Annotated in this window: 46 protein-coding genes (1 of these 46 running past the window's edge); 19 read left to right on the top strand and 27 right to left on the bottom strand. The window is 65.2% G+C overall.

Features of this window, described 5'->3' with window-relative positions:
- Positions 1 to 1,169 carry the 5' portion of a tRNA 2-thiouridine(34) synthase MnmA gene (mnmA, locus tag ISS20_RS05210; RefSeq protein ID WP_291434378.1) on the bottom strand. The gene continues 1 nt to the left of window position 1, outside the view, so 1,169 of the gene's 1,170 nt are visible here — the first part of the coding sequence; it begins with the start codon at positions 1,167 to 1,169; its stop codon straddles the left edge of the window (only 2 of its three bases are visible, at positions 1 to 2).
- Positions 1,166 to 2,107 carry a LysR family transcriptional regulator gene (locus ISS20_RS05205; protein ID WP_056056686.1) on the bottom strand — a complete coding sequence of 314 codons (942 nt, stop codon included), beginning with the start codon at positions 2,105 to 2,107 and terminating at the stop codon, positions 1,166 to 1,168. The genes mnmA and ISS20_RS05205 overlap by 4 nt, the downstream gene beginning before the upstream one ends.
- Positions 2,108 to 2,296: 189 nt before the next feature.
- Between ISS20_RS05205 and ISS20_RS05200 the strand changes: the two genes are divergently transcribed.
- The 8 genes from ISS20_RS05200 (at position 2,297) to ISS20_RS05165 (ending at position 11,697) form a co-directional block, all read left to right on the top strand.
- Positions 2,297 to 3,388 carry a 4-oxalomesaconate tautomerase gene (locus ISS20_RS05200; RefSeq protein ID WP_291434375.1) on the top strand — a complete coding sequence of 364 codons (1,092 nt, stop codon included), beginning with the start codon at positions 2,297 to 2,299 and terminating at the stop codon, positions 3,386 to 3,388.
- Positions 3,389 to 3,457: 69 nt separating this feature from the next.
- Complete coding sequence (locus ISS20_RS05195) at positions 3,458 to 4,456, top strand: tripartite tricarboxylate transporter substrate binding protein (RefSeq protein WP_291434373.1); 999 nt, start codon at positions 3,458 to 3,460, stop codon at positions 4,454 to 4,456.
- An 84-nt stretch (positions 4,457 to 4,540) separates the two neighbouring features.
- Positions 4,541 to 5,605, top strand: a complete 1,065-nt coding sequence (locus tag ISS20_RS05190; RefSeq protein ID WP_291434371.1) for a porin — start codon at positions 4,541 to 4,543, stop codon at positions 5,603 to 5,605.
- A 57-nt stretch (positions 5,606 to 5,662) separates the two neighbouring features.
- Positions 5,663 to 6,610 carry a LysR substrate-binding domain-containing protein gene (locus ISS20_RS05185; RefSeq protein ID WP_291434369.1) on the top strand — a complete coding sequence of 316 codons (948 nt, stop codon included), beginning with the start codon at positions 5,663 to 5,665 and terminating at the stop codon, positions 6,608 to 6,610.
- 120 nt (positions 6,611 to 6,730) lie between these two features.
- On the top strand, positions 6,731 to 8,221 hold the full coding sequence (gene tcuA, locus ISS20_RS05180; RefSeq protein WP_291434367.1) for an FAD-dependent tricarballylate dehydrogenase TcuA: 1,491 nt from the start codon (positions 6,731 to 6,733) through the stop codon (positions 8,219 to 8,221).
- Positions 8,208 to 9,389, top strand: coding sequence for a tricarballylate utilization 4Fe-4S protein TcuB (gene tcuB, locus ISS20_RS05175; RefSeq protein ID WP_291434365.1), 1,182 nt, complete (start codon positions 8,208 to 8,210; stop codon positions 9,387 to 9,389). The genes tcuA and tcuB overlap by 14 nt, the downstream gene beginning before the upstream one ends.
- Positions 9,390 to 9,427: 38 nt before the next feature.
- Positions 9,428 to 10,408: a tripartite tricarboxylate transporter substrate binding protein gene (locus ISS20_RS05170; RefSeq protein WP_291434363.1), complete on the top strand. Its 981-nt coding sequence runs from the start codon at positions 9,428 to 9,430 to the stop codon at positions 10,406 to 10,408.
- Between the two features lie 131 nt (positions 10,409 to 10,539).
- Complete coding sequence (locus tag ISS20_RS05165) at positions 10,540 to 11,697, top strand: DUF3089 domain-containing protein (RefSeq protein ID WP_291434361.1); 1,158 nt, start codon at positions 10,540 to 10,542, stop codon at positions 11,695 to 11,697.
- A 48-nt stretch (positions 11,698 to 11,745) separates the two neighbouring features.
- Here ISS20_RS05165 and ISS20_RS05160 read toward each other — a convergent pair whose 3' ends face one another.
- The 4 genes from ISS20_RS05160 to ISS20_RS05145 form a co-directional block, all read right to left on the bottom strand.
- Complete coding sequence (locus tag ISS20_RS05160; RefSeq protein ID WP_291434359.1) at positions 11,746 to 12,243, bottom strand: NUDIX hydrolase; 498 nt, start codon at positions 12,241 to 12,243, stop codon at positions 11,746 to 11,748.
- 44 nt (positions 12,244 to 12,287) lie between these two features.
- Entirely contained in the window at positions 12,288 to 12,788 is a 501-nt protein-coding gene (locus tag ISS20_RS05155) for a GNAT family N-acetyltransferase (RefSeq protein WP_291434357.1), read from the bottom strand.
- A gap of 22 nt (positions 12,789 to 12,810) precedes the next feature.
- Positions 12,811 to 13,515, bottom strand: a complete 705-nt coding sequence (locus ISS20_RS05150) for a riboflavin synthase subunit alpha (RefSeq protein WP_291434355.1) — start codon at positions 13,513 to 13,515, stop codon at positions 12,811 to 12,813.
- A gap of 256 nt (positions 13,516 to 13,771) precedes the next feature.
- Positions 13,772 to 15,124 carry an esterase-like activity of phytase family protein gene (locus ISS20_RS05145; RefSeq protein ID WP_291434353.1) on the bottom strand — a complete coding sequence of 451 codons (1,353 nt, stop codon included), beginning with the start codon at positions 15,122 to 15,124 and terminating at the stop codon, positions 13,772 to 13,774.
- Between the two features lie 186 nt (positions 15,125 to 15,310).
- Between ISS20_RS05145 and ISS20_RS05140 the strand changes: the two genes are divergently transcribed.
- A complete protein-coding gene (locus ISS20_RS05140; RefSeq protein WP_291434351.1) occupies positions 15,311 to 15,562 on the top strand; it encodes a hypothetical protein in 252 nt (83 codons plus the stop codon).
- Positions 15,563 to 15,591: 29 nt separating this feature from the next.
- On the opposite strand, the gene ISS20_RS05135 is transcribed toward ISS20_RS05140, so the two are convergent.
- The 7 genes from ISS20_RS05135 to ISS20_RS05105 form a co-directional block, all read right to left on the bottom strand.
- Complete coding sequence (locus ISS20_RS05135) at positions 15,592 to 17,310, bottom strand: FAD/NAD(P)-binding protein (protein ID WP_291434349.1); 1,719 nt, start codon at positions 17,308 to 17,310, stop codon at positions 15,592 to 15,594.
- 11 nt (positions 17,311 to 17,321) lie between these two features.
- Positions 17,322 to 18,314, bottom strand: a complete 993-nt coding sequence (locus tag ISS20_RS05130; RefSeq protein WP_291434347.1) for a two-component system response regulator — start codon at positions 18,312 to 18,314, stop codon at positions 17,322 to 17,324.
- On the bottom strand, positions 18,311 to 22,063 hold the full coding sequence (locus ISS20_RS05125; RefSeq protein WP_291434345.1) for a PAS domain S-box protein: 3,753 nt from the start codon (positions 22,061 to 22,063) through the stop codon (positions 18,311 to 18,313). The genes ISS20_RS05130 and ISS20_RS05125 overlap by 4 nt, the downstream gene beginning before the upstream one ends.
- 121 nt (positions 22,064 to 22,184) lie before the next feature.
- Complete coding sequence (locus ISS20_RS05120; RefSeq protein WP_291434343.1) at positions 22,185 to 23,744, bottom strand: polyamine aminopropyltransferase; 1,560 nt, start codon at positions 23,742 to 23,744, stop codon at positions 22,185 to 22,187.
- An 84-nt stretch (positions 23,745 to 23,828) separates the two neighbouring features.
- Positions 23,829 to 24,050 (bottom strand): DUF350 domain-containing protein, encoded by a 222-nt coding sequence (locus tag ISS20_RS05115; protein WP_044396181.1) that lies wholly within the window; start codon positions 24,048 to 24,050, stop codon positions 23,829 to 23,831.
- Positions 24,051 to 24,084: 34 nt separating this feature from the next.
- Positions 24,085 to 25,599 carry a DUF4178 domain-containing protein gene (locus ISS20_RS05110; RefSeq protein WP_291434339.1) on the bottom strand — a complete coding sequence of 505 codons (1,515 nt, stop codon included), beginning with the start codon at positions 25,597 to 25,599 and terminating at the stop codon, positions 24,085 to 24,087.
- A gap of 114 nt (positions 25,600 to 25,713) precedes the next feature.
- Positions 25,714 to 26,760, bottom strand: a complete 1,047-nt coding sequence (locus ISS20_RS05105) for an SPFH domain-containing protein (RefSeq protein WP_291434337.1) — start codon at positions 26,758 to 26,760, stop codon at positions 25,714 to 25,716.
- Between the two features lie 283 nt (positions 26,761 to 27,043).
- Here ISS20_RS05105 and ISS20_RS05100 point away from each other — a divergent pair, with 283 nt between their 5' ends.
- Complete coding sequence (locus ISS20_RS05100) at positions 27,044 to 27,316, top strand: DUF2061 domain-containing protein (protein WP_291434335.1); 273 nt, start codon at positions 27,044 to 27,046, stop codon at positions 27,314 to 27,316.
- A 277-nt stretch (positions 27,317 to 27,593) separates the two neighbouring features.
- Here ISS20_RS05100 and ISS20_RS05095 read toward each other — a convergent pair whose 3' ends face one another.
- Positions 27,594 to 27,899: a flagellar basal body protein gene (locus ISS20_RS05095; protein WP_209816765.1), complete on the bottom strand. Its 306-nt coding sequence runs from the start codon at positions 27,897 to 27,899 to the stop codon at positions 27,594 to 27,596.
- A 94-nt stretch (positions 27,900 to 27,993) separates the two neighbouring features.
- Complete coding sequence (locus tag ISS20_RS05090; protein WP_291434382.1) at positions 27,994 to 28,884, bottom strand: LysR family transcriptional regulator; 891 nt, start codon at positions 28,882 to 28,884, stop codon at positions 27,994 to 27,996.
- A 232-nt stretch (positions 28,885 to 29,116) separates the two neighbouring features.
- Here ISS20_RS05090 and ISS20_RS05085 point away from each other — a divergent pair, with 232 nt between their 5' ends.
- The 3 genes from ISS20_RS05085 to ISS20_RS05075 all read left to right on the top strand — a co-directional run bounded on the left by ISS20_RS05085 (position 29,117) and on the right by ISS20_RS05075 (position 32,720).
- Entirely contained in the window at positions 29,117 to 30,478 is a 1,362-nt protein-coding gene (locus ISS20_RS05085) for an aspartate aminotransferase family protein (protein WP_291434330.1), read from the top strand.
- Between the two features lie 24 nt (positions 30,479 to 30,502).
- Entirely contained in the window at positions 30,503 to 31,132 is a 630-nt protein-coding gene (locus ISS20_RS05080) for a DJ-1/PfpI family protein (RefSeq protein ID WP_291434328.1), read from the top strand.
- A gap of 70 nt (positions 31,133 to 31,202) precedes the next feature.
- A complete protein-coding gene (locus tag ISS20_RS05075) occupies positions 31,203 to 32,720 on the top strand; it encodes a CoA-acylating methylmalonate-semialdehyde dehydrogenase (protein ID WP_291434326.1) in 1,518 nt (505 codons plus the stop codon).
- Positions 32,721 to 32,843: 123 nt separating this feature from the next.
- Here the strand turns inward: ISS20_RS05075 and ISS20_RS05070 are convergent, their stop codons facing one another.
- From ISS20_RS05070 to cysC, 9 genes are all read right to left on the bottom strand, one after another.
- On the bottom strand, positions 32,844 to 34,202 hold the full coding sequence (locus ISS20_RS05070) for a TolC family outer membrane protein (protein ID WP_291434324.1): 1,359 nt from the start codon (positions 34,200 to 34,202) through the stop codon (positions 32,844 to 32,846).
- A gap of 2 nt (positions 34,203 to 34,204) precedes the next feature.
- The gene (locus ISS20_RS05065) at positions 34,205 to 35,563 is read right to left on the bottom strand and encodes an HlyD family type I secretion periplasmic adaptor subunit (RefSeq protein WP_291434322.1); all 1,359 of its coding nucleotides are present in this window, start codon (positions 35,561 to 35,563) and stop codon (positions 34,205 to 34,207) included.
- A 49-nt stretch (positions 35,564 to 35,612) separates the two neighbouring features.
- Positions 35,613 to 37,358 carry a type I secretion system permease/ATPase gene (locus ISS20_RS05060; protein ID WP_291434321.1) on the bottom strand — a complete coding sequence of 582 codons (1,746 nt, stop codon included), beginning with the start codon at positions 37,356 to 37,358 and terminating at the stop codon, positions 35,613 to 35,615.
- A gap of 27 nt (positions 37,359 to 37,385) precedes the next feature.
- Complete coding sequence (locus ISS20_RS05055; RefSeq protein WP_291434320.1) at positions 37,386 to 39,113, bottom strand: type I secretion system permease/ATPase; 1,728 nt, start codon at positions 39,111 to 39,113, stop codon at positions 37,386 to 37,388.
- A gap of 98 nt (positions 39,114 to 39,211) precedes the next feature.
- Positions 39,212 to 39,976, bottom strand: a complete 765-nt coding sequence (locus ISS20_RS05050) for a hypothetical protein (protein ID WP_291434318.1) — start codon at positions 39,974 to 39,976, stop codon at positions 39,212 to 39,214.
- Between the two features lie 65 nt (positions 39,977 to 40,041).
- Positions 40,042 to 41,061 carry a SwmB domain-containing protein gene (locus ISS20_RS05045; protein ID WP_291434316.1) on the bottom strand — a complete coding sequence of 340 codons (1,020 nt, stop codon included), beginning with the start codon at positions 41,059 to 41,061 and terminating at the stop codon, positions 40,042 to 40,044.
- The gene (locus ISS20_RS05040; RefSeq protein ID WP_291434314.1) at positions 41,055 to 45,200 is read right to left on the bottom strand and encodes a DUF4347 domain-containing protein; all 4,146 of its coding nucleotides are present in this window, start codon (positions 45,198 to 45,200) and stop codon (positions 41,055 to 41,057) included. Before ISS20_RS05040 ends, ISS20_RS05045 begins: the two co-directional genes overlap by 7 nt.
- A 68-nt stretch (positions 45,201 to 45,268) precedes the next feature.
- Positions 45,269 to 46,129 (bottom strand): sulfotransferase, encoded by an 861-nt coding sequence (locus tag ISS20_RS05035; RefSeq protein WP_291434312.1) that lies wholly within the window; start codon positions 46,127 to 46,129, stop codon positions 45,269 to 45,271.
- Positions 46,126 to 46,731, bottom strand: coding sequence for an adenylyl-sulfate kinase (gene cysC, locus ISS20_RS05030; RefSeq protein WP_291434310.1), 606 nt, complete (start codon positions 46,729 to 46,731; stop codon positions 46,126 to 46,128). Before cysC ends, ISS20_RS05035 begins: the two co-directional genes overlap by 4 nt.
- 426 nt (positions 46,732 to 47,157) lie before the next feature.
- Between cysC and ISS20_RS05025 the strand changes: the two genes are divergently transcribed.
- The 4 genes from ISS20_RS05025 to ISS20_RS05010 all read left to right on the top strand — a co-directional run bounded on the left by ISS20_RS05025 (position 47,158) and on the right by ISS20_RS05010 (position 50,825).
- Positions 47,158 to 49,509: an NADP-dependent malic enzyme gene (locus tag ISS20_RS05025; RefSeq protein WP_291434308.1), complete on the top strand. Its 2,352-nt coding sequence runs from the start codon at positions 47,158 to 47,160 to the stop codon at positions 49,507 to 49,509.
- Positions 49,510 to 49,663: 154 nt separating this feature from the next.
- A complete protein-coding gene (locus ISS20_RS05020; RefSeq protein WP_291434306.1) occupies positions 49,664 to 50,071 on the top strand; it encodes a ribonuclease in 408 nt (135 codons plus the stop codon).
- Positions 50,072 to 50,211: 140 nt separating this feature from the next.
- Complete coding sequence (locus ISS20_RS05015; RefSeq protein ID WP_010464776.1) at positions 50,212 to 50,637, top strand: barstar family protein; 426 nt, start codon at positions 50,212 to 50,214, stop codon at positions 50,635 to 50,637.
- Positions 50,616 to 50,825, top strand: coding sequence for a hypothetical protein (locus ISS20_RS05010; protein WP_291434297.1), 210 nt, complete (start codon positions 50,616 to 50,618; stop codon positions 50,823 to 50,825). Before ISS20_RS05015 ends, ISS20_RS05010 begins: the two co-directional genes overlap by 22 nt.
- Positions 50,826 to 51,103: 278 nt before the next feature.
- Here ISS20_RS05010 and rsmA read toward each other — a convergent pair whose 3' ends face one another.
- From rsmA to ISS20_RS04995, 3 genes are read right to left on the bottom strand one after another with little or no spacing between them, the layout of a single operon-like run.
- Positions 51,104 to 51,883 (bottom strand): 16S rRNA (adenine(1518)-N(6)/adenine(1519)-N(6))-dimethyltransferase RsmA, encoded by a 780-nt coding sequence (rsmA, locus tag ISS20_RS05005; protein WP_291434296.1) that lies wholly within the window; start codon positions 51,881 to 51,883, stop codon positions 51,104 to 51,106.
- A gap of 60 nt (positions 51,884 to 51,943) precedes the next feature.
- Positions 51,944 to 53,368, bottom strand: coding sequence for a peptidylprolyl isomerase (locus ISS20_RS05000; RefSeq protein WP_291434294.1), 1,425 nt, complete (start codon positions 53,366 to 53,368; stop codon positions 51,944 to 51,946).
- 3 nt (positions 53,369 to 53,371) lie between these two features.
- On the bottom strand, positions 53,372 to 55,753 hold the full coding sequence (locus ISS20_RS04995; RefSeq protein WP_291434293.1) for an LPS-assembly protein LptD: 2,382 nt from the start codon (positions 55,751 to 55,753) through the stop codon (positions 53,372 to 53,374).
- A 152-nt stretch (positions 55,754 to 55,905) separates the two neighbouring features.
- Between ISS20_RS04995 and ISS20_RS04990 the strand changes: the two genes are divergently transcribed.
- Together ISS20_RS04990 and ISS20_RS04985 are read left to right on the top strand one after the other, a co-directional pair.
- Positions 55,906 to 57,060: a phosphotransferase gene (locus ISS20_RS04990; protein WP_291434292.1), complete on the top strand. Its 1,155-nt coding sequence runs from the start codon at positions 55,906 to 55,908 to the stop codon at positions 57,058 to 57,060.
- A 101-nt stretch (positions 57,061 to 57,161) separates the two neighbouring features.
- Positions 57,162 to 57,671 (top strand): 16S rRNA (uracil(1498)-N(3))-methyltransferase (locus ISS20_RS04985; RefSeq protein WP_291434291.1); only part of this gene is annotated, 510 nt, incomplete at its 3' end.

Below are 57,671 nucleotides of genomic sequence, written 5' to 3'. Positions count from 1 at the left end.
CAACGTGCAGCGGCCGTCTGCACGGCTGGCGCACCGCTGGTTTGCTGCGGCAACCCTTCCACCGCTGCAATCACGCCGCCCCCCAGGCACACCTCACCGTCGTACAGCACCGCACTCTGCCCAGGCGTCACGGCCCATTGGGCCTCTGGGAACTGCAGCGCAAAGCCATCAGGCACGGCCTCCAGCGCGCAAGCGGCGTCCTGCTGGCGGTAGCGTGTCTTGGCAGCGTACGCGCCGGGCGCAGGTGCATGGCCAGCGCACCAGCTCACGTCCTGCGCCTGCAGGCGATGCGACAGCAGCCAAGGGTGATCGTGCCCCTGCACCACCCGCAGCGTGTTCTTTTCCAGGTCCTTGCGGGCCACGAACCAGGGCTCGTGCGCGCCGCCACCGCGCTGGGCGCCTTTTTCCTTCACGCCCCCAATGCCCAGGCCCTGGCGCTGGCCCAGCGTGTAGAAACTCAGGCCCACATGCTGGCCCAGCTTGCGTCCCCGGTCGTCCAGAATGGGCCCGGGCGCATGGCTGATGTAGCGGTTGAGAAACTCGCGGAACGGCCGCTCACCGATGAAGCAGATGCCGGTGGAATCCTTCTTCTTGGCATTGGGCAGGCCGATCTCCTCGGCAATGCGGCGCACCTCGGTCTTGTGCAACTCGCCCACGGGGAACAGGGTCTTGGACAGCTGCGCCTGGTTCAGGCGGTGCAGAAAGTAGCTCTGGTCCTTGCTCGGGTCCAGGCCCTTGAGCAGTTCGTGCAGGCCCGTGGCCAGGTTGTGCCGCACGCGGGCATAGTGGCCGGTGGCGATCTTTTCGGCACCCAGGCGCATCGCGTGGTCCAGGAAGGCCTTGAACTTGATCTCGGCGTTGCACAGCACATCGGGGTTGGGAGTGCGGCCGGCCTGGTACTCGCGCAGGAACTCGGCAAACACCCGGTCCTTGTAGTCGGCCGCGAAGTTCACATGCTCGATCTCGATGCCGATCACATCGGCCACAGCGGCTGCATCCACGAAGTCGATGTTGGACGAGCAGTACTCGCTGTCGTCATCGTCTTCCCAGTTTTTCATGAAGATGCCGACCACCTCATGGCCCTGCTTTTTGAGCAGGTAGGCGGTCACGGCCGAGTCCACGCCGCCGGAAAGGCCGACGACAACGCGCTGTTTGGTAGGGGAAGTCATTGCCCCGATTGTATTTTTGATGCCGCCGGAGCACTGCGCGGGCGCGCAGAACGCGTAGCCACCAGCAGGTCATACAGCTGCTGCGCGGCAGGCGACAGGGTTTTGCCTCGGCGCTTGATCAGCCCCATCTGCCGCGTGACGATGGGCTCCACCAGCGGAATGCTGACCAGCGTGGGGTGGTCCTTGCCCGGCATCGCCAGGCTGGGCACAGCCGCCACGCCCAGGCCCGCCTCCACCAGGCCGAGCAGCGTGGTCACATGCTTGGCCTCGTACAGGCACTGGGGGCGGTCGGGCACATTGGCCAGCGCCAGATCCATGAGCAGGCGGTTGCCCGAGGTCTTGCCCACCGACATGAAGTCGTGCTGGCCCAGCTCGGCCCAGCTCACCTTCTTGCGCCGCGCCAGCACATGGTCGCGCCGACAGGCGGCTACGAAGCGCTCGGCCAGCACGGGCTTGAACTCGATCTCGGCCTCCTGGCTGCCGATGAAATTGAGGCCAAAGTCCGCATCGCCCTGCGCGACGGCCACCAGCACCTCGTTGGCGCTGGCGTCGTGCACCTTGACGCGGATTTTCGGGAACCGCTCGTGGTAACGCTTGACCACCTGCGGCAGAAAGTAATACACGGCCGATGGCACGCAGGCAATCGTGACCTCGCCCATGCGGCGTGCGGCCACGTCGCCCAGGCCCATGAGCATGCCGTCCAGATCGTCCAGCCACACGCGGGTCTTGCGTGCAAAGTCGCGGCCCACGGCCGTGAGCGTGACGCGGCGCGTGGTGCGGTCGAGCAGGCGCACACCCAGCGCTTCTTCCAGCTTGTCGATGCGACGGCTGAACGCCGGCTGCGACAGGTGGATGGCCTCGGCAGCGGCACGAAAGCTCTGCAGCTCGGCCACGGCAGCAAAGGCCTGGATGTCGGCAAGGTCGAACTTGTTGTTCATCGGGCGTCCTCAATGTGCGATTCGGGGTGTTTGCAGCGTTGCAATCCGTGCATCAAACGATCAGAACATTGCAATTCACGGCCGTGATTGGAGCATGTACAAGCCGCCTGGGCCTATTGCACAGCATGCATCAATCGTTGCCAACAATGCAATTCACAGATCAGCGAAGGCGTCGCACCATGCCGACCCATGAGCACCAACATTCCTTGCGTTCTGATGCGCGGCGGCACCTCCCGGGGGCCGTTCTTCCTGGCCGACTGGCTGCCACGCGACCCGGAGGCCCGCGACCGCACGCTGATTGCAGCCCTGGGATCACCCCATGAGCTGCAGATCGACGGCCTGGGCGGCGGCAACTCCCTGACCAGCAAGGTCGCCATCGTCTCGCGCTCCACGCAGCCCGACTGCGATGTGGACTATCTGTTTGCCCAGGTCAGCGTGCAGGAAGCCCGCGTGGACACGCGGCCCAACTGCGGCAACATGCTGGCCGGTGTGGGGCCCTTTGCCATCGAGCAGGGGCTGGTCCCCGCAGACCGCGAAGGCCAGACCACCACCGTGCGTGTCTACAACGTCAACACCCGCTCCCGCATCGACGTGCAGGTGTGCACAGCAGGCGGCCAGGTGCACTACGACGGTGATGTGCGCATTGACGGCGTGCAGGGCACGGCAGCCCCCGTGCTGATGAACTTCCTGGACGCCTGGGGCGCCGTCACCGGGCAGATCTTTCCCACCGGCCAGCGCATCGACACCATTCAGGGCCTGGATGTCACCTGCATCGACGCAGCGCAGGTGATGGTGCTGGTGCGCGCCACCGACCTGGGCCTGCGCGGCGACGAGACACCCGCCGAGCTGGACGCCAGCACCGCCTTGCTCACCCGCATCGAGGCCCTGCGCCTCGAAGCAGGCCAGCGCATGGGCATGGGCGATGTGACACACAGCGTGCTGCCCAAGCCGGTGATCGTGTCACCGGGCGCACAACCGGGCAGCGTGGTGTCGCGCTACTTCACCCCCCACCAGTGCCACCGCTCGCATGCGGTGACCGGCGCGATTGGCGTCGCGGCGGCCTCGGTACTGCCGGGCACCGTGGCCACCGACGACCGGCATGCACCCGCCGCCGGGCTGCGCCGCGTGGAAGTGCAGCACCCGGCAGGCCGCATCCAGGTGGAGGTGGAACTCAGCGAGGTGGATGGCCAGTTCAAGCTGATGCAGGCCGCGCTGGTACGCACCGCCCGAAAGATCCTGGAAGGCACGCTGTTCGTTCCCGAAACCGCCCCCACGCACTGAGCGCTCTTCAGGGCGCCGCTTGCGCAGCGCCCTTCCAACGATTTCAACCATTACGACAGGAGACAAACCATGACCCGTTCCATTCACTCCACCACGCGCCGCACGGCGCTGGCCACGGCTGCGCTAGCGCTCGCGTCCAGCGCCTTCTGGGCCGCCGGCACCGCCCACGCCGCCTACCCCGACAAACCCATCACCCTGGTCGTGCCCACCGCCGCGGGTGGCGGCAACGACGGCATGGCACGCGTGGTGGCGATCAAGCTCTCCACCCTGCTGGGCCAGCAGGTCATCGTGGAAAACAAGGCCGGGGCCAATGGCGCCATTGCGGCCGAATATGTGGCGCGCGCCGCGCCGGACGGGCACACCATTTTGTTCGGCTACATCGGCACCCACGGCATGAGCCCCGCGCTGCAGAAGCTGCGCTACGACCCCATCACGCAGTTCGAGCCCATCGGCATGGTGAGCTACTCGCCCACGCTGATGGTGGTGAACCCCAAGGTGCCGGCCAAGACGGTGAGCGAACTGGTGGCGCTGAGCAAGGCCAAACCCCACGACTTCAACTACGCATCGGCCGGCAACGGCACGGCCCCACACTTCTCGGCGGAAATCTTCAAGCTCGAAAGTGGCGCCCAGATGGCCCATGTGCCCTACCGGGGCGCAGCCCCCGCCATGAACGACACCATGGCCGGGCAGACGCAGGTGATGTTCCCCAGCCTGTTCTCGGCCTACCCCCACGTCAAGAGCGGCAAGCTGCGCGCCTTGGCGCTGGCCGGGCCCAAGCGCTCGTCGCTGCTGCCCGATGTGCCCACGCTGGAGGAGGCGGGTATCAAGGGTGTGGAGATCACCCAGTGGTACGCCCTGTTCGCACCCGGCAAGACACCCCGCCCGGTGATCGACCTGCTCAACAAGACCCTCAACACCGCACTGGCCGACAAGGACGTGGTGCGCCGCATCGAGGAGCAAGGCGCGGTGGTGGACACCAGCACGCCCGAGCAACTGGCTCTGACGGTGAAGCAGGAACTCGCCAAGTGGAAGGGTGTGGTGGTCAAGGCCCAGCTCACACCCGATTGAGCCCCTGCGAAGACGGCTCGGGGAGGCAGACGGGCGCCACCGCCCCTGCGCGGCACGCCCACATTTCAACAAGAGGAGACACAGATGAGAACAAGGATGGCAGCGGCCTGCGCTGCATTGATCGGCCACGGCGCGATGGCACAAGGCACTGATGTGACGCTGTACGGCGTGGTGGACCTGGGCCTGCGCAACGGCAGCGGCCTCACCGCATCCAACGCGCCCACGGCCGGCTCCAGCCGCAGCCTGGGCAGTGGCATCCACACCACCAGCCGCTGGGGCCTGCGGGGCAGTGAAGACCTGGGCGGCGGCGCCAAGGCGCTGTTCAACCTGGAGAGCGGCCTCAACGCCGACACGGGTGCACCAGCCAACGCCACCAAATACTTCGACCGCGCATCCTGGGTGGGCCTGCAGGGCGGCTGGGGCACGCTGGCTCTGGGCCGCCAGACCACAACGCTGGCTGACGCCATCTCGCCCGTGGACCCGCTGGCCATGCGCTTTGCCAGCTTCAACCCCAACATCGGCGTGACGGCGCTGAGCCAGCATGGCCTGGGCATCGAATACGGCAGCGCAGGCGCCAACTCGGGCTCGTACCGGCTGGACAATTCGCTCAAGTACACGGGCCGCTTCGGCAGCTTCACGGCACGCGCCATGTGGGGCATTGGCGAAGTCGCATCGCAGGCCTCGGCACTGTCATCACGCGGCGTGGGCCTGGCCTGGGCTGCGGATGGCTTCGTGGTATCCGGCGCCTACCAGAGCTTCAACGACACCAACAAGCGCTCACTGGACGGCACCACGCTGGGCGCCGCCTACCAGTGGGGCAGTGTGCGCCTGGCCGCCAATGCAGGCCGCAACAAGGCCGAGACCGCCGCCAACCGCTTCACCGTGCAGCGCGTGCTGTCAGCCGGCGGCACCTGGGCGGCCACCCCGTGGGTGGACCTCACAGCGGCCTACTACAAGGTGGACCGCTCACGCACCGGCGCGGCCGACGACGGCTACGGCCGCCTGGTGGCGTTTGCCGAGTACAAGCTATCGCGCCGCACCAAGGTGTATGCCGAGCTGGACAACACCCGCTGGCGCGACGGCTTCCAGGGTGCAGCCAACAAAGCGACCGCCACAGGCATTTCCGCAGGCGTTGTGCATACCTTCTGACGCGAACCACCGGGCGCAATCGCACCGGTACTGGTGGGACTGTGCGACCATCGCCCCATGGAGTTGCGTCAGCTTCGTTACTTTGTCCGCGTGGTCGAGCTTGGCTCCATGGGCCGGGCCGCGCTCGACTTGGAGATGGTTCAGTCCGCCCTGAGCCAGCAGATCAGCCGGCTGGAAGGCGAGCTGAGCACCCGGTTGCTGCAGCGCACCAGCAAGGGCACCGTGCCCACCGAGGCCGGGCTGGCCTTTTTCCGCGAGGCGCAACTCACCCTGCGCCATGCCGACCAGGCAGCGCGCGTGGCGCGGCAAGCCCGTCTTTCGGGCACCGTGACCGTTGGCCTGGCGCCCACCACCGCATCGGTTCTGGGCTTACCGCTGATGCGGGCGATGCGCGAACGCTACCCGGATGTGCGGCTGCACATGGTCGAAAGCCTGTCGGGCCACCTCTCCAACATGCTCAACGCCCGCCAGCTGGATCTGGCCGTGCTGTTCGACACCCAGCCCGCCCGCCGCTGGAGCGTGCTGCCGCTGCTGGAGGAGCGCCTGTTCCTCATCCGCAGCGCCCATCGCGGCACCAGCAGCTTGCCTGCGCGGCTACCCCGGCGCCTGCACCTGGCCAAGCTGAAGGACGAGCCGCTGATTCTGCCCACGGGCCCCCACGGACTGCGTAGCCGCATCGATGCCGCCTTTGCCACGGCCAAGGTGGCACCTCACGTGGCGATGGAGATCGATTCGCTGGCCATGCTGATGGACGCCGTGAACGAGGGTCTGGGCAGCACCTTGCAACCTTGGGCGGCCGTGGGGCGCTATCCCGACGCCGCTACGCGCTTTGGCCTCGCCGAACTGGCTGACGCGCCCGCAAGCCGGCCTGCCGCACTGTGCAGCCTGTCCGACGACGAGCTTTCACCTGCCGCGCTGGCCACACGCGTGGTTCTGGCGGATTGCACACGCACTTTGGTGCAGTCGGGCGCGTGGACAGGCGCCACGCTCGCGCGCCCCCTGTAGTACCCGTTCAACACGGCGCCAAGCCATCACGATCCGTGATGGCCCCTTGCGCATTCGGGCCTGCCCACGCCGGGGCGAAATTCCTACAGTGGTGTCCAAACCCATGAACGAAAGCTCCCGGTGCCCCTCCATCCCACTCCATCGGTCCACGCGCCGCCCAGCATTGATGTGCTCGTCATCGGCGGCGGCAACGCCGCCCTGTGCGCGGCCCTGATGGCGCGCGAGGCAGGCGCCAGCGTGCTGCTGCTCGAATCGGCCCCGCGCGCCTGGCGCGGCGGCAATTCGGCCCACACCCGCAACCTGCGATGCATGCACGATGCGCCGCAGGACGTACTGGTCGATGCCTACCCCGAAGAGGAGTTCTGGCAGGACCTGCTCAAGGTGACCGGCGGGCTGACCAACGAGCACCTGGCGCGCCTGGTGATTCGTGAGTCGAGCACCTGCCGGCCCTGGATGCGCCGCCATGGCGTGCACTTTCAGCCAGCGCTGGCGGGCACGCTGCACGTGGCGCGCACCAATGCGTTCTTCATGGGCGGTGGCAAGGCGCTGGTCAATGCGTACTACCGCAGCGCGGAGCAGCTGGGCGTGCAGATCCGCTACGAAGCGCCCGTGGACCGCATCGAGATGGACGGCAGCCGCTTCATCGCCGCGCTCCTGGCCAATGGCGAGCGCATCACCGCCAAAAGCTGCGTGCTGGCCGCAGGCGGCTTTGAATCGAACCGCGAGTGGCTGCGCGAGGCCTGGGGCCAGAACGAGCGCGGCGAGTGGCCTGCCGACAACTTCCTGATCCGCGGCACAGCCTACAACAAGGGCGTGTTGCTCAAACACCTGCTCGACGACCATGGCGCCGACCGCATTGGCGACCCCACGCAGGCCCACATGGTGGCCATCGACGCGCGCGCACCACTGTACGACGGCGGCATCTGCACGCGCATCGACTGCGTGTCCCTGGGCGTGGTGGTCAACCGCGATGGCGAGCGCTTTTACGACGAGGGCGAAGACTTCTGGCCCAAGCGCTACGCCATCTGGGGCCGCCTGGTGGCGCAGCAGCCGGGGCAGATTGGCTACTCGATCATCGACAGCAAGGCCATTGGCCGCTTCATGCCGCCCGTGTTCCCGGGCGTGAAGGCAGACTCGCTGCCCGAGCTGGCGCAAAAGCTGGGGCTGCCAGTGGACACCTTCACCCGCACGCTCGATGCCTACAACGCCGCCTGCCGCGTGGGCCAGTTCGACCACACCACGCTGGACGACTGCCACACCGAAGGCGTGGCGCCCGCCAAGACGCACTGGGCCCGGCCCATCGACACCGGGCCGTTCTACGGCTATGCGCTCAAGCCCGGCGTCACCTTCACGTACCTCGGCCTGCACACCGACGACACGGCCGCCGTGCGCTTCAACAACCAGCCCAGCCCCAACCTGTTTGTGGCGGGCGAAATGATGGCCGGCAACGTGCTGGGCAAGGGCTACACCGCCGGCGTGGGCATGAGCATTGGCACCGCGTTTGGCCGCATTGCGGGCACGCAGGCAGCTTTGGCATCCAAACGGCCGGTAGCGCTAGCCAAACATGCCTCAAACGCTACAAAACAAGGAGCAAACCATGCAAACGCTTGAGGCCCTGACGCGCGACGCCCGGGCGCTGGCGAATGGCGGCATTGTGCTGTCCGCCCCCGAGGCCGAAGTGGCGCGCCAGCTGCAGATCTGCAACGCCTGCCGCTATTGCGAAGGCTTTTGCGCGGTGTTCCCGGCCATGACGCGGCGGCTGGAGTTCGGCAAGGCCGACATCCACTTCATCGCCAACCTGTGCCACAACTGCGGCGCCTGCCTGCACGCCTGCCAGTACGCGCCGCCGCACGAGTTTGCGGTGAACATTCCGCAGGCCATGGCCCAGGTGCGCGGCCAGACCTATGCCGACTACGCCTGGCCGCCCGCACTGGGCCAGCTGTACCAGCGCAACGGCTTGACCCTGGCCCTGGCACTGGTGGCCGGGCTCACGCTGTTCCTGTTGCTGGCCGTGGTACTGCATGGGCAGGGCATCGCCGCGCTGTGGCAGGCCCCCGTGGGCGGCTTCTACGGCATCTTCCCGCACAACCTGCTGGTGGGCCTGTTTGCGCCCGTGTTCCTGTTCGCCGTGCTGGCGCTGGTCCTGGGCGTGCGCCGCTTCTGGCGCGACGTGACGCCCGCTACCAGCGGCGCGCCGCTGAGCGGGCCTGCCACGGCAGAGGCCACCGATGCCGTGCTGCGCCTCAAATACCTGGACGGTGGCCACGGCGACGGTTGCCACAACGAGGACGATGCCTACACCCTCTCGCGCAGGCGCATGCACCACCTCACGTTCTACGGCTTCATGCTGTGCTTTGCGGCCACCAGCGTGGCCACGCTGTACCACTACCTTCTGGGCATGCCTGCACCGTACGACCTGCCCAGTTTTCCGAAGCTGCTGGGCGGCGTGGGCGGCATCAGTATGGCCATCGGCACCGCAGGCCTGTGGCGGCTGAACCTGCGGCGCCACCCCCAGCATGGCGATGCGGCACAAAAGCCCATGGACCGCGCCTTCATTGCGCTGCTGTTCCTTACCGCCACCAGCGGCCTGGCCTTGTGGGCGGCACGCGGCAGCGCGGCCCTGCCGCTGCTGCTGTGCCTGCACCTGGGCGCGGTGATGGCGCTGTTTGCCACCATGCCCTACGGCAAGTTTGCGCACGGCATCTTCCGCACCGCATCGCTGCTGCGCCATGCGGTGGAGAAGCGCCAGCCCAACCCCATTGGCCTGGGCGCGGACTGACCCACTGACACCACACAACCCACGATGAAGGAGACACCATGAAAAAACGCACCCTCTTGATGAGAGCGCTGGCTCTGGCCGCCGCTACCGCGACGCTGGCTGGCACAGCACACGCGCAGGACTTCCCGCCCAAAAAGCCCGTCACTCTGGTCGTGGGCTTTGCCGCAGGCGGCGCGGCCGATGCGGCGGCACGGCTCATCGCCAAGAAGCTGGGCGAGAACATCGGCCAGTCGGTGGTGGTGGACAACAAGGGCGGAGCAGGCGGCAACATCGCGCACCAGTTTGTGGCCAATGCGCCCGCCGATGGCTCGGTGCTGCTGCTCGGATCGGTGGGACCGCTCACCATTGCCCCGCACCTGATGAAGGTGGCCTACGACCCCTTCAAGGACCTGGCCGCCGTGTCGGGCGGGGTGAACTTTCCGAACGTACTGGTGGTGCACAAGGGCGCGGGCGTGAAGACGCTGGCCGAGTTTGTGCAGCTGTCCAAGAAGAAGCCTGGCAGCGTGGACTTTGCCTCCACCGGCGCGGGCTCGGCATCGCACCTCGCGGGCGAACTGTTCAACCAGCGCGCGGGTATCGACATGACGCATGTGCCGTACAAGGGGGGCGCACCTGCGCTGCAGGACCTGCTGGGCGAGCGCGTGACCTCCTACTTTGCCGCGCCCCCCACGGCGCTGCCGCATGTGGAGACCGGCAAGCTGATCCCGCTGGCCACCACCGGCCTCACGCGGCCAGCCTATCTGCCCAATATCCCCACCGTGGCGGAGTCGGGTTTTCCGGGCTTTGAGGCGCTCAACTGGTATGCCTTTGTGGCGCCGGGCAAAACACCCGTGGCGCTGCTGGAGCGCTGGAACCAGGAGATCGTCAAGGTGCTCAACGATGCAGGCGTGAAAGAGGCGCTGAACAAGCATGGCCTCACACCCCAGCCCACCACGCGCGCCGAGCTGACGGCCTTCATGAAGAAGGAATCGACCCAGTGGGCCACCATCATCAAGGAGCGCAAGCTGACGGCAGACTGATGGGAAAGGGCAACGGGCGCAGCAGCAACGGCCGCCAGCCATCCTCGTTTTCCCGGAGGCCGTCACACAGCCGACACCCGCCGCATCGTCCTGTGGGCAACACTGTCACAAACCCCCCAGGAGTCCTGTTGATGCACACCCGCATTTCCTCCCTTTTGACCGTGTTGCTCGGCGCCTTTGCGGTCGCACCCGCTCTGGCCCAGCCCACCCCCGCCGCCAACTACGACGCACCCGAAACCTGGCTGTGCCGCCCCGGCCGCGCCGACCTGTGCAGCACTGAGCAGGCCGTCACCACACTGGCTGCCGACGGCCAACGCACGGTGCAGGTGATCAAGCCGCAGGCCGATGCGCCCATCGACTGCTTTTACGTGTACCCGACGATCTCGCAGGACCCCAACCCGCACAGCACGCTGCAACCCGGCCCGGGCGAGCAGCGGGCGGTGGCGCAGCAGTTCGCCCCCTTTGCCTCGGTGTGCCGTCCGTTTGCGCCCATGTACCGGCAGATCACGCTGGCGGGGCTGCGCGCGGCCATGTCGGGCAACCCGGCCGGTGTGAACCCGGAAATGGCCATCGAAGATGTGCGCGCTGCGTGGCGGCACTACCTGGCCAACGACAACAAAGGCCGGGGCGTGGTGCTGGTGGGGCATTCCCAGGGCAGCCGCATGCTGCTGGAGCTGCTCAAGCGCGATGTGGATGGCCAGCCGGTGCAGCAGCGCCTGGTGTCGGCCCTGCTGATCGGCTTCAACGTGATGGTCCCTGCAGGTGCGGACACCGGGGGATCGCTGCCCACGCTGCCCCTGTGCCGCACAGGAGCGCAAACCGGTTGTGTGGTGACGTACGCCACGTTCCGCGAGTCATCACCGCCGCCCGCGAACTCCCGCTTTGGCCGCAGCAACGCGGCGGGCGCCGAGGTGGCCTGCACGGACCCGGTGCGCCTGAGCGGCCAGCCGCTGCGCAGCATGCTGACCCGCGAGGCCAACCTGCTGGGGCAACCCGTGCTGCGTGCGGAATGGGCGCAGGGCCTGGAGGGCGTGACCACCCCGTTTGTGAACCTGCCCGGCCTGATGCGTGCAGCGTGTGTAAAGGACGGCGCCGCGCACTACCTGGCGCTGGGTATGGACGGGAACGGGCGTGGCAGCCTGCCTCGGGACGTGCCGGGCGATATCGTGGTCAATGACCGTACTCTGGACGATTGGGGCCTGCATCTGATCGATATGAATGTGGTGATGGGCAACCTGCTGGACTTGGTGCGCCAGCAGGGCGGTGCCTGGAAAGCCAAGGCGAATTAGCGCCTGTTCACACAGGGCGGTGCGCCGCGCCCCGTGCGGCACCAAGGCCTATCGCGCGGTCACGCCGTCCGGCTCGGTCACCGAGATGTCGGTGTGCACCAGCGTCAGCGGAAACCGCTGGCCCGCCAGGTAGTCCTCCAGGCCGCGCAGCAGCAGCGGGCTGCGGTGGCGCTCGGGGCAGGCGCGGATCTCGTCGGGCGTGAGCCACAGCGTGCGCACGATGCCGGTATCGAGCGTGCGCCAGTCGTGGTGTGTGCCCAGCGTGCCCGCGAACGCAAAGCGCAGGTAGGTGATGTCGTCGCCGGTGCGCGTCTTGGTGAAGCGGTTGAGGTACACACCGATCAGCGCCGTGGGCTCGAAGTCGTGGGCGGTCTCTTCCAGCACCTCGCGGGCGCAGGCCTGGATGGGGGACTCGCCCGGGTCCAGGTGGCCGGCAGGGTTGTTAAGCTTGAGGCCGTCGGTGGTTTCTTCCTCGACCAGCAGAAAGCGGCCATCGCGCTCGATGAGGGCGGCCACGGTGACGTTGGGTTTCCAGCGGTGGGGCATGGCGGGGATTATGACGAGGGCGGGTGACACTGCGCCTACAAAGCCTATAGCGCTCGCGCCAGGTACAGGGCACCTTCGCCGTAGGTGGCCAGGCGGGCCTGCTGGGTAGCGTCCTGCAGACGTTGCAGCACATAGCCTTGCCGCTGCCAGTACGCCTGCGAGCCCTGCACCGAGACCAGCGCGCTGTGCGGCAGCCCTTCAGCGCGGGCCTGCGCCCACAGCGGCTGCAGCAACGCGTGGGCCAGGCCCTGACCCGCGCGGGTGGGCAGCACGGCCATGTCGTGCAGGTACAGCGTGTCGGGCTGGGCCGCAGCCTCAAAGTCGCCATGCAGCGGAGTGACCTTGCCACGCACACTGCGGTAGGCCGCCAGGTAGGCGCACACCGTGCCGCCCTGCTCCAGCACCAGCGAGCAGTTGGCCGGGCTGGCGAGGCGGCGGGCGAACACCTCGCCACTCTCCACAAACCCCTCGCCATAGCAGGCCAGTTGCACAGCCAGCAGGTCGGCCAGATCGCTCAGCGCCAGCGGGCGCACCACCACGGACATGAGAGGGCTTGGTTTTGTTCAATCACTGCGGCAGCACGGGCGCCTGCACAAAGTCGTCCAGCGACAGGCCCTTTTCCTTGAGCAGCGCCTCCAGCACGGGCTGCAGGCGGCCCAGACTCTCTTGCACGGCCTCGCGCACGGTGTCCACCACCACCTGGGTGCTGCGCTCGATCTCGATGTTCAGGCGGTCGCCCACCTGCTTGTTCTCAAACACGGTGGCGCGGCGCGTTTCGGGAATCATCCAGATCTCGAACCAGCCCTCTTGCCGGTTCACCTCGGCCACCGTGAGGCTGGCGCCGTGGATGGCGATGTAGCCCTTGGCAAACACATAGCGGCGAAACGCCTCGGGCACGGCCACGCGCCACACCAGGTTGTTGTCGAACTCGCGCCGCTCGATCAGCGTGCCGGTGAAGTCCACATGGCCCGACAACGGGTGGCCGCCGATCTCGGCACCGTCCTTGGCAGCGCGCTCCACGTTCACGCGGTCGCCCTGCGCGTAGCTGCCCAGCGTGGTGATGTTCAGGCTCTGCAGCATCACGTCGAAGTTGGCCTGCGTGGGCGACAGGATCTCGGTGACCGTGAGGCACACGCCATCGGTGGCCACGCTGGCGCCGATGGTCAGGTCCTGGCAGAAGCCCTCGGGGAAATCGAGCGTGAAGGTGCGCAGGCCTGCGCGGTCGTGGATGGCGGCAATGCCTGCCGTGGCTTGGACGATGCCTGTGAACATGGTGGCGCGGCTTCCGGGTACGTTGGAACGGGAACCGGGAATTTTGCCACCTGCAGCATTCAAAGGTGTCCCAAGGGTCGGAGCCCCCACACACCGGTCTTTCCGGGACATCGCACCCGTCTGCAGCGCTCAAAACTGGCGCGCCCCCGGCCAGGGCAGCCGAGCAAGGGCCGCCCCGCAGCGAGGGCTGCGTCCCCCTGCCCGCGCGCAGCGCGAGAGCGGGGGGAAGACGCGAAGCGTCTCAGGGGGGTGCCCCTTACCTTGCCCGGAGCAACTCGCCCACTTCCAGCAGCACCAGCTCGTTGTCATCCGCCTTGTTGGGGTCGCGGCTGCTGCTGAAGGGCAGGTTGTTGTCGTTGCCCACCACGATGTGCGTGCTGTCCACGATGTCCACGTTCTCGATGGTGAAGAACGGGAAGGTGAGCACGCCATTGTTCAGAGGCTTCTTGGCCAGGCGCTGCGGGTCCTGGATGTTCATGAGATCGATGTAGCCCACCTTGCGGATTTCGCCGCCCACATTGGCGTCGCTCATTTCGACCTTGTAGACGCGCTTGAACTTGGCGAGGTCATGGAAGCAATCCGTGCGCTTTTGGTCTGCGGGGCAGGCCTTGTCGGTCGTGCCTTCGCCGTTGTCGCGCTCGATGATGAGGCCCGTGGTCTGGTCGATCATGTTGAAGTCGCCAATGGCGTGGTGATTGGCCTCCAGCACGTACTTCCAGTGGCGACCGGTCCATTGCTCGGTCTTCACGTCGAACTCCAGCACGCGCAGGTACTGCTTGCCGCCCACGTTTTCATACGCCTTGGCACCTTCGTTCCACAGCGCGCCCTCCAGCAGCGCATAGAGCTTGCTGCCGTCCTTGCTGGAAGCCATGCCTTCGTAACCCTTGGAGCGCTTGACTTCAAACGGCGTGGGCTTGGCGTCGGGCGCGCCGGGCATGAGCACGCCGGGCGCGTCGGGCGAGCGCACCACCTTGCCGTCCACCTGGGTCTCGAACACGGCCAGCACCTTGCCGTTCAGGTCTGCCTTGATCAGGAAGGGGCCAAATTCCTCCCCGATCCACAACGCGCCACCGGCGAACTGGAAGCTCTCGGGGTCGAAGTCAGCGCCCGTCAGGTAGCGCTTGTCGGTGCCTTCATGGGTGATGCGAAACGGCACTTTCTTGTCGGGGTCGTGCAGGAAGACGGTCTTGAGGCGGTTGAACTGGCCACTTTTGAAGTCCACGGTGTAGTGGCTCAGGTGCAGCATGAAGTCCGGCGAGTTGGCTTTGGAACCGGCACCGTTGTCGGTAAGGATCCAGAACGAGCCATCGGCCATGCGCTTGATGCCCGAGTGGCCCTGGATGGGCTGGCCCTGGAACGGTAGCGACACGCCGGTGTCGCGGCCACCCGACTGGCCCATCACGCTGCCCACGGCGTCCACCCGGCGGGGCGTGGTGAACTTGCCAGCGACCTGCAGGTCTTGTGGCGCATCCTTGGGCGCGGCAATCACCGTGAGGGCGGGCAAAACGGCGTGGCCAGCCAGCGTGGCCGGATAGGCTTGCTGGGCGATGGCGGGGGCGGCGGCGCACAGCAGTGCTGCGCAGGTGGCAATCAGGGAGAGTCGGGACATGGTGGTGGAGGTAAAGAGAGCCAAAACCGTGAACCATGCCGCCGCCATGTGACGCCGCCATGAAATGCGGGCCTCCACCGCGCCCACCCCGGCAATGCCGAATCGGACACAGGGCGGGACCTTTCGCCGCTGGCAGGGATCACACCCACCTCACCCCCACCCGCATCGCCTGCCTGCCCGCCGCCCATGGAAACCCTCTCTGCACTGCAATCCCTCGGCCTGGAACTGCCCAGCCCGGCCTACATCGTGGGGGCCATTGTGTTTGGCCTGATCGGCATGGCGGTGTACTGGCACGGCAAACGGGCGCAGCAGCGGCGCACGCGATGGTGGGGTGTGGCGTTGATGTTCTACCCCTATGTCGTCTCGGCCACCTGGCTGCTGTACGCCGTGGGCGTTGCGTTGTGCCTGGGGCTTTGGTGGGATGCGAAGCGCGGCTAGGGACCCTCTGCACGCATCGCCGCGGGGTCTCAACCGGCGGCGGCCACCAGGCCCGCGCCGTGCCCGCGCGTGAAGGCCTCTTCAAACACCGAGTACCCCGACCAGTCGGCATGCGCAAACGCCAGCCGTGCGGTGGTGGGCGTGGGCAGCCAGGCCGTGCGCTCACCATTTGATAGCACCTTGCGCATAAAAGATCTGCGCTCCAGGCCGATTTGGCTCAAAAACTGCTGCAAACCCGGTGTGGGGATGGACATGGCGTGCCCGTAGCGCGTGATGTCCACTCGGGTGGTGCGCTGGCGCAGGTCGGGGTGGGGCACCGCCAGGGCGGCCAGGGCCGCGTCGGCCCAGTGCTGCCAGGGCTGGGTGGCCAGCTGCTGGCGGCCGGCCGCCAGGTCGCCCAGCGCCTGGTAGTAGGTGAGTACCGTGGGGCCGGCCAGCATGGCGCGGGTGTCCAGGCGCTGGTGGCCAGCGTTCACATAGCCCAGGCCGCCCGCCGTGGGGTCGGCGTAGAGCACGTTGTCCCACGCGGGCGCAGCACCGGGGCGGTCGGTGAGCGGGCTGCGGATGTGGATGTTGGCCACCAGCCAGGGCGCCCACGACAGGCGCTGGGCCGCCCCGGTGAGAAAGGCGGGCGGGTTCTGCACAACGCGCGTCGCCATGAACACCGGCAGCGCCACGATGCAGCGCGGCGCTTGCCAGCGCTCCACGCTGTCGGTGGCGTGGTTGAACGCATCCACCTCCACGCCGTGGCGACCTTCGGTGATGCGCAGCACGCTGGTGCCTGTGCGCAGCTGGCCGCCGCCATGGGCCGTGTTGGCCAGCGGCTCGGCCAGGCGCTGGGTGATCCAGCCATTGCCCTCGGGCCAGGTGAGCACGCTTTCGCGGGCTTCGTCCACGGCCTCGCCAGGCGCATGAAAGCCATGGCGGCTGGCGAAGTAGTGGATGCCCGCCCAGGCCGAGACGCGGTCGGCCCCGGCGCCGTAGTCGTCGCGGCAGCAGTAGTCCAGGTACCAGCGCAGATGGGCATCGTCCAGCCCCTGCTGCGCCAGCCAGGCGGCAAACGTCATGGCGTCCAGCGCCTGCTGGCTGGGCGCCAGTGGTCGCTGGGCGGTCCACAGCTTGAGTGCGGGCATCGCAAACCGGGCGGCGCGGGCCTGTGCCTCCACGGCCTGGGCAAAGCGGCGGTACTGCGCCAGCGTGGCCTCGCCCACACCCTGCACGGGCAGCAGACCGTCCTGCCACTCGCCATCAAAGTACAGGCGCTCCTGCGGGCTGTGGCACAGGTGGCGTTCGTCGTACTGCCAGCGCCCGGACACGCGGCGGCGCAGGCCCAGTTCTTCGAGCAGGTCCTGCACCTCGCGCGCATCGTCGCCGGGTACGGGCAGGTAGTGCGCACCCTGCGGGCAGGCCATGCCCTTGACGGTAGTGCCCCGGCTGTTGCCGCCCGGGGTGTCTTCCAGCTCCAGCAGCGCAAAGTCCTGCACCCCCGCCAGGCGCAGCGCACGCGCCGCTGCCAGCCCGGCCACACCACCGCCGGCAATGATGACCTGCGCACGCCGCACGACGGCTGGCTCGGGCCAGGTGCCTGTGGCGAGCCAGTCACGCAGCTGATGGCCACGCGCCATGTCGATGCCGGTGAAGCCGCCCTCCAGCGGCGGCGTAGCGCGGTCGCACCCACCCAGGGCGGCTGCGGCCAGGGCGGCGGCGCCCGCCACAAACTGGCGGCGCTGCAGGGTCCATGCGGTCATGCGGTCACACCTCAATCGGCCCAGCGGGCGCGGATCTCCAGCAGCTGCGGCAGCAGCGGGGCAAACAGCGCCACCAGGGCCGGGTCAAAGTGTTTGCCGGCCTGCGCTGCAATGTGGTCCAGCGCCTCCTGCACGGGCCAGGGCTCCTTGTAGGGGCGGCGGGTGGTGAGCGCATCGAACACGTCGGCCACCGCCACAATGCGTGCCGACAGCGGAATGGCCTCGCCCGCCAGGCCGCGCGGGTAGCCGCTGCCGTCCCACTTTTCGTGGTGGGCCAGCGCAATCTCGCGGGCCAGCTGCAGCACGCCCGACGGGTGCTCGCCAATGATCTCGGCCCCGATCTCGGGATGGCGGCGCATGGTGTCCCACTCCTGGGCGTTCAGTGGGCCGGGCTTGCGCAGCACGGCGTCGGGGATACCGATCTTGCCCACGTCGTGCATGGGCGCGGCGTTGAGCAGGTCTTCGGCCCAGGCCGGGCTGTGGCCTGCGGCCAGCGCCAGCAGCTGGGCAAAGTGGCTCATGCGGATGACGTGCATGCCGGTTTCGTTGTCCTTGTACTCAGCCGCGCGGCCCAGGCGCTGCACGATCTGCAGGCGGGTTTCGCGCAGCTCGTCCAAACGCACCAGCGACAGGTGGGTGCGCACCCGCGCGCGCACCACGGGCGGGCTGACGGGCTTGGTGATGTAGTCCACCGCGCCCGCGTCAAACCCGGCGGTTTCGTCCTGGCTGTCGGTGAGGGCGGTGATGAAGATCACCGGGATGGAGGCCGTGGCAGCATTGGCCTTGAGCGCGCGGCACACGGCATAGCCGTCCAGGTTCGGCATCATGATGTCGAGCAGCACCAGGTCGGGCCGCTGCTCGCGCGCCACCTGCAGAGCACGCTCACCGTCGGTGGCAAACAGCAGGCGATAGTCGGCCTGCAGGATGTGGCGCAGCACCTGCAGGTTGGTGGGCTCATCGTCCACCAGCAACAGGCGGGGCCGCTGGTCAGGGGCCGGGGTCATGCGGGGTTCTCCAGGGGTTCGTCCAGCCAGTGCATGCGCAGTTGCTGCAGCTGCACCACGGCCTGGTCAAAGTCAAAGCGGTCGATGGCCTCTTGCAGCCGCTCGGTGGCGTCTGCGGGCAGCAGCTGCACCAGCACGTCCAGTGGCGGCTGGGCCAGCTCGGACTGTGCCAGGGCCTGCTGCAGCGCCTGGGCGGCAGCCTGTCCCTGCTGGCGTTGGTCCTGGGTCAGAGGCGGGTGCTGGCCCACGCCGGGAGCAGGCGCGGCGGCGGCCTCGGCCTCGTGGGCCAGGGCCTGCTGCACGGCCTGCAACGCGGCAGGCAAGGCTGCCACCAGCGGCTGCAGTGCCGTGCGGTCCAGGCTGTGGGCGGCTTCCTCGATGCGCTGTGCCAGCGTTTGCAACGGGCCCAGCGCCAGGTTGCCCGCAGCACCGCGCAGGCGGTGGGCCAGCGCGCGGGCGGCATCCATGTCGGGCTGCGTCACCATGGCCTGCAAGGTGGCTGGGGTGGCGGCATGGTCAGCCAGCAGGCGCGCCACGGCGTCGCGCAGCAGCGCACGCTGGCCCCACAGGCGGGTGCCACGCTCCCAGTCCACCGCGGCGATAGTGGTGTGGGGGGCCGGGGGCATGTCGGGGGAGCGCGTCAAGGTTTGCAGGCTGCTCCAGCCTGAAGTGGGGGCATCGGGCTGCAGGTGCAGCACGCGGGCGATCTCGCGGAACAGGCGGGCGGGCTCCAGCGGCTTGCTGGCAAAACCGTCCATGCCGGCAGCGCGTGCGTTGCGCCGGTCCTGCTCCAGCACACTGGCCGACAGAGCGATCACCGGCACCGGCTTGCGGCGCTGGGCCTGCTCGAACGCACGGATGCGGCGTGTGGCCTCCAGACCGTCCATGCCGGGCATCTGCAGGTCCATCAGCACCACATCAAAGCGCCCGCCTTCGTAGGCGGCGACAGCGCCCTCACCATCGCGCGCCACGGTGACCTGGTGGCGGCCCCGGTCCAGGTGGATCTGCAGCAGCTCGATGTTGGCCGGCACATCGTCCACCACCAGCATGCGCAGCGGTGGCAGCTGCACGGCCTGGCTGACGGTGGCCACCGCCGCCGTGGCCTGGCCCACAGGCAGCGGCACACACACCGTGAACGTGGTCCCCACGCCCAGCGTGCTGCGCACGCTGATGCTGCCGCCCATCAGCTCCACCAACTGGCGCGAGATGGTGGTGCCCAGGCCCGTGCCGCCAAACTGCCGGGTGGTGGAGGCGTCGGCCTGTGCGAAGGGGTCGAAGATGCGCTCCAGGTTCTGCGCGGCGATGCCGATGCCGGTGTCTTCCACCTCCATCACCAGCGTGCCGTCGTGGTAGTCCAGCCGCAGCAGCACGTGGCCGCGCTCGGTGAACTTGAGCGCGTTGCCCAGCAGGTTGAGCAGCACCTGCTGCAGGCGCAGCGCATCGCCCTGCAGATACGGCGGTACCCGTTCGTCTGTCACGCACTGCAGCGCGAGCCCCTTCTTGCCGGCGTGGATGCGCAGCGAGGCCAGGATCTGGTCGCACACCTCCTGCAGAGAGAAGTCGGCAATCTCCAGTTCCACTGCGCCTTTTTCCAGTTTGGCGGTGTCCAGGATGTCGTTGAGCAGGCGCAGCATGGAGCGCGCTGCATGCTGCACGGTGCCCAGGTGGCGACGCTGCTGCGCGTCCATGGGGGTGTCGAGCAGTGCCTCAGTGAAGCCGATGATGGCGTTCATGGGCGTGCGGATCTCGTGGCTCATGTTGGCCAGAAAGGTGCTGCGCGCCGCGGCGGCCTGCTCGGCGCGGTCCTTGGAGGCGCGCAGTTCTTGCTCCATGGTTCGGCGCTGGGTCAGGTCGGTCGCAAACTTCACGACCTTGAACGGCTGACCCATAGCGTCGAAGATGGGGTTGTAGGTGGCCTGGATCCAGATGCGCCGCCCGTCCTTGCCAAGGCGCAGGTACTCGCCGCCATCGAGCTGGCCGGAGCGCAGCTGCTCCCAGAACTGTGCATAGGCTTCGGTCTGCGCATAGGCCGGCTCGCAGAACATGCGGTGGTTCTGGCCCACGATCTCCTCGAGCCGGTAGCCCATGAGTTCACGGAAGTTGGCATTGGCATTGAGCACGTGGCCCTGCATGTCGAACTCCACCACCGCGAGCGCGCGATTGATGGCGCGCACCGTGCTTTCGAACTCGGCATTGCGCTCGCGAAAGAAGGTCATGTCCATGATGACGCCGTCGATCCACTGCACCTGCCCGTCATCGCCGGCCACAGGGCGCCCGCTTTCCGAAACCCATCGCAGGCGCCCACTGCGATCCCGCAGGCCAAACTCGACGTGGTAAGGGCGGTGCTCCTGAATGGCGGTGGAGACTTCCGTCCAGAGGCGATCCACTTCTTCAGGCAGCGTAAGCTGGGTGAAGTTGACGCGACCTTCCAGAAAATCCTGTGGCAACCAGCCCGTGAGAGCGGTCACCGCATCGCTGATGAACAGCATGGTCCAGTCGGCATCGTAGCGGCAGCGGAAGGTGACGCCCGGAATGTTGGCCATGAGTGAGCGCAGCCGTTGCTCACTGGCCTGGAGCTCCTGCTCCATGGCGCGGCGCTGGGTCAGGTCGCTGATGAAGCCCACAAACACCGGCGCGCCGTCAAGCGGCACGCGCCCCACGGAAATGCGAATGGGCACCGTGCTGCCGTCGGGCCGCTGGGCCAGCACCTCGCGGCTGTTTGCTCCAACGACGCTGCCGCCCTGGCCTTGCAGGTAGCGCTGCAGGTAGGTGTCGTGGCGGGAGCGGTCGGGCTCGGGCATGAGCATGGACACGTTCTGGCCCACCACTTGTTCGGGACGCCAGCCCAGGATGCGCTCGGCCGCCGCGTTGAAGGACTGCACGCGTCCCTGCGCATCAATCATCACCATGCCGTCCACAGCCGTGTCAGCAATGGCGCGCAGGCGGGACTCGCTCCGGCGCATCTGCAGGAACATCTGCCGGTAACGCAAGCCTGCGTTGATGGCGATCACTAGCAGCCCGATACCCGACGCCACTGCAGCGACGGCCAGCGCCAAGGGCGCGCCATCGGCCGCAGCCAGCAGTTCCAGCTCGTCGGGTGCGTCAATAAAACGCAAGGCCGCCATGCCGGTGTAGTGCATGCCCGCAATCGCCAGCCCCATGACGACACCCGCCACTGCATTGAGCCACCGGGCACGCCAGCGCACCACGCGCTCCAGCCCAAACCGCACCCACAGGGCCACGATGGCCAGCAATACGGCCACCAGCACCGAGGCGGCAAACCCCCAGGGGTCGTACCGCATGACAGGCGCCCACTGCGATGCCGCCATGCCGATGTAGTGCATGGCGCCAATGCCAGCGCCCACCAGCACCCCACCCACCACCAGGGCGGAGCGGCTGATCTCGCGGCGCATCAGCAAGCCCAGCGCCACCCACGACGCGCCCACGCTGGGCAGCAGGGACAGCACGGTGGTCCATGCATCAAACTGGCCACGCGAGCACACCGTGAAGGCCAGCATGCCGATAAAGTGCATGGACCAGATGCCGCCGCCCAGAGCCATTGCGCCCGACCCCCGGGCCATCTGGCGCATGAAGCGGGTGTCAGCACGCCGGGCCAGGCCCGCCATCTGCAGCGCCAGCACGGAGGCCAGCACCGCCATCCCCACCGACAGCGTCACCAGCCAGGGGTCGTGCTGCGCCCAAAGCAGCGGATAGGGCTGTGCGTCAGAAAGGAAAAAGAGGTCCAGCATCAGGGGCGCCCAGGGCGATCAGGTCATGGCAGATTTGTATCCGATTGTGGCGCCCCTGCCAGCGGGCAGAACCCCTGCAAATCGCTCGGCGAATGCCCGCAGTTCCCAGGCCACCGGCGGCTCAATGCGCCACCACCTTGCCCCACTCGCGCTCATAGCTGTGCACCAGCGCCTGGTTGGACAACCGGTTCACATCGGCCGGCACCCGCGCCATGTCGAGCGGAAAGTCGAACAGCAGGGGCAGCGATGGTGTGCTCAAAAACCGAAGCCCTGAAGGCAAGGCGTCGGGCAGGCGCCAGGGTCTGCGGCTCGCAATGACATAGCCCCATTCGCCAAAGCTGGGCACATGGGCGTGGTACGGCGCCGTTTGCAGCCCCACCGATTCGATGGTCTGGACCACCGTCCAGAAGCTCTGGCGCGCCACCAGCGGCGAGGTGGTCTGCACCACAGCGTAGCCACTGGCGGCCACCCGCTTGTCCAGCAGCGCATAAAAGCTGTTGGTGTAGAGCTTGCCGATGGAGAAGTTGGTGGGATCGGGAAAGTCCACCACGATGACATCGAACGTGTCTGTCCCTTCCTGCAACCAGGCAAAAGCATCGGCGTTGACGATCTTCACCTTGGGGTTTTGCAAGGCATGGCCATTCAGGCGTGCGAGGGTCGGGTTGTCGGTGAAGATCCTGGTCATTGCCGGGTCCAGCTCGACCAGCGTGACGGACTCGACCGAGGCGTACTTGAGGATCTCGCGCACCGCCATGCCGTCGCCACCGCCCAGCACCGCCACCCGCTTGGGCGCACCGTGGGCGGCCATGGCCGGGTGCACCAAGGCCTCGTGGTAGCGGTATTCGTCGGACTCGGAGAACTGCAGGTTGCCGTTGAGGTACAGCCGGTGGCCATAGCGCCCCTGCGTGACCACGATGCGCTGGTAGGGCGTGGCCGTGGTGAAGATGATGCGGTCCTGGTAGAACTTGTCTTCAGCAAAACTCGTGATCTGCTCGGCCCCCGCCAGCCCGGCCAGCAACAGGCCCACCACCATCAGGCAGGCGAACAAATGGGCTTTGAGGCGCCGCAGCTCATGCCGGAACAGCCACACCGCCCACAGCGCCACGGCGGCATTCATCAGCCCGAACAGCAGCCCGGTGCGGATGAGCCCCAGGTGTGGCACCAGCAGCAGCGGAAACGCCAGCGACACCGCCAGCGCGCCCAGGTAGTCGAACGTGAGCACCTGCGAGACCAGGTCCTTGAGCACCACGTTGCGTTTGAGGATGCGCATGACCAGCGGAATCTCCAACCCCACCAGCGTGCCCACCATCAGCACCATGCCGTACAGCAGAAACCGGAACGCGCCCGGCGCATACGCATTGGCGAGGAACAGCGTGGCTGGCAGCGCGCCGCCGATCAGCGCCACCAGCAGCTCGATGCGCAGGAAGTGCGCGGGCAGCTGCCGCTCAAAGTAGCGCGACAACCACGAGCCCAGACCCATGGCGAACAGGTAGGTGCCGATGATGGTGCTGAACTGCAGCACCGAGTCGCCCAGGACATAGGACGCCAGCGCCCCCGCCGCCAGCTCGTACAAAAGGCCGCAGGCAGCCACGACGAACACGCTGATGAGCAGCGCGATATCAATGGGGCGTGGGCCGGGGGATCGGGGCAGCGCCGCGGGCGCTGGCTCGGTAGGGGACAAGGTGGGAGGCGACAAGGCGGCTGTCAGCGCACCCTGCGGGGTGCGCTGCTACGTTCATTCAGGCAATGGAGGCAAACAGGCGCGTCAATGAATGGCGGCCGCCACGATGATGCTGATGCCCAGGCACATCGCCGCCACCACCATGCCCAGGGCCTTGTTTTGCTTTTCCACAATTTCGCGCCACAGGTCGTAGGGCGTGATCTTGTCGATGATGATGAAGGCCGCCCAGAAGATGATGATGCCCATCAGGGCATACAGCAGCGTGCCGCCGATGGACAGGGGGTGAAGCCATTCGAATTTGGTCATGCTGTTCTCCGGTGAAGTTCGGGTTGTTGCGAGGTTACTTGTGGCTGCCGCCCGACGAATATCCGCCGTACGAGCCCCCAGAGCTGCGGTAGCTGGAGGACGAAGAACAGTTTTCGACCCGGGGGTCGCAGCTGGAGCAGCGGCTCAGCAAGATGAGCAGGATCAGGATCACCACAGCGATCAGGATGATGGTGCCGCAGCCCAGACCGGATTTGGCCACGAACGGGCCGGGGTCGTCGCGCTGGAGCGCATCTTTCTTGTCGTCCAGCTTGAACGCCTTGGCCACCGTGTCGCTGGACAGCTTGTCCCCCGCCGACCAGGTGATCTCGTTCGGGCTCTGCTCCATCGACAGCAGGCCCTTGCTGCTGGCGAAGTCGCGGTTGGTGGTCTTCTGACCGCGCGTGACCTGCCAGTAAAACTCGCCCAGCACATAGGTGGTCTCGGCCTCGTAGGTGTACTTGAGGTCGTACTTGGTGCCCATGTACGTGGCGGAGCGGCCCGTGGCAGCCATCTGCGGCGCGCCGGTGGTGGGGCGCACCATGCTCCAGCCTTCTTCGGAATCGACCAGGAAGGCAAAGCCGCGCTTCTGGTTGTAGAGCAGGTATTCACTCCAGCCAAAGTGTTCGTCGTCGCCGGGCTCCACGCCCATGCGGTGCTGAAAGCCCACCACCTGCCAGTGCACACCCTGCAGCTGCCCCTTGCTGCCCAGCGGTATGAGGGGCTGCACAGGTTCGTCCTGCTCGGCCGAGCGCAGCTCGCCGCCCACACCACTGTCCAGGCTGATGATGCTGGCGCACGATCCACAGGTAATGCTCTTGGAGGTGGACAGCTGCACCTGCACCGGCGCGCCGCAGTGGGGGCAGTTGAACTGACGGCCTTTTTCTTCCTTGGCCGATTCGTCCTTGAGGCCCTGCAGTTGCAGGTCTTCCAGCAGCACGGCCTTGCCGCGCTCGACGTTGGGAGGGGTGTGGCCATAGTCGATGCTGACCACCTCGCCATCGGCACTGCGCAACTCGACCATGCCAAAGGGCTGGCCTAACGGCGGCAGTTTGGGCAGCTCGCCCTGGGCCGAGATCAGCTGTGCCTGGCCGGTGTAGGCCACGCTGTAGGGCTTGCCATTGATGGCCGTGGTGGTGCCGATGCGAAAGCGCTCGGGCGCTGGCATCTCGCGGCCGGGGTCGATGGGCCGGGTGAAGACGTAGGCGCCGTTGTCCTCGCCCAGCGTGGCCAGCGTGCCGTCGTTCAGAAAGGCCGCCCATTCGGTCCACACGCCCGCGTCGCCCTTGTATTGCAGGCGGCCGATGAGGGTGAAGGGTACGTCCTTGCCGTCGAGCTGGATGCGCCCGCTGGCCATGAGCTGCAGCGGGCTGTGGTCGTCGAACAGCTCGGCCATCTTGCCCAGGCGCGTGAGCACGTCGCCACTGCGCACCACGGTGCTCTGGCAGTAGCCGCAGACGGCATGGGTGGACTGCGCGCTCTTGAACTCCACCGGCGCGCCACAGCCGGGGCAGGGCGCGCGGTAATAGCGCTGGGTGGGGTCGGTGGCCATCGTAGGGAGTGTTCTGCCCGCGCCGCATTACGCGGCTTTGAGGCCTTTTTGGCCTCTAGCGCCTATCCCTCATGCGCAAGCAGCTATTTTTATGATAGCAATCGATCCGATCGATCAGACGAGCTTCTTGAGCAGTTCGGCCTTCTTGGCGTCGAACTCTTCCTGCGTGAGGATGCCCTTGGACTTGAGTTCGCCCAGCTTCTCCAGCGTGGCCATCACGTCCTCAGGCTTGACGCCCACCGCTGCAGCGGCGGCAGGTGCAGCCTGCGCGGCAGCGCCGCCACCTTGCAGGCCTTGCTGCAGGTTCTGCGCCAGCACCTGGCCCAGCGCCACACCCGCGCCCAGGCCCATGGCATCGCCCGCAATACCACCGCCATTGCCAGCGCCTTCGGCGAACTTGGGGATGGCCTGCGCGGTCTGGTACTGCATGAACTTGGCCATGTCGTTGCCGACCATGCCCATGCCGATCTTCTGGTCGAGGATCTTTTGCAGCTCCTCGGGCAGCGAGACGTTCTGTACCGTGAGGGACTCGATCAGGATGCCCAGCTTGGCGAAGATGGGCGCGAGTTCCTTGGTCAGCGCGTCGGCAAACATGACCTGGTTGGCCGCCAGGTCCAGGAAAGGCAGGCCGCTGCCCGCAATGGCGTTGCTGATGTTCTGCAGAACCAGGCCACGCAGCTGACCTTCCAGGTCGGCCACGGGGTAGGACTCGCGCGTGCCCGAGATTTCGGTATGGAACAGCTTGGGGTCAGCGATGCGGAAGGCGTAGTTGCCGAACGCGCGCAGGCGCACGGCGCCGAAGTCCTTGTCGCGGATAGTGATGGGCTGGGGCGTGCCCCACTTCTGGTCGATCTGCTGGCGCGTGCTGAAGAAGTACACATCGCTCTTGAAGGGGGACTCGAAGAGCTTGTCCCAGTTCTTGAGGTACGTCAGCACCGGTAGCGTCTGCGTGGTGAGCTTGTAGGTGCCAGGGCCGAACACGTCGGCCACCTGGCCTTCGTTGACGAAGATCGCCATTTGCGATTCGCGCACCACCAGCGTGCCGCCGTTCTGGATTTCCATGTCGCGCATGGGGAAGCGCCAGGCCAGCGTGCCGTCCCCCTCTTCGGTCCACTGAATGATGTCAATGAACTGTTTCTTGATGAAGTCCATGAGGGCCATGTGTGCTCCCAAAGCAAAAGAGGGGGTTGAGAAGAGCGGCCATCATAGCAACGGGGGCTTTGGTGGCAGCGGCTTTTTTCAGTGGCGGAACGTGAACTAGTTCACGCGCAGAACCAGTCTGTTTGGGATAAGCGCTGTGGCGCTTCGCAAAGCGTCATTGAATAGCGGCTATCTGCGCTTTAGCGACGATCAATTGGCTTTCGCTATTGAGAATCACTACTATTCAACCATCCCTGCTGCACCGCCGCAGGCTCTGTTGAACCTAAGAAGCCAGGAGTCCGCCATGTCCCGCATCCGCCGCGTCGCCCGCCAAAATCAAACCATGCTGATGAAGACGGGAAGCTACTACCTGATCCACATCTGTGTGGCCGCGCTGGTGGCCTATGCCGTGACCGGCAACCTGTGGGCCTCACTCACGCTGAGCCTGCTGGAGCCCACGGTGCAGGCGGTGGCCTTCTTCTTCCATGAAAAGGCGTGGGACCGGGCCGGCCGGCGCGTTGCACGCCAAAGCGCCACCCCATCGCCCAGCAGCAGCCCCGCCGTTCAGGGCGCCTGAACACCACCTCCAGGAGCATCACCATGTACACCATTCCACTGCGCAGCCGCACCGCCACTGGGTTGGCCTTTCAACGTTGGCTGGTCCACCGCCTGGCAGGGCTGGCCCATACCGGTTGAGCACGCTGCACCTTGGTGCTGGCTCCAGAAACAACCATGCCCCGACCAGTGGGGCACGCGGAGTTAGGGAGCGCAAAGAAACCCTGTCCGGCAGCGTTCACAGGGTGCGAATGAATCCGGCGTGGCCGAGCGCGCGTGGCGGGCTCGTTCACACCTTCTCAGGCCTTCACATCCAGCAAGGAGCCCATCATTTCGTCCTGGGTCTTGATGGTCTGCAGATTGGCCTTGAACGCGTAGGTGGCCGACATCTGCTCCACAGCCTCCTGTTCCAGCGCCACGCCCTTGGCGTCCTGCTCGCGCTGCACGGTGGCTCGCACACCTGCGCTTTCGGCCGCTTCCTCTTGTGCAACCACCTCGCGGCGGTAACCGGGGGTGTTCATGTTGGCCACGTTGTTGGCCGACGCGTCCAGCCGCAACTGGGCGGCCTGCAGGCCTGAACTGCCGATGGAGGAAATACTGGCCATGGGCGCTGCTCCCGATGTCACACAATGTTGCAAAGAAGGTGAATTGTCCGCCCCGCCACGGCCGCTGGCAAGCAGCGGCCCCGCAATACCCCTGTCAGCGACCGGGCCGGTGCGCGTCCTCCAGGCATTGCGCAAACGCCTGGGCCGCGCGGGCGGGGGCGGGGGAGCGGCGCATCAGGCTCACAAACTGGCAGTGGTAGTGGAACAGCGAAGGGTTCACCGCCTGCATGCGGCCCTGGCGCTCGAAGGCTTCGGCGTAGTGGTCGGGCAGGAACCCCAGAAAACGGCCCGACAGGATCAGCGTGGCGATGGACTCCTGGTCAAACCCTGTGGCCGCGCGCTGCAGCCGGGCTTGGTGGCTCAGCTCCATGTTGGGCGAGTGGTAGCCCAGCCCCGCAAACTGGTAGCCGCGCACCGCGTGCCAGTCGGCCGGCGGCGCAGGCGCCCCGAACAGCGGATGGCCCTTGCCGCAATACAGCAGCATGGTCTCGCCAAACAGGTCCGCGTAGGCCAGGCTTTGCGAACTGCGGTGCGCGGGGATGATGCCCACCTGGTAGCTGCCGTCGATCACGCCGCGCTCAATGGCGTTGATGGAGCCCACATGCAGTTGCAACTGCACATCGGGCGCCTGGGCGGTAAAGGCGGCAATCGCCTCGCCAATGCGAGCCGCCGGGTTGCTGGCGGTCTTGTCGAACACCGCCACCGCCAGCTGCCCGCCCATGCGCGAGTGGATGTCGTCAATGCTGTCACGAAAGCTGCGCACCGAGGCCAGCAGCCGCAGGGTTTCTTCGTACACCCGCTGGCCCTCGGCCGTGAGGGCAAATCCTGCACGCCCCCGGCGGCACAGCGTCAGGCCCAGGCGGGCTTCCAGGTCCTTGATGTGGCGGCTGACGGTGCTGGTGCCGATGTTCAGCTCCAGCTCTGCCGCCGACATGCCACCGCACTCCACGACGCTCTTGAACACCTGCAGCAGGCGCAAGTCCATGTCGCTGAGCTGGCCCAGCACAGCGCGGTGTTTGCCCGAGGCAGCAGGTGCCGGAACGAGGGGTGGTGAAGTGGGGTCTTTTACTTGCATAAATCGTCAAGTAAACATTGATATTGGATTATTTGAGAGATTAACAGGCGGCGCAACAATGCTTCAGAACCTGTCCGAGGTCAAGCCTCAGCCCGCTGGGGCCGCCTGTCCTTTTGTCGCCGCCTTTGCACTGGAGAACCCCATGAGCTTCGTCAACATCGAAAAACCCGCCGCCGGTGCCGAAGGCCCCCGCATGGACGCCGAGTGGCTGGACGCGCACTGGATGCCCTACACAGCCAACCGCCAGTTCAAGGCCAATCCGCGCATGATCGTGGAGGGCAGCGGCGCTTACTACACCGACTCCGAAGGTCGCAAGATTTTTGATGGCCTTTCGGGCCTGTGGTGTGCGGGCCTGGGCCATGGCCGCCGCGAGATTGCCGAGGCCATCGGCAAGCAGGCCATGAAGCTCGATTACGCACCCGCCTTCCAGTTTGGCCATCCGCTGTCGTTCGAGCTGGCCAACCGCGTGAAAGAACTCACGCCTGCGGGCCTGGACTACGTGTTCTTCACAGGCTCGGGCTCCGAGTCTGCTGACACTTCGCTCAAGATGGCGCGCGCCTATTGGCGCGCCAAGGGCCAGGCCAGCAAGACGCGCCTGATCGGTCGCGAAAAGGGCTACCACGGCGTGAACTTTGGCGGCATCTCGGTAGGCGGCATCGTGGCCAACCGCAAGCTGTTTGGCCAGGGCATTGAGGCCGACCATCTGCCCCACACGCAGCCGCCCGCAGGCTCGTTCCACAAGGGCATGCCGCCCACGGGCAAGGAGCTGGCCGACCGCCTGCTGGAAGTGATTGCGCTGCACGATGCATCGAACATCGCCGCCGTGATCGTCGAGCCCTTCTCGGGCTCGGCCGGTGTGGTGATCCCGCCGGTGGGCTACCTGCAGCGCCTGCGCGAGATCTGCACCCAAAACAACATCTTGCTGATTTTTGACGAAGTGATCAGCGGTTTTGGCCGCAGCGGCGCCTGGACGGGTGCCGAAGCCTTCGGCGTGACGCCCGACATCCTGAACTTTGCCAAGCAGGTCACCAACGGCGCGCAGCCGCTGGGCGGCGTGGTGGCCACCAAGGAGATCTACGACACCTTCATGGCTGCAGGCGGCCCCGAGTACATGCTGGAGTTCCCGCACGGCTACACCTATTCGGCCCACCCCGTAGCCTGCGCTGCCGGCATTGCGGCGCTCGACATCCTGCAAAACGAAGACATGATTGGCCGCGTGAAGGCGCTGGCACCCTACTTTGAGCAGGCTGTGCACAGCCTCAAGGGTGCCAAGCATGTGGCCGACATCCGCAACTTTGGCCTGGCTGCTGGCTTCACCATTGCGGCCGTACCCGGCGAGCCTGCCAAGCGCCCGTACGAGATCGCCATGAACTGCTGGAAGAAGGGCTTTTACGTGCGCTACGGTGGCGACACCATCCAGCTGGCGCCGCCCTTCATCAGTACCCAGGCTGAAATTGACCGCCTGGTCAGCGCCCTGGGCGACGCCCTGCACGAAACTGCCTGAGGCTCACGCCCTTCCTGACCCTCCATGCGCATTGCCATCCTCACCTTCGACGCCTTCAACGACCTCGACTCGCTAGTGGCGTTCGGCATGCTCAATCGCATTGCGCTGCTGGGCGACACGGACTGGCAGGTGCGCATTGCCAGCCCTACGCCCAGCGTCACGTCCATGAACGGCCTGACCATTGACGCGCATGAGGACCTCAGCCATTTGGCTGAGGCCGATGCGGTGCTGGTGGGCAGCGGCATGAAGACGCGTGAGGTGGCCAACACCCCCGCGCTGATGGAACCGCTGCGCGTGTTGAATCCCGCACGCCAGCTGCTGGCGGCGCAGTGCTCCGGCACCTACCTGCTGGGCCGCCTGGGCCTGCTGGGCGGTACGCCCGCCTGCACCGACCTGACCAGCAAGCCCTGGGTGGTGGAGTCGGGCGTGGATGTGGTGCCGCGCGCGTTTGCAGCCCACGGCAACGTGGCCACGGCCGGCGGATGCCTGGCCTCGCAGTACCTGGTGGCGTGGCTGATCGCCAGTCTGAAGGGGCTGGACGCCGCGCGCGAGGTGCTGCACTACTTTGCCCCGGTGGGCGAGAAGCAGGAGTTCATCGACCGCGCGATGGCCCATGTTGTGCCCGTGTTGGAGCCCCAGGCCATAGAGGACTGATCACTATTAATTTGATAGCTGCTTGCGCATATTGCACTAGCGCTATTGGCACTTTTTACCTGAAATCACCATGAACCACGACAAAAACGTCACCACCACCGTCGGCCACCTCATCGACGGCCAAATCGTTGCGGACACCGAGCGCACGCAACCCGTGTTCAACCCCGCCACCGGCCAATCGACCACCAACGTGGCGCTGGCGAGCAAGGCCACCGTCGAAGCCGCCATCGCCTCCGCCGAAGCGGCCTTCCCGGCCTGGCGCAATACGCCACCTTTGAAGCGCGCGCGCGTTATGAGCAAGCTCAAGGTGCTGCTCGAAGAGAACGCCGACAAGATCGCCGCCCTGATCACAGCCGAACACGGCAAGGTGCTGGCCGATGCGCACGGCGAGCTGCAGCGCGGCATCGAGAACGTGGAATACGCCAGCTACGCCCCCGAGCTGCTCAAGGGCGAGCACAGCCGCAACGTGGGCCCCAGCATCGACTCGTGGAGTGAGTTCCAGGCGCTGGGCGTCACCGCAGGCATCACGCCCTTCAACTTCCCGGCGATGGTGCCGCTGTGGATGTGGCCCATGGCCGTGGCGTGTGGCAACACCTTTGTGCTCAAGCCCTCCGAGCGCGACCCATCCTCCACGCTGTTCATCGCCCAGCTGGCGCTGGAAGCGGGCCTGCCGCCCGGCGTGCTGAACGTCGTCAACGGCGACAAGCTGGCCGTGGACACTCTGCTGCAGGACCCGCGCGTGAAGGCCGTGAGCTTTGTGGGCTCCACGCCGATTGCCGAATACATCTACAGCGAAGGCTGCAAACACGGCAAGCGCGTGCAGGCCCTGGGTGGCGCCAAGAACCATGCGGTGCTGATGCCCGACGCCGATGTGGGCAACGCCGTGAGCGCGCTGATGGGCGCGGCCTATGGCTCGTGCGGCGAACGCTGCATGGCCATTCCGCTGCTGGTGGCGGTGGGCGACGAGGTGGGTGACGCCGTGATCGCGGGCCTCAAGACTGAAATCGCCAAGATGAAGGTCGGCCCCGGCACCGATAACAGCAACGACATGGGCCCGCTGGTGACCAAGCCACACTTCGAAAAAGTGAAGGCCTATGTGGACAGCGGTGTGGCCGAAGGCGCCACGCTGGTGGTCGATGGCCGTGGCGTGAAGGTCGCGGGCCATGAAGAAGGCTACTTCCTGGGCGCCTGCCTGTTTGACAACGTCAAGCCCGGCATGAAGATCTACCAGGAAGAAATCTTCGGCCCCGTGCTGGGCGTGGTGCGCGTGAAGACGCTGCAAGAAGCCATGCAGCTCATCAACGACCACGAATACGGCAACGGCACCTGCATCTTCACGCGCGACGGCGAGGCCGCCCGCTACTTCACCGACCACATCCAGGTGGGCATGGTGGGCGTGAACGTGCCCCTGCCCGTGCCGGTGGCGTACCACTCGTTTGGCGGCTGGAAGCGCAGCCTGTTTGGCGACCTGCACGCCTACGGCCCCGACGCCGTGCGCTTTTACACCAAGCGCAAGACCATTACCCAGCGTTGGCCGAGTGCCGGTGTGCGTGAGGGCGCGGTGTTCAGCTTCCCGAGCAGCCGCTGAGCACAGCCGCCATGGCTGCCTGAACGTATTCACTTGCTTGCCCCTGCATCGCCATACTAACGGGAATTTTTCATGCGGCGACGGAAAGCGTTGCCGCACCCAGAGACGCGGTGTGTGTTGGGCTCAGGGCGTCTTGAGCAGCGCATTGACAGCAGCGATGCTGCTGTCCCGATCCCCTCCGGCCAGAGCCTGCAGGCGCACACAGGACACCAAGTAGGTGTAGCGCGCTCGGGCCAGGTCACGAAGGGCCAGTTCCTTTTGCTGCTCCGCGTTCAGGATGTCCACCAAGGTTCTGGCCCCACCCTCAAACGAGCGGCGGCTCGACACCACGAGCTGTGTAGCAGACCGCGCAGCCTGTTCCAGCGCCCGGATGCGCAGGCGGCCTTCGCTGACGCCCCGAAATTCGGTGTGGATGCGAAGGCTGAGGTCACGGCGCGCGGCCTCCAGCAGTTCGCGGGCCTGCACCTGCTCCGCAACCGCCTGACGTACCGTGGAGCTGACATAACCGCCCGCAAACAGTGGCATGTTCAGCTGCAGGCCGATCACACGGTTGGTATAGCTGGAACTGGGGGTAGTAACGTTCTCGCTGCCACTGCGCGTCCATTGGGCCACTGCATCCAGTGTGGGAAGGTGCCCAGTGCGGGCTTTCTCGATCTCCAAACGTGCCACATCCAGCCGTGCCTTCTGTTGCCGAATCTCAGGACTGTTGTCCTCTGCCAGGGCCAGCCAGTCCTGCACGCTGCGCTGTTCAGGCGTCCAGGCTGCGAACTTGGCTTCATCCAGCGGGCTGAGCGCCGCCACCGGCTGGTTGACCAGTGTCTCCAGCTGGTGGCGCGCATAGTCAAGCTGCTGCCGTATCTCAAGCTCCTGCGCCACGGCCATGTCAAGCCGGACCTGGGCTTCGTCGATGTCGGTGCGCGTGCCACTGCCCGCCACCAGCAGTTTGCGCGCGGCGTCCAGCTGGGTAGTGGTGGTGTTCTTCTGCGCACGCGCCAGGGCAAGCTGGTCTTGCGCCAGCAACAGCTGCAGGTAGGCGTCGGTCACGCGCACACCCAGGTTCTGTAGCTCCCGGTCCAGCTGCGCGCCCACTTCAGCGCGCATCTGATGGGCCTGTTCCAGCCCTACCGACAGTGACTTGCGGTAGACAGGTTGGCGCAAGGTCAAGGTAGCGTTGTGGCTGGTGTAGTTTTCATCCACGGTCACCGACCGGCCCAGGATGTTGCGTTGCGTGTTGCTCAGGTCGTTGCGGTTGCGAGCTGCACTGAATGCCACATTGGGGTAGCGCATGGCCTTGGCCTGCTCCACACGCTCATCCCCCACATCGGCAGCCGCGCGGGCGGCTCGAATGGTAGCGTCCTGCTGCAAGGCCGCCTGGTAGGCCTGCTGGAGGTCCATGGACCAGACAGGTCCTGCGCATACCACCAAGACGGAGAGCGAGACCGCCCGCAAGGCGTTCGACGGCGTGGAAAAAAAAGCCGCCATGCTCACTCTTCCTTCAGGGAACCTGACACACGCTTGAGCAAGGGGCCCAGCAGATAGGTCAGCATGGTGCGCTCCCCGGTCTTGATGACCACCTCGGCCGGCATGCCTGGCTGCAAGTGGCGTTCGCCCAGCGTCTTCATGCCATCCGGCGTGACCTTGACCCGCGCGAGGTAATAGGTCTGGTTGCTTTGTGCATCCGTCAGCAGATCCCCAAAGACCGACGCCAGTTCTCCCTGCACGACAAGTTGCGGCGAGTGGGCGAACGCACTGAAACGCACATCGGCATGCAAGCCCGGGCGCACCTTGTCGATCAGGTGGGGAGCAATACGGGCCTCCAGCACCAAAGGCTCATTAGGAGGGACGATGCCCATCAGCTGCTGCCCCGCCTGGACCACAGCGCCCACGGTCTGCACCGCAAGGCCCACCACCTGGCCAGTAGCGGGCGCACGGATTTCCGTGCGGTCTAGATCGGCCTTCAGCGCGGTGAACTTGTCGGCATCCGACTGCACCTCCCGCGTGATGTCTGCGAGGTTCGTCTCCACCTCCTTGCGGTATTCCTGCTGCCGGGCCAGGGCCCGCTGGCGCATTTCTCTGACCGTGCGCTGCGTGCGCGCCGTGTTGCCCAGCAACTCCGTGATGGCCAGGCTGGAGTCGGCTACCATGCGTTCGAGTTCCAGTTGTCGATTACGCGGGGAGTAGCCCTCCTTGACCAGCTCGCGCGTATGGCGCAGCTCTTCTTCGAGCGATGCCTGTTGCCCACGCCGGCTGGTCAGCATGCCCGCATAGGCCTGCAGCAGAGCGTTCTGGCCCTGAATGCTTTCTTCGATGCCCTGCAGGTCCGCACGCAGTGCCGCGCGCCGCGATTGAATCAGTTGCTCCTGGTTCTTCATCTGCTGCTGAATCAGCGGGTCTGCCGCCGCAACCTGCAAATCCGAGTGGAACACAATGGTGGCAGCGCCCGACTGCTCGGCCAGCAACCGCCCCTGGACCGCACGCAAACCCAGGTACCGCTGGCGGACCGCCTCGTAGTTGGCCTTGGCCACCGCATCATCCAGAGATATCAACGGTTGCCCCGCCTGCACCACGTCACCTTCGCGCACGAAGACCTGCTTGACGATGCCTCCGCTGAGGTGCTGCACCGCTTTGCGTTTGGTGTCGATCGCAACCACGCCCTGGCTGGGCACCCCTTCGTCCAGGGGAGCAACAGCCGCCCACAGCAAAAATCCCCCAAGGCCCAGGCCCAGCACCCAAAGCCCAGTGCGTGCCGCGCGTCCGGTGTCCGATGGAGGCTGGGGAGCCGATCGGACTCCCGGCAGTGAGGAGATCGAGGGTGCTTGTTTCAAGGGTTCAGTGTGGGCCATGGGCGGGTGTTCAGAAAATGTTCGCTCGTCTCGAATGTGCGCGACGCGTTCAGGCGGGCAGCGGCTGCGGAGCAGGCAAAGAACCAGCAGCTGAAGCGGAGGGGGCTTGGCGTGCCGCCTGCAGCTGTGCCAAGACTTCATCGCGCGGGCCCTTCAGCTGTACCTGACCGTCCTGCAGAACGAGCACCTGATCTGCAAGCGCAAGCACCCCCGCCCGATGCGTCACCATCACAATGGTCTTGCCGCGCTCCTTGAGCTGGCGCATGGCCCCGAGCAAGGCCGCTTCGCCCACATCGTCCAGGTGGGCGTTGGGCTCATCCAGTACCAAGAGCGCTGGATCACCATACAGGGCGCGAGCTAGTCCGATGCGTTGGCGTTGTCCCCCCGAAAGCAAGCGCCCAGCCTCTCCAATCGGCGTGTCATAGCCTTTGGGAAATCTAAGCACCATCTCATGTAGGCCTGCGCATTGGGCCGCTGCAATGACCTTGGCAGAATCCACCGCAGCAAAACGTGCGATGTTGTCAGCAATCGTCCCACCGAACAGGACCGTATCCTGTGGCAGGTAGCCTACCTGAGGGCCCAAGGTCTCGTGGCTCCAGGCGGTAAGGGGCTGACCATCAAACAACAACTCGCCCTGCGATACGGGCCAGACGCCCACCAGCACGCGCGCCAGCGTGGATTTTCCGGAACCCGAGGGGCCCAGCACCACTGTCAGCGAACCCGGCGGAGCATGCAGGTCCACCTGCTGAAGAATCGGAGTCACCCGCCCCGGCGCAGTGGCGTGCACATTGCGCAGCTGAACATCCCCTTGCAGACGCGGGGCTGCGGAGACCTTGGGCAACGGTGGATGCTCTTGCAGCAGTTGCTCCAGCCGAAAGAAGGCCGCGCGGGCCCCCAAAAAGCCGCGCCATGCACTCACAACCTGGTCAATCGGAGCCAAGGCGCGGGTCATCAGCACGTTGGCAGCAATCATGGCTCCGGCCGATAGTTGGCCATCGATCACCAGCAAAGCACCCACCGCCAGCGACAGGGCCTGCTGCGCATAACGTACAGACTTGCTCCAGGCCGTGATGCGGTGCGTCAGGCCCTGGGCTGCCGCGTGCAGCTCGGCATAGCGCGCCTGCAACAATGCCCATCGGTGGTGCAACTGCTGCAACATGCCCATGGCCTCAACCGCCTCGGCATTGCGCAGCTTGCCATTCAGGTAGGCATGCGACCGGCCCTGCGCCTTGGCCAGGGATTCGGAAGGCACCACCGTGCGCTGGTGCCCCAGCCATGCCAAGGCGGCCTGGATCAGAGCAAAGGCCACGGCCACCGCGCCCAGCAGGGGGTGCAGCAAGAACAGCACCCCAATGTAGATAGGTGCCCATGGCAGATCGAAAAAGGCAAAAATGCTGGGGCCCGTGAGGAATTGGCGTACCTCCGTCAGATCCGTGAACAACTGGCCAGGGTTACCCCCTCCTTCACGGACACTGCGCGAGAAACCTGCCGAGAAGACACGCTCCCCCAGCAACCGGTCCAGGCGCACCCCGGCGCGCACGAGCAGCTGGGACCGCGCCCATTCGGCAAACGCCATGGCGGCAAACAGGAACAGGACAAGCAGCGAGACCACCAACAAGGTGAGCTCGTTGCGGCTGACCAGCACGCGGTCGTAGATCTGCAGCATGTACAGCGTGGGTGTCAGCATGAGCAGGTTGGCCACCATGCTGAATATTGCGATCACAACCCATTCACGCTGGAGGCTCCGCAGGGCCTGGGTGATTTCGCTGCGCGAGAAAAATCCGCTGATGGACATGGTGTCAGTTGAGTTGGAAGAGGGTGATCAGGCGGCACGCGGCGCGACGGCGGCCGCCGGAGTACCCGCAGAAGCATTTCGCAATGCCGCCAGCACATCATCTCGGGGGCCAAAGGCCTGCTGCCCCCCACCCTGCATGATGAGTAATTTATCCGCCACCGCCAGCACGCTGGGCAGATGGGTCATCACCACAAAAGTGGTGCCACGGGCCTTGAACTCCTGCAAGGCCCGGCCCAATGCAACATTGCCCACCTCGTCCAGGCTAGCGTTGGGCTCGTCCAGCACGACAAAAACCGGATTGCCATAGAGGGCACGTGCCAGCGCGATTCGCTGGCGCTGCCCGCCGGAGAGCATCACGCCGGCCGCCCCCACAGGGGTGGCATAACCTTGTGGGAGCGAAGTGATCCAGGTGTGCACACCCACCGCCTGTGCGGCATCCACCATGGCCTTTTCGTCCATCTCGCCAAAGCGAACGATGTTGTCGCCCAGCGTGCCCTCCAACAGTTCGACGTCCTGCGGCACATAGCCAACGTATGGCCCCAACTCCGCCTTGTTCCACACACTGACATCCACTCCATCCAGCCGGACACTGCCCGCCACAGGAGGCCACAGCCCCATCAGCATGCGTGCCAGGGTGGTCTTGCCCGCTGCAGACGCACCCAGAACCACCAGCACTTCCCCCGGTTGCAACGAGAAGGCCACACCTTTCACAAACGGCGGCGCCCCTGCAGAGGCTCCTGCGACCAGACTCTCAACCGTCACACGCCCCCTCGGCTTGGGCAAAGGCATCCCTTGCACAGAGGCAGGCAACCTCTCCAGAAGCTGCCCAAGCCGCCCCCAAGCGGCCTGCACCTGTACCACCGCTCGCCACTGGGACACCATTTGCACCAGAGGCGCCAGCACACGGCCGCCCAGCACTGATCCGACGATCAGCATTCCCGGCCCACCAGGCAACTGGTCATGCATCAAAAGCCAAGCCCCCAGGCCCAGAAGCGCCGACGACAAAGTCGTCTGCAGCATCTTGCCCAGCGCCTGCAACACCCCTGCGCGGTCCGACGCCAGCGACTGCAGTCCCAGACTCTCCTCGTGCTGCGCCAACCAGCGGCGGCGCATGTCTTTCTCCATGCCCATGGCCGCAATCACGTCGCTGTGGCGCAAGGTGCCATCCACATAGGCCCGCGCGCCAATGTCCGATTGATTGGCCCGCAGCAAGGCTGGACTGGTGCTGCGCTCGTTCAGCCACGAAAGTCCGACCTGCAGCGCAGCACCGGCGAGGGACACCCACCCCAGCAACGGATGGATCACAAACAGAAGCACCAGCATCACCAAGGCCACCGGCATTTCCATCGCAGCCCCAAGTGCAGGTCCGTGAAAAAAGTCACGCACCGATCGCAAATCCATCACGGGCTGGGCCCCCGCTGCGCCCCCCTGCCTCAGATGCGCAGCATGAATGGCTGTGAACACACGGGGGGCCAGCGCACGGTCCAGGGCCGCACCCGCCTCACGCAGGGTTTCCGAACGTGCCCACTCCAGCACCTCCATCACACCGATGGCCAACAGCACGGCCAGCGTCAGCATGGCGAGAGTCATGGCGTTGCGGCTGTTCACCACGCGGTCGTAAACCTCGAACATGTATAACGTGGGCGCCAGAACCAAAAGTCCTGCCAGCACACTCAGGCCGAGGGCCCACCAGAGACAGGGCGCGAGCTTTGCCAAAGCCTGCTTCAGTTCGTGTGGCGTTACAGATACGGACATGCGGAGAGGGTCGGGTGAATGTGAAGTCTGTGCACACAACGCAAGAGCCTGGCACTGCCGATGCAGGGCCAGGCTCCGGGTAGACGGTAAATGCTGTTCTACTTCGCCAAGAAGAGAGCAGCCCCGCGGGACTCGTCTGCGCTCGCCACCACCACCGTCAGCCCATTCTTGGCCGCATTGAGCGTACCCACACCGCCAAATGCAGTCTTGCTGCCGTCCGCGCAGCTTTCGTTGAAACTTACGCTATACGCAGCTGTGCTGGCTATCGCCGCCACACTACCAACGTAGGTGCACCCCGTTGTCGAGCTTCCGGTCAGGCCGCCTGTCGCCGCCAGACTCCATTGCACGGTCTGGGCATTACCACCCAATGTGGCACTCCAGCTGCCCTGCACTTCCGCCTGAACTGCAGGGGTAGCCAGTGCGTCGCTCTGGGTCAGCGTCCCCGTAGTGTTCAGACCCGTGAATGCAATCGTCTTGGGGCTGGCCGTCAGGGCCGCATTGACCTGGCCGGTCACCGCTTGGCCTATGGCATTGCCTTGCCCCAGAGCGTAAGTTTTCCCGTTGGCGCTGCTGTCGCTTCGCACCACCAGCTTGACCAGTCGACTGGCATCCTGCGCCAGCAGCCAGGCGTTGGCGGCTCCATTGACGTCGGGTACAACCACCGCTGTCATGGCCGGTGCCACACCTGCGGCAGTCACCCAGCGCCCTTTGAGCTGGGCGGGGTCAATGGTAGGGCCTGAGCCTCCACCACCGCCTCCACAGGCCGCCAGCAGCCCCCCCACGACCAGCGTGAGCGCTGTCGCAGCGAGTTTGCCCGCTATTGCAGTGGGCATTGGCGTTTGAGTCTGTTTTTTCGTTGTCATGAATAGTTCCAGTGTCATGTTGTCAACTCTGCAAGGATAGGGCTTAGCCGGCACGCGGGTGCCGCTCAGAACCAGAACCCGTGAGGCATATCCGGCGCCAGCCCCATGATCGACAGCGCCATGTGCCCCGGCGCTCCGGGGTCGGTGATGATCCCGTCCACCTTGCCATCCGCATCAAACTGCCCGCCATCTTCGATGTGGAAGTCCAGCCGCAAACGTCCGCCCTCCATCACCATCTTGCCTCCATAAGGCTCGCTGGCGATGTTCACCCATTGGCCGCTGGCATTTTCTTTCCAGTATCCGTTCACGCCCAGCGCCGGGTCCACGTACAGGCTGAAATTCTCTCCTGTTTTGCCTTGCCCCAGCTCTACCGTGAAGCTCACCAGTCCGATGGGCATTTGCATGCCCGCAGGCAGGTCTGGCGGTGCGTCCTTTTGCGTCAGGCTGGTGATGCGTGCGTTGTCGTTACCGCTGCCCACTTTACCGTTCTGACTGCTGGCAACCAGGGTCGTAAAAGTCGGTGGTGCATTGCCCGGGTTGCTCTGCCCTGTGGGGCTAAGCACGAAACCGATCGAGGCCACTCCCGCTTGTTCGCTGTCCTTGATGCCGTCTCCGTTACCGTCTCCCGCCACGATAGCTCCATTGGGGCCCGGGATGCCTGGGGCCTGGTCTTCCACGGTGTTGGGCACCCCGTCGTTGTCGGGCACCCCAGGGGTCGGGGTGGGCGTTGGCGTGGGAGGTACCGGGGTTGGGTCAGGGTCTGCAGCGGTGAGGTTGGTTACGGGCCGGGCTGCGAAGCTGGCGGCGTCATTGCCTGCTGCGTCCTGGACGGCATTGGCGTCGTTGCCTGCCGTGGGGTCCGTATAGGCCACGGTGACGGTCTGGCCGGCTCCCACAACGAATGCAAGGGTCAGGGTGACGGTCTTGGCGGCTGCGTTCACGGCCACACCGGTGACGGCATTGGCAGAGCCTCCCGCCGTCACCGCAAAGGCGCCAATGGGCGCGGTGTTCACGGCGTCCAGTGTGGTCGCTTCGGTGTAGCTCAGGACCAGCTGGTTGGCGGTAACGGTGGCTGTGTTCACCACGCGGGGGTGGTGTCCAGTGTGTTGTTGGTGACCGGGGTCACACCCAAGCTGGCGGCGTCGTTGCCCTGGATGTCCTGGATTGCGTTGGCATCGTTGCCTGCCGTGGGGTCTGTGTAGGCCACAGTGACTACTTCGGCAAACCCTACCGGCGTCGTCAAGGTCAAAGTCACAGTTTTGGCGGAGCCGTTCACGGCCACGCCAGTCACTGTGTTAGCGACACCCCCGGAAACCACTGCGAAGGTTGTTGTGCCTGCTACGTTGATGGCATCCAGGCTGCTGGTGTCGGCGTAGGTCAGCACGAGACTGGCACCATTGACGCTTGCCGAGACCCATACAGGGGCATCTTGGTCATTGCCAGAGACCGTGATCGGATTGCCAAACAGGTCGGCGATCACCACGGCCGTGGCCGCACCTGTGTTCCAGTCCTCCAGCATGCCTATGTTGTAGGTGGTGGCGTCGGTGGAGCTGGTGCCGTCCTTGTTCAGCCGCAGCGCCAACTGGGCCTTGTCAGTGACGCTCATGGTCATGGTGAAGCTGGTGTTGGACGTGATGTCCACATTGGGCGTGTTGGTCAACGTGTAGTTGAACGCCCCCTGGCCCAGAAAGCGAATGCGGTTGGCCGTGATGTCATTGTTCGCCCCGGTCAGCGAGAGGAAGTTATTGCCCGTGACCACCAGCACGCCCGTGGCTACGTTGTAGGTGGCTGACGTGACGGTGGGTGCCACCACATTACTCACCGTAATGCCATTGCCCGTCAGGTCAGCCAGAACCACGGCAGGGTCCGCCCCAGCAGCCCAGTCCTCTGCGGCAATGAGGTTGTAGGTGTTGACGCTGGTGGAACTGGTGCCGTTCTTGTTCAGGATCAGGTTGGCACCCAATCGGTCTACAGCGCTTAGGTTCATCGTGAAGCTGGTGCTGCTCGTGATCTCCACGTTGCTGGTGGTGGTTAACGTGTAGCTGCTCCCCCCTTCGCCCTGCAGGCTCAACTTGTTGGCCACGATGTCATTGTTGGCACCCGTGACGCTGGTCAATCCGGTACCGGTGACCGTTAGCACGCCCGTGTTGGCGTTGTAGGTGGAGCTGGTGATGGTCGGCGGGGGAACGCTGCTCACCGTGATGGGGGATACGGCGTCAGCGATGTTGCCGCCGGTGACCAGACTGTTCCAATCGTCTGCCGCTGCCAAGTTATAGGTGGCGCCGCTTGTGGAAGTGGTGCCGTTCTTGTTGAAAAGCGCCTCCACGGCCGCCTGGTCGGCACCGGCCAGGGTCACGGCAAAGCTGGTAGCAGAGGTGACTTCCACGTTGCCGGTGGTAGACAGGGTGCGCGTGGAGCCGCCCTCACCGGTGATGGTCAGGGCGGAGACCGTGACGTCGTTCGTCGCCCCCAGGGTCTTGACCAGGCCCGTGCCGGTGACCGTGAGGATGTGGGTGGCGACGTCGTAGGTGGCCGACGTGATGGTGGGGGCCGAGACATTCGACACAGTCACGGCATTGCCGGTCAGGTCGGCACCCGATGTGGTGGTCGCGTTCCAGCTGGCGGCAGCGGCCAGGTTGAAGGCGGTGGTATCCACCGCGCTAGTGCCGTTGTTATTCAGGAAGCCGTTGACAGCGAGCTTGTCTGCGGCATTGAGCGTAACTGAGAAGGCCGTGGAACTGCCAGCCGTGACATTGGCCGTGGTCAGCGTGTAGGATCCCCCGCCCTGGCCGACGACCGAGAGCTTGCTCACATCAATGGTATCGCCACCCGCGATGTTGACGACCGATACCGAGAGGATGCCAGTAGCGGCATCGTAAGTGGACAAGAGGATGCTGGGCGCGGCGTTGGAGACCGTGATGCCGTTGCCTGTCAGATCCTGGATGTTGCCGCCGGTGATGACGCTGTTCCAATCGTCGGCGGCAGCGATGTTGTACGTGGTGGTGCTGACAGCAGAAGTGCCGTTCTTGTTCAAAAGGGTATCAACCGCAGCAATATCGGCGCCAGCCAGGGTAAAGGTGAAGCTGGTGGCCGAGGTGACTTCCACATTGCCCGTGGTGGACAGCACGCGTGTTGCACCGCCTTCGCCGGTGATCGTCAATGCGGAGATCGTGATGTCATTCGTTGCACCGATGGTCTTGACCAAGTTGGTGCCGGTGACGGTGAAGACGTGGGTGCTGCCGTCGTAAGTCGCTGAGGTAATCGTTGGTGCAGTGACGTTCGATACTGTTACGCCGTTACCGGTAAGGTCGGCGGCAGCTGAAGCGGTCACATCCCAGTTGGCGGCCGCTGCCAGGTTGAAGGTGGTAGTGTCCACCGCGCTGGTGCCGTTCTTGTTCAGAATGCCGTTAATGGCCAGCTGGTCGGCTGCGTTCAGAGTGACGCTGAAGGCCGTGCCGCTACCGGCGGTGACGTTGGCTGTGGTCAGGGTGTAGGAGCCAGCCTGGCCTGTGAGAGTGAGCTTGGATACATCTATCGTCCCACCGTTGGTGATGTTGGTGCCCGTGACCGACAGCACTCCCGTCGAAGCATCGTATGTGGCGCTGGCAACAGACGCCGGAGCCACGTAAGGCGTCACGGTTCCACGAATGCCATTTGTGCCAGTGCCTGCAGTGCCCGGGATGTTGCCCGTTCCGCTTGCTCCGCCACCGCTGCCTCCTGCACCGATATTGCCTGTAGACACCGAATTGGATGAAGTGGTGTCCATGATGAGCGTGCCCGTGGACCAGATGCCACCTACCCCAACGCCACCAGCTCCCCCATTGCCCGATGATGCGTAATTCGCCGCGCCGCCGCCGCCGCCTGCACCGATATTGTTTGTGATCGAGCTGCCAGTGATCGTGAGCGTCCCGGTGTTGTAGATCGCCCCTGCGGCTCCACCTCCTGCGCCCCCGAGACCGTTCCCCCCGGCGCCGCCGCCGCCACCGCCAATAGAGATGGATCCATTGTTCGCAGTGCCGCCGTTGCCGCCAACAGAATAACCACTCAGACCACCATAGCTGCCTCCTGAACCGCCGCCGCTCGAACCACCCGCGCCGCCCCCGCTTGGCCGACCACCGCCATGTCCTCCGCTCCCACCGACGCCTGCACCTGGGCTTGAAGACGGCCCCGTGCCGTAAGCGCTGTCGCCTCCGGTTCCACCTAATCCAGAGCCAAAGCCACCACCTCCACCGCCACCGCCGTTTATCAGGCCCGAGCTCCCCCCCGAACCGCCACCACCAGAAGCCTTGTTCACCGTGATGGTGCTGTTCGAAATCGTCAAGACACCGCTGTTCTGAATTCCACCGCCCAGGCCGGCAGAACCAGGCGACCCGACGGTGCGGTCACTGCTACCACCTGCACCGGCGGCCAAACCATTGGTGATGGTGAGGTTGTCAATTGAGACCGCGCTGCCAGCCCCACTGGTGGCAACGTTGAGAACTCGCGCGAGATTTCCGCCGCTGAGGGTAAAACCGCCACCAACGATAGACATGTTGTGCCCATCCGTCACATTGACAGAGACAGCATCTGCCGCACCGGCAAACGTGATGTTGCCGGTCAGTGTGATGACATCATCCTGGCCATCTATGCTGCCCGTGGCGATGGCAGCCTTGAGCTGCGCCACCGTGTTGACACTGGCCGTGTGCAGACTGAAGTCATAACCCTCCAGCACCTGCGCATCCAACGCAGCGGGCGCCTCGATCTGCCCCGTGGTGACCTCCAGATCCCAATCTCCACCACGCACCGCACCCGCTGTGCTGTCGTTGGAGGCGGCCACATCCGCCCCCGTCAATTGCGCCAACGCCTTCAGGAACTGGGCTCCCGCCTCGCCCGCCCCCACGTCGCAGCCATACAGCAGCAGGTCGCCGTCAGCGCCCAGTGCTGCGCCAATCGCCTTGAGCTGCGCCTGGTATTGCTCCAGGTTGTCACTGAATAGCGGGCCGTTGCCCAGCAGCAGCACCCCCTCGTCTCCGTGCGATACCACGCTGATGGACGCCAGACCATGCAGCCCGTCCAGTGCCTTGGCCATCTGCGCCACGCCGCTTTCGTTAGGGTCCAGGATGACTACCTTCACTCCCGGCCTGGCGGCGGCCATGATGGCCTGCAAGTCCGGCACTCGGCTGTCAATGAAAAGCACCTCTTGCACCGGAGATGAGGGGGCTGCAGATGTGTGGTCAGTGGTCATGATTTTTTGTAAAAAAATGGCTCTTGCGCCTGTCTGCATTGCAAAACCAGCTATCAATATGGAAGCAATCAATGGCTTTCTGCCGAAGCAGCGGACTTGGCAGTGATCACATTGGCCCGGCTGTTGGCATGGTCCTGCCAGAACGACAGCTTGCTGTATTGCTCGAACAAGTCCGGCGGCAGAATGGTCTCGCGCCGCTGCAGTCCTACCTGCGGGCGTACCTGGTGCAGTCCGTGCAGGCCCAGTGCTTCGTCAAACTCCGGTGCGTCGTATTTCACCTGCTCGAAGTCGTGTGCAAATTCGGGCTCGCCCAGAAACTGGTAGATCAGCGGCAGCACTTTGTGCGGCGCCTGCGCGAGCAGGTCGTAATCCACCAGCAGCAGTGAGCTGGCGTGTTCGCCGTAAAAGGCTTCCTTCAGCGCTGTCCACGGGTAGCCCACCATGCGGTTGCGCTGGGCCAGGGTCTCCACACGGCTGTAGACCGTGTTGCGTTCAGTATCGTCGTTAAAGAGGCGGGTGATTTCGTAAGGGTTGGCGCGGTACCTGCGCTCTATGCTGTCCATCACCCATGCCACGTTGCGCACGCAGGCAATCAGTTTGGCCCCAGGAAACAGGTCCATGAGCGCAGGCATCTGCGCGCTCCACATGCGGTTGGTGTCAAAGATGACGTCCTTGTGACCGGCCTGGTCTGCGTAGTAGCTTTCAAACAGCCCCCGCGACAGCCGCCTACGTTGCTCTTTGGTGACCACCGGCCCAAATTCGCTTCCCGCACCCAGCTGGTTGAGCATGTTGCGAAACAGCCCACCCACCGGGCTGGTCATGCCTGCGTGAAAGCGTGGGTTCTGCAGCAGGAGTGCCGACAGCAGTGTGGAGCCAGAACGCGGCAGGCCGGCAATGAAGTGGTAGCGCAAGGTTTGTGGTGTGTTCATGTAGATTGTTCGGGTGTCGCGCTCCAGCCATTGAGCATCCGCTGCACGGCCTGGCCCACTTCGATCACGCTGGTGTCCAGGCGAAGCGCTGGTGCATCAGGCTCCTCGTAGGCCGCGTGTATGCCTGTCATCTGTGTCAACTGATTGGCACGCGCCTTGGCATACAGGCCCTTGGGGTCTCGCTGTTCGCAGATTTCCAGCGGAGTGCTGACGTGGATTTCAAAGCATCGCTGCGTGCCTATCGTGGCGTAGGCAGCAGCACGTGCAGTGGATGCGGGGGAGACCATAGCAACGATGGCGTGAATGGCATTGGCGTTGAGCATCTGCGCAAGGTGCGCTGCACGGCGCACATTTTCTGCACGACTTGCTTCGTCAAACCCCAGGTCTGTGCACAGCCCTTGGCGCAGTTCATCGCCATCAAGAACGCAGGCAGGTTCTCCGCGCATACGCAGCGCATCTGCCAATGCCTGAGCGAGGGTGGTTTTACCGGAGCCTGGCAGGCCCGTGAGCCACCAGGTGGTGGCCATCTGTTGTTTCATGAAGGTGCGTCGCCTTTGAACTGGTCCACCTACAACGCGAGCAGGATTCGCGTGGAGACTCAAACGGCAGGCAAAAGAGAATTAACAATTCGGAGACTGTGGTTTTACCGAATGTCTTCACCCTTGTCACTCTTTGTTTTTCAGAGCAAAGCGAGGGGCAGTCGCAAATTCATCCAAAACTTGAGTGCCGCCGCATGTGCGGCTACTTCCTTTGCTGCGCGACTGAGGCACATCATGCAATTTGGAACAAAAAACTTCTTTGCGGCACGGGATGACATCGCCGCGAATTGAGGGACTGCAAAGACAGCTCTGAAATTTAAACGTTAGTAATGAAAAAAGTCACGGCACTCCCACCCACATAAGCAGATTCGCTTACTAGGGTTTTCACGGCCCTCGCCCTACAATCGCAGACCCTTACAAAGCTGACAGCCTGCTGCAGACCCACTGGAGTACGGTTTTGGCCCCCACCCCTTGAGTTGGAGACACTGAATGCCCGAGAACATCACGGCCCAGAACAACGACAACAACAACGATTCCGACAAGCGTGCCCAGTTGCGCCGTGCCGCTCTCGAGTACCACGAGTTTCCCAAGCCCGGCAAGCTGGCTATTGCCGCCACCAAACAGATGATCAACCAGCACGATCTCGCGCTGGCGTACTCGCCCGGTGTGGCAGCGCCCTGCGAAGAGATCGTCAAGGACCCAGCCAACGCCTTCCGCTACACCTCGCGCGGCAATCTGGTGGCCGTGATCACCAACGGCACGGCCGTGCTGGGCCTGGGCGACATCGGCGCGCTGGCGTCCAAGCCGGTGATGGAAGGCAAAGCCGTTCTGTTCAAGAAGTTCGCGGGCGTGGACGTGTTCGACATCGAGATCGACGAGAAGGACCCAGCCAAGCTGGTGGAAGTGATTGCCGCGCTGGAACCGACCTTTGGCGCCGTCAACCTCGAAGACATCAAGGCCCCGGACTGCTTCTATGTGGAGCGCGAGCTGCGCAAGCGCATGAAGATTCCGGTCTTCCACGATGACCAGCACGGCACGGCCATCACGGTGGCGGCCGCCATCGTGAATGCGCTGAAGGTGGCGGGCAAGAAGATCGAAGACGTGAAGCTGGTCACCAGCGGCGCGGGTGCGGCGGCTCTGGCCTGCCTGAACCTGCTGCTCAAGGTGGGCGTGCAGCGCAAGAACGTGTTCGTCACCGACCTGGCTGGTGTGGTCTATGAAGGCCGCGCAGAGCTGATGGACGACGACAAGCGTCAGTTCATGCAGAAGACCGACGCACGCAAGCTGGCGGAGGTGATGGTGGGTGCAGACGTGTTCCTGGGCCTGTCGGCAGGCAATGTGCTCAAGCCCGAGATGGTCGCCACCATGGCCGAGCGGCCAGTGATCTTTGCGCTGGCCAACCCCAACCCCGAGATCACGCCAGAGCTCGCTCACAGCGTGCGCGGCGACATCATCATGGCCACGGGCCGCTCGGACTACCCCAACCAGGTCAACAACGTCCTGTGCTTCCCGTACATCTTCCGCGGCGCACTGGACTGCGGCGCCACTACCATCACCGATGAGATGGAGATCGCAGCAGTACACGCCATCGCCGAGCTGGCCCAGGCTGAGCAGAGCGAGGTGGTGGCAGCGGCCTACGTAGGCGAGAAGCTGACCTTCGGACCTGAGTACCTGATTCCCAAACCGTTCGACCCGCGCCTGATGATGAAGATCGCGCCGGCCGTGGCCCAGGCCGCCATGGACAGCGGCGTGGCACAGCGCCCCATCGCTGACATGGACGCGTACCGCGACCGGCTGCAGACCTTTGTGTATGCCTCCGGCACGACGATGAAACCCATCTTTGACGCGGCCCGCAATGCCGCCAAGAAGCGGGTGGCCTATGCGGAAGGGGAAGAGGAGCGCGTGCTGCGCGCCGCGCAGATCGTGGTGGACGAAAAAGTGGCCCGCCCCACCTTGATTGGACGCCCCGCCATCATCGCCCAGCGCATCGAAAAGTTTGGCCTGCGCCTGAAGGAGGGCGTGGACTACGACGTGGTCAACACCGACTTCGACCACCGCTACCGCGACTTCTGGCAGACCTACCACCGCATGACCGAGCGCAAGGGCATCACCCAGCAGGTTGCCAAGATCGAGATGCGCCGCCGCCTCACGCTCATCGGTTCGATGATGCTGCACAAAGGCGAAGTCGACGGCCTGATCTGCGGTACCTGGGGCACCACGGCCAACCACCTGATGTACATCGACCAGGTCATCGGCAAGCATGCAGGCGGCGCCGACAGCACTGAGCAGGACGTGCCTGTGTACGCCTGCATGAATGGCCTGATGCTGCCAGGCCGCCAGGTGTTCCTGGTGGACACGCATGTCAACTACGATCCCACGCCACAGGAACTGGCCGAGATCACCGCCCTGGCCGCTGAAGAAATGATGCGCTTTGGTATCAAGCCCAAGGCTGCGCTGCTGTCGCACTCCAACTTCGGCACCAGCAACAGCCCTAGCGCCGTGAAGATGCGTCGGACGCTGGAACTGCTGCGCCAGCAGGCGCCCTGGCTGGAAGTGGACGGTGAAATGCACGGCGACGTGGCGCTGGACGGCAAGGCCCGCTCGGCGCTCATGCCCAGCAGCGAACTGACCGGCGACGCCAACTTGCTCGTGTTCCCCAACATCGACGCCGCCAACATTGCCTACAACCTGCTCAAGACCGCAGCAGGCGGTGGCATTGCCATCGGTCCCGTACTGCTGGGCGCTGCCAAGCCGGTTCATATCCTGACACCCAGCGCTACCGTGCGTCGTATTGTGAACATGACAGCACTCACCGTAGCCGATGCCAACGCCTTACGGTAAGCCTTCAAACAATAGCAAGCGCTAACTTAAATCCCTTGCAAAGCCCTTCAGCGCCTGCCCAATCTTTGTGCAGGCGCTTGCTTTTTGGGGACCATTGAGCGACACTAGCAGGTCGAAATTTCGGGTTAACCCGTAGTTTCTGAAAGGTTCGTTGATGCTGAAGGCTGTAGCCACCCGGGCGCGCAAAGCAGGGTTATTGTGTGTTTTGGGTGTTGCTTTCGTGCTGTCTCCGGTTGCGGGACATGCCCGGAAATCCCCGTCCACCGACGGGTCCATCACCCCCATCGCACTGGCCGAGTTGCCGCCTCAAGGGCGGACAACGTATGCGCTGATCCGTGAGGGCGGGCCCTTTCCGTACGACAAGGACGGATCGGTTTTTGGCAATCGCGAGCGGCTGTTGCCCGCCCAAAAGCGGGGCTATTACCGTGAATACACCGTCAGAACGCCAGGATCGCGCGACCGGGGAGCCCGGCGCATCGTGTGTGGCGGCAAGCCCCGGACCCCGGACGCCTGCTACTACACCAGCGACCACTACGCCAGTTTTCGCGAGATCGTCGAGTAACCCCCAATGCGGTGTGCGCCAACCAGCCCATCCCTGAAAGCGTACGCCGCGCCCCATTGAATTCCCCATTCACAGGCCGCATCCTGCAGCCTTGTGAGATGCCAGAAGTTTGTGGACTTTATAAAGAAAGAGTAGCGGAGATGCAGACGCCACTTCGTAAAGACCTGGAAACGCCACTGCGTGGCGTGCGCACCAACATCGTGCAGTCCATTCGCGCCTTCCGCGTGCAGGACTTGCAGGATGCAGCCACCTCCATGGGTCATCATTTCTTGTACGCCAACCTGGCCCACGCGCAATCCAAGCAGGATGTGCTGGACCTGATTGCCGGCCAATTCACGTTTCCATCGCACTTCGGCAAGAACTTCGATGCGTTGTACGACTGCATGACAGACCCCTTGCACAAATCGGGCCCACAGCCTGGTTTTATTGTGGTGCTGGAGCAGATTCCTGCCACGGGCAAGTTCGACAAGGAAGCACGCGAGCAGCTGCTCGACATCTTCCGTGACGCTGCCGATTACTGGGGTGATCGCAAGATCCCCTTCCGGTGTTTCTATTCTTTTCTGTAGCCCGTTCTGCATCCACCAGCCAAGCAGAACGGGCGAACGAGGCTAGCGACACCCAAGCCCTAGAAGGCATCGAGATCAACGGCGAACCCGCTGAAAAGATGCCCACGGACAAGCTCGTGGACGTGTCGCCCATGGCGCTGCGCATGAGCAGCCCCTTCAATGCCGGGTATTGGCTCAGCGCCGCCTGAATTCGGTACTTACCCCTGAGGCGCTCCGCGCCTTCCCCCTTTTCTCGAATCGCTTACGCGATTCGGGAAGGGGGACGACACCAGCGCGGCGGGGCGGCCCTTGCGCGGTGTCTCTGGTCTGGGCCGTGCCGGTTGCCACGGTAGCGACGAAATGAGGCGCCGAAGCTACAAGCGCGACGCCATCGCAGGCAGATTGAGCAGCATCGCCCGATAAGCCATCGCATCTACAACCAAAATGGCGCCTTGCGCTCGACCATCAAGCGCCGAAAGCTATCAATTTAAGAGCAAATCTGCGCCAGCGCTACGTATTCGGCCACGGGCACTTCCTCGGCGCGGCGCTGGGTGTCGAAGGTGCCAGTGAACTGACGGGCTTCGAGCCAGCGGCCCAGGGTGTGGCGCAGCAGCTTGCGGCGCTGGCTGAAGGCGACCTGGACCAGTTCCTCCAGCAGGGGCACCGACAGGGGTGCAGGCTCTGCGTGCGGCACCATGCGCACCACGGCGCTGTCCACGCGCGGTGGCGGGTCGAAGCTCTCGGGCGGCACAAACAACACGTTTTCCATGGCGTAGCGCCACTGCAGCATGACCGAAAGGCGCCCGTAGTCGCTCGTGGCGGGCTGGGCCACCATGCGATCGATCACCTCCTTTTGCAGCATGAAGTGCTGGTCTTCGATAACCTGCACATGCGCCAGCAGGTGAAACAGGATGGGCGTGGAGATGTTGTACGGCAGGTTGCCCACCACACGCAGGCGCAGATCAGGCTGCGCGGCTTTCTCGCGCAGGGTCTGTGCCAGCGCCGTGAAATCCACCTTGAGCACATCCGACTCGATCACATCCAGTTGACCATGCAGGCGCAGGCGCAATGCCAGATCGCGGTCCAGCTCGATGACCGTAAGACGGCCCAGGCGCTCAACCAGGGGCTGGGTCAGCGCGGCAAGACCGGGCCCGATCTCGACCATGGGCTGGCCGGGCAGCGGGGCGATGGCCTGCACGATGTCATCGATGATGCCCTTGTCGGACAAAAAATGTTGCCCAAAGCGCTTGCGGGGAATGTGTTTCAACGCGGCCTTACCTGTTGTCGTGTCTGAGGTTGTTCGGGTCGGGAACAGTGTGCGTTGCACTCACTGGGGCGGCTCGCGGTACTCGACATACGCACGTCCGCGCAGCTCCTGCGCCCAGGTGGCGTAGGCTTCGTCGAGCTTCTTCTCGCGCACCGTGCTGCGGGCCATTTCGCGCTGCTCGCGCTGGGTGAGCTTGGCCTCACGGCGTTCCAGCAGCTGGATCAGGTGCACGCCAAAACGAGAAACCAGGGGTTCGCTGATGTCGCCGGGCTTGAGGGCGTCCAGCGCCTGCTCGAACTCGGGCACATACCGGCCAGGGTTGGCCCAGCCCAGATCGCCGCCCTCCTTGGAGCTGCCGTCCTGCGAATGCTCGCGCGCCAGGGCTGCAAAGTCGGCCTGCCCCGCCAGCACGCGGCGGCGGTAGTCGGCCAGGCGCGCGGCGGCGGCAGCTTCGGACAACTGAGGGCCCGTGCGCAGCAAGATGTGGCGCGCGTGGTTTTGCACTACCGTGGTCGGCATACCCGCCGTCACACGTTCCACCACCTTGAGCACGTGAAAGCCCGCTGGCGAGCGCACCGGGCCCACGATGGAGCCCACAGGCAGGCCGAGGGTGGAATTCACAAACAATTCTGGATAACGATCCGCAGGCCGCAGGCCCAGCAATCCACCGGCGCGCTGGCCTTCAGGTGCATCCGAGAACTCGCGGGCGACCGCCGCAAAGTCTTCGCCTGCGCGCACCTTGTCGGCCGCGCGCTGTGCCCGTGCCTGCCGCTCAGCTACCTGCGCGGGGGTGGCGTTTTCAGGTACCAGCACCAGCACATGGCCGAGGTTGATCTCCATGGCGGCGACATCCGTGCCCTTTTGCTCTTCACGCAGGAACTGGTCCACGTCCAGATCGCTCACCTTCACCCGCGCTTCGACTTCGCGCTCGCGCAGGCGCTGCTGCAGCAGCTGGTTACGCAGCTCTTCGCGAAACCGATCCTTGCTCATTCCGTCGCGGGCCAGGCGCGCATACAGCTCGTCCACCGTCATGTCGTTCTGGCGGGCCACGCCCTGCTCGGCCTGCGACACGGCGAAGTCATCGACTTTGATACCTGATTCGCGGGCCTGCTGCAGCTGCACCTTCTCCAGAATGATGCGTTCGAGGACTTCGCGAGCCAACGCATCACGCGGCGGCATGGCGCCGCCTTGTTTGGCGATCTGCGCCTCGGCACGTGCCAGGCGCGAGCGCACCTCGTAGTTGGTCACGGGCTCGGAGTTGACCACCGCCACGATGAAATCGGCCGAGCGCGGGGCCGTACTGGCGGAAGGCGCGGGCAGCGTGATGGAGGGCACAGCCGCAGGGCGCGCGGTCGGCGAGGAGGACAACCCCGTCTTGCCCGAAGACGAGGCCCCCAAGGGGCGCAGGCCCTGGGCCGCAGCGCCTTGCGCCACGAGGGATGCCAACGCGGCGGTCAAGGCCAGTGCGAGTACACGGTGATTCATGGTCTAGTCGTAGTTGCTGAAGCGGCTGGGCGTGGAGACCTGCTCGCGCAGGTTTTGGTAACGCGGCACATTTTGCTTGAAGGAGTCGAGCGGGCTGGAGCCCAGGCTCAAGCGGGAGAAGCCCACAAATTCGATCTGGAACAGCAGGCGCGTGTTGGAGCTGGTCACGCTGCTTTGCAGGCGCTCCAGCACCACGCGTCCGATCCAGCAGCAGCTGTCGTACTCGAAGCCCACCACGGTGTCCACGAGTTTGCGGTCCTGAAGGCTGTAGTTCAGGCGGCCCACGCTGTACCAGCGCCCGCCGCCCTGGCCACGGCCTGCGCCCAGGTCCTTGCCCTTGTCACCCCACAGGTCGTTCAGCGGCCACTGCCAGCCGATGTCAATCTGCTCGCTGGTGCCGCGCTGCAGGCGGTAGGCCGCGCTCACGGTGCGGTAGTTGCTAGGGCTGTAGCGCGCGCCGATGGTCGAACGGATGGACTGCCCGGTCTTGGGGTTGTACTGCACGGTGGAGTCAAAGCCCCACTGCGGTGTCCAGTTGATGCCAGCGCCCAGCAGCAGGTCCGACAGGCGCTCACTGACCGGCGCGCCCCCTGGCAGGGTGACCTTCTGGTCCGAGAAACGCACCCGCTGGGCAATGCCGAAGCGCGCTGCCTGGGCACCGGTGTCGGGATCCAGCAGGCGTGTCGTCACGCCCAGGGTCAGCAGGTTGTTGTCGGCCAGCCGGTCGTTGCCGCCAAACGCGTTCTCTGTGTAGATGGTCGCGAAATTGAAGTCATTGGCCGCTGTGTCGTACACCGGCAGCATGCTCTGGTCGCGGTAGGGCGTGTAGGTGTAGAACGCCCGGGGCTCCAGTGTCTGCAGGAAGGCGCGGCCAAAGTAGGCGGTGTCGCGCTCGAACACCAGGCCGCTGTCCAGGCTAAAGGTAGGCAGCGTGCGGCTGGCCGAGCGCTGGCCGTTGGACAGGGCCGAGTCAAACTGATACTGCGTAGCATGCAGCTGCAGGCGCGGGGTGATGAAGCCACCCGGCGACAGGAAGGGGCGGCTGATCTGCGCCATGGCGTAGCTGCGATCGGCATTGGGCTGGCCCGTGAGCGCGCGGGCCGCTTCGAAGCGCGTGGTGTCCAGCTCCACGCTGGCATCGAATCCGCCGCCCAGCTGTGAGGGGTTGTAGCGCCATTGCACCTGCGGCATGCGGTCGTACGGCGGCACGATGGGCGAGCTCACGTCTTGCAGCGTCTGCCACTTGAGCGTGCGCACGGTGGCCGACATGTCGTTGCGGCCCCAGGACAGGATGGCATCGTTGGGCAACAGGCGCTGGCGCAATTGATCAGTGGCACGGCTGAAGTCGCGCCAGTAGTTGTCATCACTCACGCGGTTGAGGTTGAGGTTCAGCCCCAGCCCGCCGATGCCGGTGTCGAACGCGCCCTCGTGTTTGCCGCTGAAGCTCCAGCGCACACGGTCGCGCAGGCGGTCGGTGGGCATCACATCGGCACTGATCTGGCCTTTGTAAGTTGGCTCCAGGTAGCGGAACTCGCCGCCCACGTTGGCGCCGCGCTTGGTCATGAGCGCGGCGCGCAAGGTGGCATCGCGGTTGGGCGCGATGTTCCAGTAGTACGGCTGCATGTAGGTCACGCCGTCGCGGCTGTCGAGCCCGACGGTGGGCGGCAGCAGGCCGGACTTGCGCTTTTCCGACAGCGGGAAGGTGATGTACGGAATGGGCAGCACCGAGATGCCCTTGAACTCCAGCACCGCATCTTCGGCGGTGCCCACCTCTTCCTCGTTGTCGATGCGGATGGTGGCTGCGCGCAGCACCCAGTCGGGCTGCCAGCTCTCTTCGTTGCCACGCTCGCAGGTGGTGTAGGTGCCGTTGTGCACCACGGCACGGTAGCGGTCTACAAAGTCCACCCGCGTCGCATCTCCATGCGCCTGCGTGGCCAGGAAGCGGTAGCGCGCGTCGCTGAAGAACCCCTCGAAGGCCTCCACCCGCAGCTCCAGCGCTGTGCCTTCATACACATTGCCCGCGCGGTTGATGCGCACCTTGCCGTTGGCCTTGGCCAGGTCCTCGGGCACGTTGTAGTCGAGCCGGTCGGCGCGGATGACCGTGTCGCCCCGGCGCAGCTCGGCATTGCCTTCAATCAGGGCATTGAGGTCGGTCTGGCCGCTGATGTGGTCGCCCTTCACAAAGACGGGCAATTGCGAACGCACGGCGTCGGGAATCTTTTCCTGCAGCAGGGGCGAGGTGCGCAACGCTGGGGGTGCGTCCCAGGCGCTGGGCGCTGCTGCAGCCTGCGCCAGGGCCGCCAGCGGCAGGCCGCACCAGGCCAGCGCGACGCCCACGGCCAGGGCACGGGGCACGGGGGGCCGCAGCCGTGCAGACTTCGCCATGGCGGGCCGGGCGCGAAGGGAGGTGAGGTTCTGCACGGTGAAGGGCTGGCAGCGTGGCACGTGGGGTGTTGGGGGGCGGTAGCGGACGAAGGGGCCCACCGTGGCCAGCGCGCAGCGCCGGCCCACAGTCGGTTTGTAAAATCGGATTATCCATGAGCCACCCCATCCCCCCATCACCCGCTGGCCAGCCCCTGGGCGCCACCGTGGCCGCACCTGCTGCGCCCGCCGCCTCCACCCCTGTCAGCTGGCCTGATGCCGCCCGACGCACGGCCTTTGAGGCCTGGTTGGCTCCCCTGACTGGGCCCCACCAGTTGTTGCCCGCGACGCTGCGCCCCGCGTCGGCCGATGCGAGCTTTCGACGTTACCTGCGCATCGACAGTGCGTCGGGCGCCAGCCGCATCGTCATGGACGCGCCGCCCGACAAGGAAAACTGCCGCCCGTTTGTGCAGGTGCAAGGCCTGATGGCCGCCGCTGGGCTGAACGTGCCCGACATCCTGGCGTTCGATGAGCCAACTGGCTTCATGCTGCTGTCCGACCTGGGCCACCAGACGGTGATCGAGCGGCTGAACCCCGAAAAACCCCAGGACGCCTACGCCTGGTACCAGCAGGCCACCGACGTGTTGCTGCAATGGCAAAAGGCGTCCCAACCCGGCGTGCTGCCCCCCTACGACGACGCATTGCTGCGCCGCGAGCTGGCACTGTTCCCCGACTGGTACATGGCCCAACACCGCGCAGTCACGCTGGACGACAAGCAGCAGGCCACGCTGCAAAGCGCCTTTGATGCCATCGTGGCGCACAACCTGGCGGCCCCGCAGGTGTATGTACACCGCGACTTCATGACCCGGAACCTGATGGCGCCCGTCGAAGCAGGCGCGCCGCTGGGTGTACTGGACTTTCAGGACGCCGTGTACGGCCCCATCACCTATGACATCGCCAGCCTGCTGCGCGATGCATTCATCAGCTGGGAAGAGGAATTCGTCATCGACATTACAGTGCGTTACTGGGAGAAGGCGCGCAAGGCCGGGCTGCTGGGCGCGCGCAGCGCCAGCGGCTGGGGCGATGACTTTGGTGAGTTCTACCGCGCGGTGGAGTGGATGGGCCTGCAGCGGCACCTCAAGGTCGCCGGCATTTTTGCGCGCCTGACCTTGCGCGACGGCAAGCCCAAATACCTGGCCGATGCGCCCCGGTTCATGGCCTACATCCGCGCCACGGCCAACCGCTACCGCCAGCTGGGGCCGCTGCTCAAGATGCTGGACCAGATCGAAGGCACCGAGCCCGTGGTGGGCTTTGCGTACGGCCGCATGTAGCCGCACCCGTCGCATGCACACGCGGCACACCCGAGAAACCAAGCAAAACCCGGCTCAAGCGCAGACAAATCATGCGCCAGTAGCTATTACAAAGATAGCAAATGCCCCGTTTCCATTGCCCGGCCCCACTGGCCACCAGCGCCGAGCTGGACCTTCCCCCGGGCGCTGCACGCCATGTGCAGGTGCTGCGCCTGCAGCCCGGCGACAGCATCACCTTGTTCCACGGCGGACAGAACGCGGGCGACCCGGGCGGCGAGTTTGACGCCACCGTGCTTAAGATGGGCCGCAGCGATGTGCGCGTGCTGGTGGGGGCGCACCACGCCATCGACCGCGAGGCGCCCCGCGCAGTGCACCTGCTGGCGGGCATCACCGCCAACGAGCGCATGGACTGGCTGGTCGAAAAAGCCACCGAGCTGGGCGTGGCCAGCATCACCCCGCTGGTGGCCGAGCGCAGCGTGCTCAAGCTCAAGGGCGAACGGGCCGACAAGAAGATCGCCCACTGGCAGGCCGTAGCCGTGGCCGCCTGCGAGCAATGTGGCCGCAACCGCGTGCCCCTGGTGCACCCGGCCATCGATCTGGCTGGCTGGCTGCGTACACCAGGGCAAGGGCAG

It is taken from the genome of Acidovorax sp., assembly GCF_016783915.1.
Taxonomy (GTDB): Bacteria; Pseudomonadota; Gammaproteobacteria; order Burkholderiales; family Burkholderiaceae_C; genus Acidovorax.
This window is presented reverse-complemented; position numbering and strand designations above follow the sequence as displayed.

Excerpts from the sequence above, each read along its gene's own strand:
- ISS20_RS05205 (WP_056056686.1), bottom strand. The coding sequence starts at position 2,107 with ATGAACAACAAGTTCGACCTTGCCGACATCCAGGCCTTTGCTGCCGTG.
- ISS20_RS05200 (WP_291434375.1), top strand. The coding sequence starts at position 2,297 with ATGAGCACCAACATTCCTTGCGTTCTGATGCGCGGCGGCACCTCCCGG.
- ISS20_RS05195 (WP_291434373.1), top strand. The coding sequence starts at position 3,458 with ATGACCCGTTCCATTCACTCCACCACGCGCCGCACGGCGCTGGCCACG.
- ISS20_RS05190 (WP_291434371.1), top strand. The coding sequence starts at position 4,541 with ATGAGAACAAGGATGGCAGCGGCCTGCGCTGCATTGATCGGCCACGGC.
- ISS20_RS05185 (WP_291434369.1), top strand. The coding sequence starts at position 5,663 with ATGGAGTTGCGTCAGCTTCGTTACTTTGTCCGCGTGGTCGAGCTTGGC.
- tcuB (WP_291434365.1), top strand. The coding sequence starts at position 8,208 with ATGCAAACGCTTGAGGCCCTGACGCGCGACGCCCGGGCGCTGGCGAAT.
- ISS20_RS05170 (WP_291434363.1), top strand. The coding sequence starts at position 9,428 with ATGAAAAAACGCACCCTCTTGATGAGAGCGCTGGCTCTGGCCGCCGCT.
- ISS20_RS05165 (WP_291434361.1), top strand. The coding sequence starts at position 10,540 with ATGCACACCCGCATTTCCTCCCTTTTGACCGTGTTGCTCGGCGCCTTT.
- ISS20_RS05160 (WP_291434359.1), bottom strand. The coding sequence starts at position 12,243 with ATGCCCCACCGCTGGAAACCCAACGTCACCGTGGCCGCCCTCATCGAG.
- ISS20_RS05155 (WP_291434357.1), bottom strand. The coding sequence starts at position 12,788 with ATGTCCGTGGTGGTGCGCCCGCTGGCGCTGAGCGATCTGGCCGACCTG.
- ISS20_RS05150 (WP_291434355.1), bottom strand. The coding sequence starts at position 13,515 with ATGTTCACAGGCATCGTCCAAGCCACGGCAGGCATTGCCGCCATCCAC.
- ISS20_RS05145 (WP_291434353.1), bottom strand. The coding sequence starts at position 15,124 with ATGTCCCGACTCTCCCTGATTGCCACCTGCGCAGCACTGCTGTGCGCC.
- ISS20_RS05140 (WP_291434351.1), top strand. The coding sequence starts at position 15,311 with ATGGAAACCCTCTCTGCACTGCAATCCCTCGGCCTGGAACTGCCCAGC.
- ISS20_RS05135 (WP_291434349.1), bottom strand. The coding sequence starts at position 17,310 with ATGACCGCATGGACCCTGCAGCGCCGCCAGTTTGTGGCGGGCGCCGCC.
- ISS20_RS05130 (WP_291434347.1), bottom strand. The coding sequence starts at position 18,314 with ATGACCCCGGCCCCTGACCAGCGGCCCCGCCTGTTGCTGGTGGACGAT.
- ISS20_RS05125 (WP_291434345.1), bottom strand. The coding sequence starts at position 22,063 with ATGCTGGACCTCTTTTTCCTTTCTGACGCACAGCCCTATCCGCTGCTT.
- ISS20_RS05115 (WP_044396181.1), bottom strand. The coding sequence starts at position 24,050 with ATGACCAAATTCGAATGGCTTCACCCCCTGTCCATCGGCGGCACGCTG.
- ISS20_RS05110 (WP_291434339.1), bottom strand. The coding sequence starts at position 25,599 with ATGGCCACCGACCCCACCCAGCGCTATTACCGCGCGCCCTGCCCCGGC.
- ISS20_RS05105 (WP_291434337.1), bottom strand. The coding sequence starts at position 26,760 with ATGGCCCTCATGGACTTCATCAAGAAACAGTTCATTGACATCATTCAG.
- ISS20_RS05100 (WP_291434335.1), top strand. The coding sequence starts at position 27,044 with ATGTCCCGCATCCGCCGCGTCGCCCGCCAAAATCAAACCATGCTGATG.
- ISS20_RS05095 (WP_209816765.1), bottom strand. The coding sequence starts at position 27,899 with ATGGCCAGTATTTCCTCCATCGGCAGTTCAGGCCTGCAGGCCGCCCAG.
- ISS20_RS05090 (WP_291434382.1), bottom strand. The coding sequence starts at position 28,884 with ATGGACTTGCGCCTGCTGCAGGTGTTCAAGAGCGTCGTGGAGTGCGGT.
- ISS20_RS05085 (WP_291434330.1), top strand. The coding sequence starts at position 29,117 with ATGAGCTTCGTCAACATCGAAAAACCCGCCGCCGGTGCCGAAGGCCCC.
- ISS20_RS05080 (WP_291434328.1), top strand. The coding sequence starts at position 30,503 with ATGCGCATTGCCATCCTCACCTTCGACGCCTTCAACGACCTCGACTCG.
- ISS20_RS05075 (WP_291434326.1), top strand. The coding sequence starts at position 31,203 with ATGAACCACGACAAAAACGTCACCACCACCGTCGGCCACCTCATCGAC.
- ISS20_RS05070 (WP_291434324.1), bottom strand. The coding sequence starts at position 34,202 with ATGGCGGCTTTTTTTTCCACGCCGTCGAACGCCTTGCGGGCGGTCTCG.
- ISS20_RS05065 (WP_291434322.1), bottom strand. The coding sequence starts at position 35,563 with ATGGCCCACACTGAACCCTTGAAACAAGCACCCTCGATCTCCTCACTG.
- ISS20_RS05060 (WP_291434321.1), bottom strand. The coding sequence starts at position 37,358 with ATGTCCATCAGCGGATTTTTCTCGCGCAGCGAAATCACCCAGGCCCTG.
- ISS20_RS05055 (WP_291434320.1), bottom strand. The coding sequence starts at position 39,113 with ATGTCCGTATCTGTAACGCCACACGAACTGAAGCAGGCTTTGGCAAAG.
- ISS20_RS05050 (WP_291434318.1), bottom strand. The coding sequence starts at position 39,976 with ATGACAACGAAAAAACAGACTCAAACGCCAATGCCCACTGCAATAGCG.
- ISS20_RS05040 (WP_291434314.1), bottom strand. The coding sequence starts at position 45,200 with ATGACCACTGACCACACATCTGCAGCCCCCTCATCTCCGGTGCAAGAG.
- ISS20_RS05035 (WP_291434312.1), bottom strand. The coding sequence starts at position 46,129 with ATGAACACACCACAAACCTTGCGCTACCACTTCATTGCCGGCCTGCCG.
- ISS20_RS05025 (WP_291434308.1), top strand. The coding sequence starts at position 47,158 with ATGCCCGAGAACATCACGGCCCAGAACAACGACAACAACAACGATTCC.
- ISS20_RS05020 (WP_291434306.1), top strand. The coding sequence starts at position 49,664 with ATGCTGAAGGCTGTAGCCACCCGGGCGCGCAAAGCAGGGTTATTGTGT.
- ISS20_RS05015 (WP_010464776.1), top strand. The coding sequence starts at position 50,212 with ATGCAGACGCCACTTCGTAAAGACCTGGAAACGCCACTGCGTGGCGTG.
- ISS20_RS05000 (WP_291434294.1), bottom strand. The coding sequence starts at position 53,368 with ATGAATCACCGTGTACTCGCACTGGCCTTGACCGCCGCGTTGGCATCC.
- ISS20_RS04995 (WP_291434293.1), bottom strand. The coding sequence starts at position 55,753 with ATGGCGAAGTCTGCACGGCTGCGGCCCCCCGTGCCCCGTGCCCTGGCC.
- ISS20_RS04990 (WP_291434292.1), top strand. The coding sequence starts at position 55,906 with ATGAGCCACCCCATCCCCCCATCACCCGCTGGCCAGCCCCTGGGCGCC.